The sequence below is a fragment of the Cohnella cellulosilytica genome (assembly GCF_042431195.1).
GTDB classification, from domain to species: domain Bacteria; phylum Bacillota; class Bacilli; order Paenibacillales; family Paenibacillaceae; genus Cohnella; species Cohnella cellulosilytica.
The window spans coordinates 230,687-288,357 of sequence record NZ_JBHMDN010000010.1; the positions used below are offsets into that span (position 1 = coordinate 230,687).

At 58.5% G+C, this 57,671-nt stretch carries 51 protein-coding genes (1 of these 51 cut by a window edge); 11 read left to right on the forward strand and 40 right to left on the reverse strand.

What is annotated here, in order from left to right:
- The 6 genes from ACFFT4_RS07120 to ACFFT4_RS07145 all read right to left on the reverse strand — a co-directional run.
- Positions 1-130: the start of a hypothetical protein gene (locus ACFFT4_RS07120; RefSeq protein WP_378046259.1), read on the reverse strand. 368 nt of this gene lie to the left of the window's left edge; only the first 130 of its 498 coding nucleotides appear in the window; the start codon lies at positions 128-130; the stop codon falls past the left edge of the window.
- Between the two features lie 27 nt (positions 131-157).
- Positions 158-793, reverse strand: a complete 636-nt coding sequence (locus ACFFT4_RS07125; RefSeq protein WP_378046260.1) for a TVP38/TMEM64 family protein — start codon at positions 791-793, stop codon at positions 158-160.
- 84 nt (positions 794-877) lie between these two features.
- Positions 878-1,753, reverse strand: a complete 876-nt coding sequence (locus ACFFT4_RS07130; RefSeq protein ID WP_378046262.1) for a carbohydrate ABC transporter permease — start codon at positions 1,751-1,753, stop codon at positions 878-880.
- A gap of 18 nt (positions 1,754-1,771) precedes the next feature.
- Positions 1,772-2,740, reverse strand: coding sequence for an ABC transporter permease (locus ACFFT4_RS07135; protein ID WP_378046264.1), 969 nt, complete (start codon positions 2,738-2,740; stop codon positions 1,772-1,774).
- A gap of 97 nt (positions 2,741-2,837) precedes the next feature.
- A complete protein-coding gene (locus ACFFT4_RS07140; RefSeq protein ID WP_378046266.1) occupies positions 2,838-4,394 on the reverse strand; it encodes an extracellular solute-binding protein in 1,557 nt (518 codons plus the stop codon).
- A 176-nt stretch (positions 4,395-4,570) separates the two neighbouring features.
- On the reverse strand, positions 4,571-6,094 hold the full coding sequence (locus ACFFT4_RS07145; protein WP_378046267.1) for an extracellular solute-binding protein: 1,524 nt from the start codon (positions 6,092-6,094) through the stop codon (positions 4,571-4,573).
- 122 nt (positions 6,095-6,216) lie between these two features.
- Here ACFFT4_RS07145 and ACFFT4_RS07150 point away from each other — a divergent pair, with 122 nt between their 5' ends.
- Positions 6,217-8,517: a helix-turn-helix domain-containing protein gene (locus ACFFT4_RS07150; protein WP_378046443.1), complete on the forward strand. Its 2,301-nt coding sequence runs from the start codon at positions 6,217-6,219 to the stop codon at positions 8,515-8,517.
- 137 nt (positions 8,518-8,654) lie between these two features.
- On the opposite strand, the gene ACFFT4_RS07155 is transcribed toward ACFFT4_RS07150, so the two are convergent.
- The 14 genes from ACFFT4_RS07155 to ACFFT4_RS07220 all read right to left on the reverse strand — a co-directional run bounded on the left by ACFFT4_RS07155 (position 8,655) and on the right by ACFFT4_RS07220 (position 21,757).
- Positions 8,655-10,517 (reverse strand): LTA synthase family protein, encoded by a 1,863-nt coding sequence (locus ACFFT4_RS07155; RefSeq protein WP_378046269.1) that lies wholly within the window; start codon positions 10,515-10,517, stop codon positions 8,655-8,657.
- 316 nt (positions 10,518-10,833) lie between these two features.
- Positions 10,834-11,112, reverse strand: coding sequence for an alpha/beta-type small acid-soluble spore protein (locus ACFFT4_RS07160; protein WP_378046270.1), 279 nt, complete (start codon positions 11,110-11,112; stop codon positions 10,834-10,836).
- 64 nt (positions 11,113-11,176) lie between these two features.
- Positions 11,177-12,883, reverse strand: coding sequence for a ribosomal protection-like ABC-F family protein (abc-f, locus tag ACFFT4_RS07165; protein WP_378046271.1), 1,707 nt, complete (start codon positions 12,881-12,883; stop codon positions 11,177-11,179).
- Between the two features lie 102 nt (positions 12,884-12,985).
- Complete coding sequence (locus ACFFT4_RS07170) at positions 12,986-13,129, reverse strand: hypothetical protein (RefSeq protein WP_378046272.1); 144 nt, start codon at positions 13,127-13,129, stop codon at positions 12,986-12,988.
- A 220-nt stretch (positions 13,130-13,349) separates the two neighbouring features.
- A complete protein-coding gene (locus ACFFT4_RS07175) occupies positions 13,350-13,706 on the reverse strand; it encodes an ArsR/SmtB family transcription factor (protein WP_378046273.1) in 357 nt (118 codons plus the stop codon).
- Positions 13,693-14,118 carry an SRPBCC family protein gene (locus tag ACFFT4_RS07180; RefSeq protein ID WP_378046274.1) on the reverse strand — a complete coding sequence of 142 codons (426 nt, stop codon included), beginning with the start codon at positions 14,116-14,118 and terminating at the stop codon, positions 13,693-13,695. Before ACFFT4_RS07180 ends, ACFFT4_RS07175 begins: the two co-directional genes overlap by 14 nt.
- A 51-nt stretch (positions 14,119-14,169) precedes the next feature.
- Complete coding sequence (locus tag ACFFT4_RS07185) at positions 14,170-15,426, reverse strand: MFS transporter (RefSeq protein ID WP_378046275.1); 1,257 nt, start codon at positions 15,424-15,426, stop codon at positions 14,170-14,172.
- A gap of 860 nt (positions 15,427-16,286) precedes the next feature.
- Complete coding sequence (locus tag ACFFT4_RS07190) at positions 16,287-16,910, reverse strand: alpha/beta hydrolase (RefSeq protein ID WP_378046276.1); 624 nt, start codon at positions 16,908-16,910, stop codon at positions 16,287-16,289.
- Complete coding sequence (locus ACFFT4_RS07195) at positions 16,907-17,857, reverse strand: ring-cleaving dioxygenase (RefSeq protein WP_378046278.1); 951 nt, start codon at positions 17,855-17,857, stop codon at positions 16,907-16,909. Before ACFFT4_RS07195 ends, ACFFT4_RS07190 begins: the two co-directional genes overlap by 4 nt.
- Before the next feature lie 36 nt (positions 17,858-17,893).
- Entirely contained in the window at positions 17,894-18,520 is a 627-nt protein-coding gene (locus tag ACFFT4_RS07200; RefSeq protein WP_378046280.1) for a nitroreductase family protein, read from the reverse strand.
- 147 nt (positions 18,521-18,667) lie between these two features.
- A complete protein-coding gene (locus ACFFT4_RS07205) occupies positions 18,668-19,114 on the reverse strand; it encodes a MarR family winged helix-turn-helix transcriptional regulator (protein ID WP_378046282.1) in 447 nt (148 codons plus the stop codon).
- A gap of 149 nt (positions 19,115-19,263) precedes the next feature.
- Positions 19,264-19,698: an RrF2 family transcriptional regulator gene (locus tag ACFFT4_RS07210; protein WP_378046283.1), complete on the reverse strand. Its 435-nt coding sequence runs from the start codon at positions 19,696-19,698 to the stop codon at positions 19,264-19,266.
- Positions 19,699-19,782: 84 nt separating this feature from the next.
- Complete coding sequence (locus ACFFT4_RS07215; RefSeq protein ID WP_378046285.1) at positions 19,783-20,232, reverse strand: Dps family protein; 450 nt, start codon at positions 20,230-20,232, stop codon at positions 19,783-19,785.
- 142 nt (positions 20,233-20,374) lie between these two features.
- Positions 20,375-21,757 (reverse strand): MATE family efflux transporter, encoded by a 1,383-nt coding sequence (locus ACFFT4_RS07220; RefSeq protein ID WP_378046286.1) that lies wholly within the window; start codon positions 21,755-21,757, stop codon positions 20,375-20,377.
- A gap of 155 nt (positions 21,758-21,912) precedes the next feature.
- Between ACFFT4_RS07220 and ACFFT4_RS07225 the strand changes: the two genes are divergently transcribed.
- The gene (locus ACFFT4_RS07225; protein ID WP_378046288.1) at positions 21,913-22,788 is read left to right on the forward strand and encodes an AraC family transcriptional regulator; all 876 of its coding nucleotides are present in this window, start codon (positions 21,913-21,915) and stop codon (positions 22,786-22,788) included.
- Positions 22,789-22,907: 119 nt separating this feature from the next.
- A complete protein-coding gene (locus ACFFT4_RS07230) occupies positions 22,908-24,095 on the forward strand; it encodes an oxalate decarboxylase family bicupin (RefSeq protein WP_378046290.1) in 1,188 nt (395 codons plus the stop codon).
- Between the two features lie 87 nt (positions 24,096-24,182).
- Here ACFFT4_RS07230 and ACFFT4_RS07235 read toward each other — a convergent pair whose 3' ends face one another.
- The 5 genes from ACFFT4_RS07235 to ACFFT4_RS07255 all read right to left on the reverse strand — a co-directional run bounded on the left by ACFFT4_RS07235 (position 24,183) and on the right by ACFFT4_RS07255 (position 28,733).
- Positions 24,183-24,683, reverse strand: a complete 501-nt coding sequence (locus tag ACFFT4_RS07235) for a hypothetical protein (RefSeq protein WP_378046292.1) — start codon at positions 24,681-24,683, stop codon at positions 24,183-24,185.
- A 104-nt stretch (positions 24,684-24,787) separates the two neighbouring features.
- Entirely contained in the window at positions 24,788-24,943 is a 156-nt protein-coding gene (locus ACFFT4_RS07240; protein ID WP_378046294.1) for a hypothetical protein, read from the reverse strand.
- A 7-nt stretch (positions 24,944-24,950) separates the two neighbouring features.
- A complete protein-coding gene (locus tag ACFFT4_RS07245; protein WP_378046296.1) occupies positions 24,951-26,105 on the reverse strand; it encodes a Ger(x)C family spore germination protein in 1,155 nt (384 codons plus the stop codon).
- Positions 26,089-27,204: a GerAB/ArcD/ProY family transporter gene (locus ACFFT4_RS07250; RefSeq protein WP_378046298.1), complete on the reverse strand. Its 1,116-nt coding sequence runs from the start codon at positions 27,202-27,204 to the stop codon at positions 26,089-26,091. The genes ACFFT4_RS07245 and ACFFT4_RS07250 overlap by 17 nt, the downstream gene beginning before the upstream one ends.
- A complete protein-coding gene (locus ACFFT4_RS07255; protein ID WP_378046300.1) occupies positions 27,201-28,733 on the reverse strand; it encodes a spore germination protein in 1,533 nt (510 codons plus the stop codon). The genes ACFFT4_RS07250 and ACFFT4_RS07255 overlap by 4 nt, the downstream gene beginning before the upstream one ends.
- Positions 28,734-28,947: 214 nt before the next feature.
- Between ACFFT4_RS07255 and ACFFT4_RS07260 the strand changes: the two genes are divergently transcribed.
- The 3 genes from ACFFT4_RS07260 (at position 28,948) to pepT (ending at position 32,794) form a co-directional block, all read left to right on the forward strand.
- Positions 28,948-30,003: an asparaginase gene (locus tag ACFFT4_RS07260; protein WP_378046302.1), complete on the forward strand. Its 1,056-nt coding sequence runs from the start codon at positions 28,948-28,950 to the stop codon at positions 30,001-30,003.
- On the forward strand, positions 30,000-31,490 hold the full coding sequence (gene pepV / locus ACFFT4_RS07265) for a dipeptidase PepV (protein ID WP_378046304.1): 1,491 nt from the start codon (positions 30,000-30,002) through the stop codon (positions 31,488-31,490). The genes ACFFT4_RS07260 and pepV overlap by 4 nt, the downstream gene beginning before the upstream one ends.
- A 65-nt stretch (positions 31,491-31,555) precedes the next feature.
- Positions 31,556-32,794: a peptidase T gene (gene pepT, locus ACFFT4_RS07270; RefSeq protein WP_378046305.1), complete on the forward strand. Its 1,239-nt coding sequence runs from the start codon at positions 31,556-31,558 to the stop codon at positions 32,792-32,794.
- A 249-nt stretch (positions 32,795-33,043) separates the two neighbouring features.
- Here pepT and ACFFT4_RS07275 read toward each other — a convergent pair whose 3' ends face one another.
- Both ACFFT4_RS07275 and ACFFT4_RS07280 read right to left on the reverse strand, forming a co-directional pair.
- Positions 33,044-33,394: an MGMT family protein gene (locus tag ACFFT4_RS07275; RefSeq protein ID WP_378046445.1), complete on the reverse strand. Its 351-nt coding sequence runs from the start codon at positions 33,392-33,394 to the stop codon at positions 33,044-33,046.
- Between the two features lie 20 nt (positions 33,395-33,414).
- The gene (locus ACFFT4_RS07280) at positions 33,415-34,530 is read right to left on the reverse strand and encodes an MBL fold metallo-hydrolase (RefSeq protein WP_378046307.1); all 1,116 of its coding nucleotides are present in this window, start codon (positions 34,528-34,530) and stop codon (positions 33,415-33,417) included.
- Between the two features lie 197 nt (positions 34,531-34,727).
- Here ACFFT4_RS07280 and ACFFT4_RS07285 point away from each other — a divergent pair, with 197 nt between their 5' ends.
- Complete coding sequence (locus ACFFT4_RS07285; RefSeq protein ID WP_378046308.1) at positions 34,728-35,264, forward strand: DUF1835 domain-containing protein; 537 nt, start codon at positions 34,728-34,730, stop codon at positions 35,262-35,264.
- Here the strand turns inward: ACFFT4_RS07285 and ACFFT4_RS07290 are convergent.
- From ACFFT4_RS07290 to ACFFT4_RS07320, 7 genes are all read right to left on the reverse strand, one after another.
- Entirely contained in the window at positions 35,225-36,463 is a 1,239-nt protein-coding gene (locus tag ACFFT4_RS07290; protein ID WP_378046310.1) for a translocation protein TolB, read from the reverse strand. The genes ACFFT4_RS07285 and ACFFT4_RS07290 overlap by 40 nt on opposite strands.
- 108 nt (positions 36,464-36,571) lie before the next feature.
- A complete protein-coding gene (locus tag ACFFT4_RS07295; RefSeq protein WP_378046311.1) occupies positions 36,572-37,489 on the reverse strand; it encodes a polysaccharide deacetylase family protein in 918 nt (305 codons plus the stop codon).
- The gene (locus ACFFT4_RS07300) at positions 37,479-38,765 is read right to left on the reverse strand and encodes an MFS transporter (RefSeq protein WP_378046312.1); all 1,287 of its coding nucleotides are present in this window, start codon (positions 38,763-38,765) and stop codon (positions 37,479-37,481) included. The genes ACFFT4_RS07295 and ACFFT4_RS07300 overlap by 11 nt, the downstream gene beginning before the upstream one ends.
- A gap of 235 nt (positions 38,766-39,000) precedes the next feature.
- The gene (locus tag ACFFT4_RS07305) at positions 39,001-40,116 is read right to left on the reverse strand and encodes a Ger(x)C family spore germination protein (protein ID WP_378046313.1); all 1,116 of its coding nucleotides are present in this window, start codon (positions 40,114-40,116) and stop codon (positions 39,001-39,003) included.
- A complete protein-coding gene (locus ACFFT4_RS07310; RefSeq protein WP_378046315.1) occupies positions 40,113-41,213 on the reverse strand; it encodes a GerAB/ArcD/ProY family transporter in 1,101 nt (366 codons plus the stop codon). Before ACFFT4_RS07310 ends, ACFFT4_RS07305 begins: the two co-directional genes overlap by 4 nt.
- Positions 41,200-42,744, reverse strand: a complete 1,545-nt coding sequence (locus ACFFT4_RS07315) for a spore germination protein (RefSeq protein WP_378046317.1) — start codon at positions 42,742-42,744, stop codon at positions 41,200-41,202. The genes ACFFT4_RS07310 and ACFFT4_RS07315 overlap by 14 nt, the downstream gene beginning before the upstream one ends.
- A 317-nt stretch (positions 42,745-43,061) precedes the next feature.
- Positions 43,062-44,225, reverse strand: coding sequence for an iron-containing alcohol dehydrogenase (locus ACFFT4_RS07320; protein WP_378046319.1), 1,164 nt, complete (start codon positions 44,223-44,225; stop codon positions 43,062-43,064).
- Between the two features lie 186 nt (positions 44,226-44,411).
- On the opposite strand from ACFFT4_RS07320, the gene ACFFT4_RS07325 reads away from it, so the two are divergent.
- Positions 44,412-45,881, forward strand: a complete 1,470-nt coding sequence (locus tag ACFFT4_RS07325; protein ID WP_378046320.1) for a methyl-accepting chemotaxis protein — start codon at positions 44,412-44,414, stop codon at positions 45,879-45,881.
- Between the two features lie 67 nt (positions 45,882-45,948).
- On the opposite strand, the gene ACFFT4_RS07330 is transcribed toward ACFFT4_RS07325, so the two are convergent.
- Entirely contained in the window at positions 45,949-47,166 is a 1,218-nt protein-coding gene (locus ACFFT4_RS07330) for an MFS transporter (RefSeq protein ID WP_378046322.1), read from the reverse strand.
- A gap of 140 nt (positions 47,167-47,306) precedes the next feature.
- Here ACFFT4_RS07330 and ACFFT4_RS07335 point away from each other — a divergent pair, with 140 nt between their 5' ends.
- Positions 47,307-48,203: a LysR family transcriptional regulator gene (locus ACFFT4_RS07335; RefSeq protein WP_378046324.1), complete on the forward strand. Its 897-nt coding sequence runs from the start codon at positions 47,307-47,309 to the stop codon at positions 48,201-48,203.
- Between the two features lie 416 nt (positions 48,204-48,619).
- Here the strand turns inward: ACFFT4_RS07335 and ACFFT4_RS07340 are convergent, their stop codons facing one another.
- The 5 genes from ACFFT4_RS07340 to ACFFT4_RS07360 all read right to left on the reverse strand — a co-directional run bounded on the left by ACFFT4_RS07340 (position 48,620) and on the right by ACFFT4_RS07360 (position 54,823).
- Positions 48,620-50,377 (reverse strand): ABC transporter ATP-binding protein, encoded by a 1,758-nt coding sequence (locus ACFFT4_RS07340; protein WP_378046326.1) that lies wholly within the window; start codon positions 50,375-50,377, stop codon positions 48,620-48,622.
- A 26-nt stretch (positions 50,378-50,403) separates the two neighbouring features.
- Positions 50,404-52,146, reverse strand: coding sequence for an ABC transporter ATP-binding protein (locus ACFFT4_RS07345; protein ID WP_378046447.1), 1,743 nt, complete (start codon positions 52,144-52,146; stop codon positions 50,404-50,406).
- Between the two features lie 337 nt (positions 52,147-52,483).
- Positions 52,484-52,813, reverse strand: coding sequence for a DUF6509 family protein (locus ACFFT4_RS07350; protein WP_378046327.1), 330 nt, complete (start codon positions 52,811-52,813; stop codon positions 52,484-52,486).
- Between the two features lie 26 nt (positions 52,814-52,839).
- Positions 52,840-53,310 carry an NUDIX hydrolase gene (locus ACFFT4_RS07355; RefSeq protein ID WP_378046329.1) on the reverse strand — a complete coding sequence of 157 codons (471 nt, stop codon included), beginning with the start codon at positions 53,308-53,310 and terminating at the stop codon, positions 52,840-52,842.
- Between the two features lie 34 nt (positions 53,311-53,344).
- Positions 53,345-54,823, reverse strand: a complete 1,479-nt coding sequence (locus ACFFT4_RS07360) for a DUF4153 domain-containing protein (protein WP_378046330.1) — start codon at positions 54,821-54,823, stop codon at positions 53,345-53,347.
- Between the two features lie 144 nt (positions 54,824-54,967).
- Between ACFFT4_RS07360 and ACFFT4_RS07365 the strand changes: the two genes are divergently transcribed.
- Positions 54,968-56,740 carry an ABC transporter substrate-binding protein gene (locus ACFFT4_RS07365; protein ID WP_378046332.1) on the forward strand — a complete coding sequence of 591 codons (1,773 nt, stop codon included), beginning with the start codon at positions 54,968-54,970 and terminating at the stop codon, positions 56,738-56,740.
- A 510-nt stretch (positions 56,741-57,250) separates the two neighbouring features.
- On the forward strand, positions 57,251-57,634 hold the full coding sequence (locus ACFFT4_RS07370; RefSeq protein WP_378046334.1) for a hypothetical protein: 384 nt from the start codon (positions 57,251-57,253) through the stop codon (positions 57,632-57,634).
- The last annotated feature ends 37 nt before the right edge of the window (positions 57,635-57,671 follow it).

Below are 57,671 nucleotides of genomic sequence, written 5' to 3' on the forward strand. Positions count from 1 at the left end.
GATAACCTACGTTTTTCTTGTCGGTCGTGCTGCCGTCATAATGAAAGTTCACTCTTCCAAGCGATACGTCTCTGCGCTCCAGCTCGGGGAACGACTGCATAATCGCCAGCTTCTCTTCGAAACTCAACATAAATTGTTACTCCCTTTCTTCATCGTATCAGGCCTGCCGTTCGGGGGACACCGCCGGCTTCGCCTCGTCCTCCCGAGTAAAACGCCGCTCGATCTTCTTGCTGATCCACAGGGATAACCCCACGAACAGCACGACGTAGATCAACTCAAACGGCCGTTCGATAAACCGCGTAAAATCGTGGCCGATAATCGACACCGACATCACCATGATCGCCTTGCCGAACAGAATCGCGATCAGGAACGACCGCAGCCTCATCTGCGCGATCGCGGCGGCGATATTGATCACGACGAACGGCCCGACCGGGAACAGGCTGAGCAGGAACACGTAGCTGAACGCGTTGCGGCGAATCCAGCCCAGACTCTGCTGCACCTTCGGCTTGCGGGCGAAGCGCACGAAGTAAGGATGCCCCGCGGCCCGGCGAACGATCAGGAACGTCGCGAGACATCCGCATACGATCCCGATCCAGGAATAGAGGAAGCCCGCCCACAAACCGTAAACGGCCGCGTTCACCCCGACGATCAGAATCGTGGGCAAAGGCGGCACGAACGACTTAAGGAACGTCAAAGCGATCCCCGGCAGCGGGCCGAAGGCGCGATAACGTTCCAGCAAATCCATTAGATTTTCTTCATTGATCTGGGACAATAGCTCCGAGACGACGCTCATGGTAGTAGCCTCTGTTGCCGCTGTGCGGGAATTGGACCTATTATACCATTTACGCCGGAAGGATGCTTCCCCGGAATAGGAGGCCTATCCCTTGATCGAGCCGAGCAGCGCGCCTTTGGCAAAATGCCTCTGCAGGAACGGATACACCAGCAGAATCGGCAGCGTAGCCACGACGATGACGGCCATCTTCACCGTCTGGTCCGGCGGCGGCACGGCCCCGTCCAGACTGGAGCTGTACTCGATGCCGCTGGCCAGCACGACGATCTGCCGCAGCAGCACCTGGATGGGCCACTTGTCGCTGCTGTCCAGATACAGAATGGCGTTCAGATAAGTGTTCCAGTACGTCACGGCATAGAACAGGGATATCGTCGCCAGCACCGGCATCGACAAGGGCAGCACGATTCGGAAGAAGATGCCGAAGTCGCTGCAGCCGTCAATCTTGGCCGATTCCTCCAACCCGTCGGGAATGTTCTGGAAGAAGTTTCTCAGAATGATCAGGTTAAAGGCGTTGACCGCAATCGGAAGCACAAGCGCCGAGTAAGTATCGATCAAGCCCAGCTCCTTGACGACCAGGAAGGTCGGAATCAGCCCCCCGTTGAACAGCATCGTGAACACGACGGCGAACATGATCGGCTTCCTTCCGTCCAGGTCCCGGCGGGACAGCCCGTAAGCCATCATCGAGGAGACGAGCATGCTGAACAGCGTGCCCAGCAGCGTGACGCCCGCCGAGACGGCCAGCGCCCGAAAAATCGTGTTCGTGGAAAAAATAAATCGATAAGCCTCCGCGCTCCACACCTTCGGAATCAAGACAAACTTGCTGGCAGCCAGCTCCGCGTTCGTCGTGAACGAGCCCGCGATAACATGCACGAAAGGCAGAAACGACACCAGCGCGATCGCTGCCAGCAGCGTGTAATTCAACGCCGAGAACAGCCGTCCGCTGCTCGTCCGGTCGTCAATCATGGTCATTCCCCCGATGCATTAATAGACGCCGTCCTCTCCCATTTTTCGCGCCAGCCGATTGGCCAGCACGACGAGAAGAAGTCCGATGAACGATTTGAACAATCCGATGGCCGCGCTGTAGCTGAACTGCTGCTGGCGCAAGCCGGCCGTATAGACGTAAGTATCGATGATCTCCGCCACTCGGCGATTCATCGAATTGAGCAGCAGGTAGACGTGCTCGAAGCCCAGCTCCAGAACGTCCCCGATTTTCAGAATCAGCAGCACGATAATGACGCCGCGAATCGCGGGCAGCGTGATGTGCCAGATCTGCCTGAACCGCGCCGCTCCGTCCATTCTCGCCGCTTCATACTGCTCGGTGTCGATCGACGCGATCGCCGCCATATAGATGATGGTGCCCCAGCCCGCCTCCCGCCAGATGACCTGGAGAATGTACATCGGCCGGAACCATTCCGGACTAAGCAGAAAGTTCACTTTCTGAAAGCCGAAATAAGCGATCAATTCGTTTACGATGCCGCCATCCATCGTCAGCATCACGTAGCTGATCGAAGCGATAATGACCCATGACATAAAATGCGGAATATAGATCAGCGTCTGCACCGTTCGCTTGAACGACGACACGCGAACCTCGTTGAGCAGCAGAGCGAGAACAATCGGAATCGGGAAAAAGAACAACAGGTTCATGCCGAACAAAATCAGCGTATTCCCCAAAATTTGCAGAAAATCCGGCTCCGTGAACAAGCGTTCGAAATGCTTGAGCCCGACCCATGGACTTCCCGCGATCCCCTTGTACGGCTTGAAGTCCTGAAAAGAAATGACCAGTCCGTACATCGGAGCGTACTTGAATATCAAAAAGTAAAGCAGGCCCGGCAAAATCATGACATACAACCACTTATTCCGCCTTAGCCTCCGCCAAAGCTCTCCGTCCCTGCGCGTTTTCAAAGATAATCCCGGCGCCGCCGCTTCCCCGGCCGTCTCCGCATGCCGCATTAGCCTTCTTCCTTTCCCCGGAGTTCGAGAGCGGCCGTCCCCGGAATCCCGGCATCCCGATAGCGCCGGGAAGATTCGGGAGACAGCCGCCCGCGGCTTATTGGGCTCTGGCCGCGTTGAACTCCTCGATGATTTTGCCGCCTCCGCGCTTGACCCAATCGTCGACCAGCGCCTGGAAGCCCGCTTCGTCGATGCTTCCGTACATATACTTGTACGTCGCGTCCTTGATCAGCTCCTGGAGCTGAAGACCTTCGGACGCATACGTGGCGGAGTCGAGCGCCGCGGTCGGATCGTGAATGGCGATTTTCTCGTTCTCGACAATGAACTCCTCCGCGTGAATCCGAGCATCGAGCGTGTGATAAGCCTCGAGCTGACCGTTCGTTTCCGGTTCTCCGATCAGGCTGTCCTTGAAGCCTTTGACCTCGCGCTCGATTCGCTCCTTGTCGTCCAGCTCCTTCGCTTTGCCGTCCACTTTCTCATAGTGGACTCCTTCTATTCCCCAGAACATCGTTGTCGCTGCCTCGGGCGTCATCAGCTTGTCGAAGAACGCCAGCACCTTCTTTAACTCCGCCTCGTCCTTGATGGCCGATTTCGGGAACAGCACGACGTTGTTGTAGCCGGGAATCGACCACGTCGTCGCCTGGCCGCTCGGGCCTTGGATCAACGCATGCGTATCCACGACCGCCTCGGGAACGTTTTTGACCAAATCCTTCTGCAGGGAATTGACGTCCTGCATGCTGCCGATATAAATGCCGGCTTTGCCGCTCGTGAACAGATTCGTCTGGTCGGTCTTGCTTGTCGCCGCGAAATCCTGGTTCATGTACCCTCCGTCACGCAGCTTCTTCATGAAGTCCATCGCATCTACGTATTCCTGGAACATGAATTCGGGCAGAAGCTGTCCGTCCTTCTCCCCCCAGTTGTTCGGCGCGGCGAACCAGGATGCCACCGTTTTGAACGCTCCATAGATCAGGTCGTTCCGGTCCGCCAGTCCTATCGTGTCGGGATTGCCGTTCCCGTCCGGGTCGTCCTCCGTGAACCTTCTCGCCATCTCGAACAGCTCGTCTGTCGTCTCGGGCGCCTTCAGGCCCAGCTTATCCGCCCAGTCCTTGCGGTAGATCATGCCTTGGCGGGCTAGCGGCCGTCCCACATACAGAGAATACAGCTTGCCGTCCACCTTCGTATTGTCGAGAATCGCCGGCTTCAGCTTGTTCAAATTCGCGAATTCGTTCAAGTAAGGTCCGATTTCCCAGAATTGGCCTTCCCGGATCGCATCCTTCATAACGAGAAAAGTGGACTGGTTTTTCAGGTACGTCACCTGAGGCAGCGAGCCTGTCGCGAACGAAGCGTTCAGCTTCTCTTCATACGTGTCCGCGGGGAAAAACTGATAGGTCAACTCCGTGCCGGTCAGCCGTTCGATCTCTTTCTCGACCGTATCCGGCGGCGTCTCCGCGATATTCAAGGGGAGCATAATCGTAATCTTCGCAGGCTCCTCCTGCTCCGGCGCCGCCGAAGCCGTCTCCGCCGGGGCGGTTCCCGCCGAAGCGCCGTTATCCGGCGCCGCCGTCTCCTTTGCCCCGTCTCCCGAACAAGCCGCCAGCGCGGGGACGCACGCCAGCGCCAGACCGAGCAGGATTGCCGTTCTGCTTTTGCTCATCGCTTCATGACCTCCGATTGGAAAATGTCGTTGCAGCCCTAATGTAAGCTTCGGGGTCGATTACGTATATAATCATCTTCTCGGATCGGACGGTTTTCCGTCGCATGCGATGCCAGGATTATTCCGCCTTCCGCGGACACCGGAAATCGCTCCGATACAGAAAAGACGCGGGCGATTTACCCCGCGTCTCCGCCGCCGAAATAATCCAGCGTGTACTCCTTTATGATGTCCCGCCCTCCGGCATTTTTCCAGCGCTCCGTTTCCCGTTTGAAGCCTTCCTCGTCCAGATGCCCCAAAATATAGTTGTACGTCGCGTCCGAGACGATCTTGTACAGCTCGCCGCCCTTCTCGTCGTAGGTGTCGGATTTCAGCCCGACGGTCGGGTCCCGCACGATGAATTTCTCATTGTCCTCGCTGAGCCTCTCCGCCAGCGCGGTCAGCTCGTCCTGCTCGCCTATCTTCATGATGTTGGGGTTGCTCAGATCCGCGATCATCAGCGTGTAGATGACGCTGACCTCGTTGTTCCTCATCTCCTGGCTTTCCTTGGGCAGACGGACCTTGTTCTCTTCCACCTCGTAATGGCGGCCTTCGAGGCCGTACTTCATCAGGTTCGCGACGTCCCCCTCCATCGAGCGGTCGAAAAACCGCAGCGCTTTAAGAAGCTCCTCCTCCGACTTGATCGCCTTCTTGGAGAACAGATACAGCCCATTGAAATTCGGGATCGACCAGATTTGAAAGCCGCGGGGCCCTTCGATCCGGTTGACGATCGAGAACCGCGCCCCGGGATTGACTCGCACGGCCGCATCCGCCAGACGCTGCGCATCCAGCATGCTTCCGATATACATGCCGGCCTGGCCGCGAATGAACAGGTTCCGCTGGACCTCCTTGCTTGTAACGGCGAAGTCCTGGTTAATCAGCTTCTCCTCGTACAGACTGCGCATAAAATTCATCGTCGCCATATACTCCGAAGTTTCGAATTCCGGCACCAGTCCCTTTCCCCGTACCGCCCAGTTGTTAGGCGTCCCGAAGTAGGAGCCGATCGTCTTGAACACGCCGAAGATCAGATCGTTGCGATCGGCGACCCCGATCGTGTCGTCAAGGCCGTTGCCGTCGGGATCGTCGTACGCGAACGCCCGCATCGTCTCGTACAGCTCGTCGATCGTCGCCGGCGCCTTCCGGCCTAATGCATCCAGCCAATCCTGACGCAAAATAACGCCCTGCCGCGAGGACAGCCTCTCCGTATACAAGCCGTAGATTTTGCCGTCGAGCGACGACTGCTCCAGAATATCCGGATTCAGCCGCCGAAGATTCGGAAACCGGTTCAAATACGGGCCGATCTCCCAGAAGGCTCCCGACCGCACGGCGTTTTTGACGAAGGTATAGTCCGTATATTTGACGAACGTCGCTTTCTTCAGCGAATTCGTCATCAGCGACGTATTCACCTTGTCCGAATAGATTCCGTCGGGAACCCACTCTATGTCAAGCCTCGTCCCCGTGAGCCGCTCGATCTCCCCGATAATGGCCGAGTCGGGCGCATGCGGGAAATGAAGAGGCGCCATGATGCTGATCGCGGAATCGTCTCCGGATGCCTTCCATGCGTCGGACGGCCGTCCGCATGATCCGAGCAGCATGGCCGCCGCCAAAAGCGGAACGATCCGTCCCATCCCTTTCCGGCAACGGTTATCCTGAATCCTTCCCATAACGATCCCCTCCGCGACAGACGCATCTGGCCTGATGATTATGAAAGCTTCAGATGATTATTGTCCTGAAAATGCCCGATTAGGTACAATGAAGCTATCTTCGAACGAGGTGTTGATTGACTATGACGCGTTCCTTCAGCTTCCTGACCAAATTGACCGTATTCGGTCTTCTGCTCAGCACCGTGCCGGTTCTTATGATCGGACTTTTCTCTTACGCAACCTCATCCAACGAAGTCCAAAAATATGTAAACGAAGGTAAAATACAGCTATTAAAACAAATCAATGCCAATGTAGAACAAATTTTGACGACTGTCAACCATACGCTGAACCAGACGATCAACTCGACCGTGCTGAAAAAGGCGATGACCGACCCGCTAACTGTAAACGATTTCATGACTTATGACAACATCCGCAACGAATTGCGCCATATGCAGTCCTTCGATACGCTCGTCGAAGACGTCGTTCTGGTCAACGTTCGCGAGAACTGGATGGTCAAAAATTCCGGGCTTTATCCGTTTGATCGCTATGAGCAGCATGAAGCGCTGCTGGGCTTGATGAGCGGAGGCGTAAGGGCGGATTGGACGCTTTATCCGAGCCGCTGGTTTTACAGCGAAGAAAGCGCCGCGAGCATCGGCTGCCCGTACGTGCTCAGCCTGGTCAAGAAGCTTCCCGTGAACGGGCTCGAAACCGACGGCTTCGCCATGGCGAACATTCCCGCCTGCAGTCTGCAAGCGCTCCTGAACGACGAAGCGGAGCAAGCGGACGCCACTCTTGTGCTGGACGAAAACAATCGCATTCTCTCGCATCCCGATCCGGCGATGATCGGAAGACCCGTCTCGGCTGCCGGTTTCGTCCGCTCCGGCGAAATGAAAGGGACCTCGGGCCAAATCCGCACGGAAATCAACGGCGCGGAATACTCCGTCGCCTATTATCGTTCTCCCTACAACGACTGGACCTACGTAGCTTTGATCTCGCTGTCCAGCCTTACGAAAGAATCGGATAAAATCGGCTTCTACACGCTAAGCATCTGTCTGTTCCTGCTCGTCGCGGCGATTGCGTTCGTCTGGCTCGGTTCCAGACGAATCTATTCGCCGGTTCAAACGCTGCTTAAGCAGCTGGGCGAAGGGTTAACCGGGGCGGACAAGCGCAGGAAGGACGAATTCGGGCTGATCGGAGAACACGTCAGCCATCTGTTCCAGTCCAAGTCGCGCCTGGAGAAGGAAGCCCGCCAGCATCTCGGGCAGGTGCGGGCCTATTATCTGATCAAAGCGATTCAGGGGAATCTCAAGCCCGGCGAGCTGACGGAGCTATTCCATCGCTTCGGCTTCGGGGAGCAGTTGTCCGGCTGGAGAAGGCTCGTCGTACTGACGATGCAGATCGACGCGTTGGAGGAAACCCGCTACGGCAAGGAGGACCTGGAGCTGCTGCTGTTCGCGATCCAGAATATCGTCGAGGAAATGATTCCGTTCTCCCGGAGATTGACGCCGGTTACGGTCGACGGGACGGTCATCGTCGTGCTGGGCAGCTCCGACCCCGAGGCGGACGGCTTCAATGCTGCTCTTCTGGAAACCGCCGAGCAGCTGCAGCAGAACGTCGGCCGCTATCTTGAGCTGCAGACCAGCATCGGCCTAAGTCTTCCGCTGGATTCCTTCGCCCGGCTGGAGGCCGGCTATCGCGAAGGGCTGGACGCGCTGAAGCACCGGCTGAAGCTGGGGAAGGGCATCATTATCCAATACGGCAATTTGAATGCCGGCCATCCGTTCCTCAATCTCAACTATCCCGCACTGATCGAAAACGAGCTCATCGACGCGATCAAGCTGGCGGAGGAGGACAAAGCGCGCGATCTGCTCGGTCAGTTTCTCCGGCCCGTATTCCAGGCCGAGCTGTCCCCGCAGGAATGCCAGCTTCCGCTGATCCGGCTGCTTAACAATCTGCTCATCGTCGCCCAGGAGTCGGGAATTCAGCTTCCCCGGGCCGGGGGCTCCTTGTTCGAGCAGCTGCTGGCGTTGAACACGGTTCCCGAAATCGAGGAGTGGTTCCGGTCTTCCGTCGTCGCCCCGATGATCGCCGCCTTCGGGGACCGCCAGGAGGCCCAGTACCAGAACATCTCCGAGCAGATCATCGATCTTGTACAGCATTATTACGACACCGACTTGACGCTGGAGGAGTGCGCGACGAGACTGCACTACAACGCCAATTACTTAAGCAGCGTGTTCCGCAAGGAAACTCAGGTGTCCTTCAGCGATTACCTCTCCGCCTATCGCTTCGGCATGGCCAAGAAATGGTTGACGGAGACCGACCTGCCGATCAAAGACATCGCGGCCAGGCTCAGATACAACAATCCGCAAAACTTCATCCGTTCCTTCCGCAAACAGGAGGGCATGACACCGGGGCAATACCGGGAACGGAGGCTACGGGCCTGATCGTCCCCCGCATTGATTTACGCGGGCACGTCCATACGCTGCGCGCTTCCGCGATGCAAAAGGCCGCCTCCGTCCGCCTTTTGCATCGCGGATAGAGACGGCCTGTTGTCGTTATTGCGGATAGAGAAGGCCTATCGTTATTGCGGATTTCGGTCCGGCAACTGCTTCACGTAGCTGTCGGACAAGTTAAGCAGCTCGAGCGCGCGCTCGTATTCGCCGCGGGAAGCGCCGCTGCCCTCGGGGAGCTCCGCTCCGCCGAACGGGTAGTCCGTGCCGTCCTCGTAATCGTTGCCCGGAATGAACACCCCGGTATCCATCACGATCGAGCCGGTCGGCAGGAAATGCCTCATCGGCAGCACATTGGAGCCCGAGTTAAGCAAATCCTGCCCGAAATGGAGCTGGTCGTCGAGAGGAACGCCGACCAGATTGGCTACGGTCGGCAGAATATCTACCTGTCCTCCCGTTTGTTCGATCACCGAAGGATAGGTGACGCCGGGAACGTGCATCAGGAACGGAATGTTGAACATATCGGCATATCCGTATTCATGGCCGAGCAATTCGAGCATCAGTGCGCGCTCGTCGGCGCTCATCGAATATACCGGCAGCCCTTGGTGATCGCCGTACAGAAGAACGATGCTGTCGTCCCACAGCCCGCTGCTCTTGAGATCGTCGATGAAGGCGCCCAGCGCGTAATCGGCGTAATTTTGCGCTGCGATATAACGCCCGATCATCGATCCCTGCATCTCTTCGGGAAGGGTCATGCGCAGCTTCTCTTCCGGAAGATTGTACGGATGATGCGCGCTCATGCTGATCACCTGCGCGTAGAACGGCGCATCGCTCTCGTCCATTTTCTTCAGCTCGTCGATCGTCTTGGCGTACAGCACCTCGTCGGATGAACCGAATGCGATATGATCCGTATCTCCGAAGAAGCTCTTGTCGTAGTAGCGGTCGAAGCCGAGCGCCGGGTACAATTCGGTCCGGTTCCAGAACTTGACGTCGTTCGTGTGGAACGTAGCCGTATCATAGCCTTGGGCTTGAAGCAGCTTGGGCAGGCTCGGCAGATCCTTCTTCACGTTGTTCTTGGTCGCCGGCTCGTGCTTGGGCACGTACAGTGAAGTATTTACCGTGTATTCGGCATCGGAAGTCGTCCCTTGTCCGACCATCGTATAGAACTTGTCGTAGCGGAAATCCTCCCCGGCCAGCCGGGTCAGGTTCGGCATAACCTCCTGGCCGTCGACCCGAAGACCGATCAGAAAGTTTTGCAGCGACTCCATCTGAATAATAATGAGATTTTTCCCTTTGGCCGCTCCGTAGTAATTCTTTTCCCCGGAGGGGACGACGCCCTTCAGCCGGTCGATTTTCTCCTGGGTGATCTCGCTCATATCCACTATCGCGGCGTCGGTCTTGTCGTCGGCGAATATCGTGTAGAACTCGTAATTCAGAATGCCCATTTCCTCGGCCTGCTTATTCTCGTTCATGCTGGCGCGGTTGGGCCAAATGCTGAAAAAGCACAATACGACGGACACGGCGAACAGCACGGACAGCGCCGTGCGGCTGATCGGGCGCAGGTGCAGTTGAATGCCCTTGGCACGATTTTTCAGCCACAACGGAATGAATACCAGAACGAGAATGTCGACGAAAATAAGCAAATAATACGGATCCATCAACGAATAGGTGCTGTCTCCCACCTGGGCGACTTTGTCGGCCTGGTTGAGCGCGTGATAGGTTACGATAACGCCGTAATATTTGTAATACATCAGCACCGTAAAATAAAGCAGCGTAAACAGCAGGTTGGCGATCGTGTAATAAAGCAGCTTGCGCTTGGGCGCGAACCATTCGATCAGGCAGAAAACGACCCAGAAAAACGGAATCTCCGTCAGCATCGTCGCCATCGAAGGACCGTTCTCGAATACGACAAACCAGGCCAGACAGCATTTAAGCATCAAAATCAGCGTAAAAACAATAAATCTTCTGTTGCTCAGCTTAATCAACAGATTCATGTCCGCATCATCCCCCTTACCGAATTGCGGTGAACCTTTTTCTATTATTCTATCGCATTACTACGCCGCCGGTTTCTTAAAGTTTCTTAAGATTCATATACCCGCAATCGCGCGGCTTGAAAAACCCGATCAAAAAAACCCGCCAATGTGCATGCAGGTTCGTCCTGGAGTCGAATCGGTCGGCAACGTATTTGTTCATTATACGGCACGCTCAACCTCCTGTTAAGCTTGGCCGTTCCAGCTGTAAGACCGTATATTGTGAAAATGGCATGAAAAAAGCGAAGAGCCCCCGCAGAGATCTTCGCTCCTCTGTTTTTCACCGTCTGCGCGTCAATTGCTCCTGCGCCAGCCGAATCATCTCGCGCACCATCGCTCCGCCGATTCTGCCTCCGACCGATCCGGCTTCCTCGGTCGTCAGCTTGCCGTTGTCGCCGGGCTTCAGCGGAACGCCGATATCCTTGGCGACCTCGTATTTGACCTCGTCCGGACGCTGCGGATCGACCGGGTAGCCTTCCTTGCGCATGACGTCCGCCTTGAGCGCGCTGACGCCTTCTTCCGCTCCCGGCACGGCCAGTCTCCGTCTCCTTCTTGCCATCGGTTCAATCGCCTCCGTCCTGGAACGCCTTTTGTCGATGCTATCGTTCCCGGACGGCCGCGAATTATTCCTCGGAGCTTGACGTCCGGCGGCCGCGCGCCGGAGGCGTTACCGGCGTCGGCACGCTTCCCGCCGACCGTCTGCGCCTCTTCTCCGCCCTGTAGTCGTCGAAGCCGCCCAGATAGATCGTCAACCGTCCGGCGTCCAGCTCCCAAATTTTCCGCGCCAGCCGGTTGATCAGATAGCGGTCGTGGGTGACGGCGAGAATCGTGCCGGGATACTCCTCAAGCGCTTCCTCCAGCGCCTCTCTCGACGCGATGTCCATATGGTTCGTCGGTTCGTCCAGCACGAGCAGGTTCGGCCTGCGCAGGACGAGAAGCGCCAATCTTAACCTCGTCCACTCCCCTCCGGAGAGCAGGCCGACCGGCTTGAACACCTCCGCTCCGTAGAACAGGTAAGCCGCCAAACAGGACCGGGCCTCTCCCTCCTCCAAGCCGGCCTCCCGCCGAAAATAGTCCAGCATCGGCTGCTTCGAATCGTCCGGCGCCTGCTGTTGCGCCAAGTAGCCGATCTCGACCCGCGAGCCGAGTCTCAGCTCGCCTCCGTCCGCTTCCTCCTCGCCGAGAATCAGCCTGAGCAGCGTCGACTTGCCCGCGCCGTTGTCGCCGATCAGCATAACCTTGTCGCCGTATTCCAGATGCGCCGAAGCGCCTCCGAGAATATCGGCCTCCCCGTATCGCTTGACCACGTCTTCCAGCACGACAACCTGCTTGCCCGATCGATTCGTCGGCCTAAGCTCGAACTCCGCTTCCTTGCGGTCGATCGCCGGACGCTTCACCTTCTCCATCCGGTCCAGCGCCTTCTGCATGGAAGCGGCTCTGCGGAAAAACTTGCCGTTATCGCCGATTCTGCCCCACTCCATCAGCTGCTTGATCGTCTCGCGCATTTTCTTGATTTTCTTCCGCTGCTCCTGATAGTCGGCGAACTGCCGGAGAAGCAGCGCTTCCTTTTCCTTCATATAACCTGTGTAATTCCTGTGGAAAACCAGCGACTCCCCGTCTTCCAGCTCGACGATCTTCGTGACGACCCGGTCCAGAAAATAACGGTCGTGGGAGACGATCAAACAGGCCCCGTCGTATTTGAGCAGAAACTCCTCCAGCCACTCGACGCTCCCCATGTCCAGATGGTTCGTCGGTTCGTCGAGCAGCAGCAGATCGGGCTTGCGGATCAGCTGGGAAGCGAGCGCCGCCTTCGTCTTCTCTCCGCCGGACAGCGAAGCGTAATCGCGTTCGTACCAGTCCCTGCCGATCCGCAGACCGCCCGCAACCTGGTCGATATGCGCGTCCAGCTCGTAGCCGCCCTCCCGTTCAAAGCGCTCCTGCAGCGTTGAATATTGCCGCAGCAGCGTCTCGAGACGAGCCGGGTCGTCCCCGGCCGACGGCTCCGCCATCCGCCTCTCCAATTCGGTCATTTCCGCCCGGCAATTCAGCAGTTCCTCGTAGCCGAGTGCCAGCACGTCGTAAACGGTGCGATGCGCCGAATCGGCGGGAATCTGCTCCAAATAGCCGACTTTCGCGTCTTTGCGCACGGCGAGCTGTCCTTCGTCCGGTGCATCCTGCTTCGCGATCAGGCGCAGCAGCGTCGTTTTGCCGCTTCCGTTGCGGCCGATGAGACCGGCCTTCTCTCCATGACGGAGCTCGAAGGTCACGCCGTCCAGCACGAGTCGGGCAGCGTTGTACTTGCGTACGTTTTGACAATTTATCGTTAACATATCCGGTTCCTCCCGAGTATCGGAGGAGGTTCCCGCATGGCAATAAAAAACGGACACAAGGAAAATTCCCCGTGTCCGTTCGGATATGCCGATCCGTTTCGGTCAAGGCAGGAACCTTCTCGCGAGTTGTGACATCGTATGGCCGCAAATGGACAGACTTCTCCCGTCTTCGCGTACGCCATGAACGATGCCGGCCATCGCAAGCGGCAGCCGGCTTACTTGATTGTTCACGAACTCTCGATTCATCCTGCCTTCACCTCCCGTCGTCAATAGATAACCGAAGAATACCATGCCAGGGGGCGGCGATGCAAGAGCGCCGACGCCCTCGCCGTGCGCACACTGACGCCCCCCTTTATCCGGTATGCCCATTCGGTTTTATCGAATCCTAATTTCCTTGTTATATAATTAAATCTAAATGTAATTATACAATTATATCCCGTTAAGCAAAAAAGGGGACCCACCGCGCCTAATCGGCCGAGGAAGGAGCGCCGTCCTCCTCGACGAAACGTTTGAGAGCGTCGAGTTTGTTTTCCCAGAAGCGTTCATAGTACGCCAGCCAGCTCTTGAGCTCCCTTAGAGGATCGGGGTCGAGCCGGTAGCGCGTTTCCCGGCCGACCTTGCGCTCCTTCACCAGCCCGGCCTCGGACAGAATGCGCAGATGCTTGGAGACGGCCGTGCGCGACATCGGAAAATGGCTGCTGATCACGTTCACCGGAAGCTCGCGGTCGCCCAGCAGCCGAAGTACGCCCCTCCGCGTCGGATCGGCGATCGCCTGGAAGACATCGTGCTTCTGCGTCGCGGAAACGGCGTTAAGCTCGGACATACTCGCCCAGCTTCGCCACGATTCCGACCCAGCCTCCGTTCATGCGCTCGCGCACGACTTCGTGAGGCTCGCCGAACTCCGTCGCGCCTTCCGCGGCCCAACCGCCGTGAATCAGCGTAAATTCGGTCTGGCCGTCCTTGTCCGCAAGCTCGAACGTCACGTACCAGTCCTTGCCCCAGTTAAAGGACAGGCGGTTAGGCGGATCGACCTCGGTGACCTTGCACGAAGATTTGCCGTAAGGTCCGGCATCAAGATGGAAATCGTAGCCGACGATCGGCTGGAAGTCGCTCGGCATAAACCAGACGGCAATTCCTTCGGCCGTCGAGACGGCCGCCCACACTTTCTCGATCGGGGCGTTGAACAGCTGCGTCTGGCGGATGTCGGGCAATCGGTCGTTAGCGGAATGAGTCATGAAAATATCCTCCCTTACATTAGGAAACCTTTTGGTTTCATTTCCTCTCTACTATACGACACCTTTAGGTTTCACGTCAACTCTTCTTCCGCGCACGCCGGCGGCCAGAACTTTACGCATGAACAGCCAGCTCATCAGCGGAGAGCTGCCAACCGCCAGCAGCAGCCACTTCATCGCCAGCGGCGTCTTGCTGACGTAGATAACGCCCATGAATACCGCCATGCCGACGATGCGTCCGACATTCAGCGCCAGCTCGCGGGCCACGACGTATTCCACCCTTCTCTGGACGCTCTCCTCGTCCTTCCCGATCAAGTCGAACACGACCGCGGTCATCGGCAAAATATAGAGAGGGAAAAACAGCGCCGCCCCAAGGCCGAAAGCAAGCAGAGTGGCGTAGCTGAATCCCGCGAACATCGGCAGGATGACCGCAATGAGAGCAATCGCGCCCACCAGCATCCCCCGGGTTCTCCACCGGGGCTTGAGCCATTTTCCCGTACACAGGAAGCTCGCGAACCCGACCGCCGACGTCAGCAGCATAAAATTGCCCAGCTTCATCTCGCTGCCGGTCTGGACGTAGATCAGCACGCCGATGATCACTCCGAACACGCTCTCCCGGATGCCTTGGGAAGCCAATGCGCCCATGACCGACGGCCACACGGAATCCCGTCCGCGGAGCAGCCTGTACGGCCATCGCCAGTGATAGTTGCCCGACGTTCTGCGGTTCCGAACGAAGAAGCTCGTGAGGATCGCCGCTACGAATACGCACGCCGAGGCGATGAAGATGGCCCGGTAGCCGCGTTCCCCGCCGATGCGGGAAATCAGCCAGCCGGAGGTCCAGGGAACGACGATTCCGATCAGCGAGCCGATCGTGCCCGACCAGCCGTTGAACTTGTCCCGGTTGTCGGGCTCGGTCGCCTCGAAATAAACGACGTTGTAAGCCAGCCAGAACAGTCCCGTCGCGACTCCCTGCACGACGCCGAGCAGGCCTATGTAATGAACGGCGCTCCCCTTCAGCAGCAGCACCAAAGCGTAAAAAACGGCGGAAATCGCGATCCCCAGCCTCAGAAGGATCATCTTATTGCCTTCCTTGGCCGAATTGCCGGCAATCCAGAACGTCAATCCCATGCACAGATGGGTAATGAGCGTAAACCATCCCAGCTTGAAATAATCGTTGCTGGCCTTCCAAATGTAAATGCCGAAATAGGTGCCGGACAGAGCGGTCGCCATGACGAAAAGTCCGTTAACCGCGAGCAGGAGCTGCGTCTGGCCGTCCAATCGCCCGTCTCGATGCTGTCGTCGCATGTCCATGAATCTCTCCTTCGGGTTGCGGCGGAATGCGATGCACCGTAATAACCTGCCCCAAAAAAGCGTTCGGAAACCGTCCTTTTCCTCCGACACGAGAGGCTGTCTCGTGAGCCATTAGGGGGGCAACAACAAAAAATGATCGATTTATTAACATGGGGATATATCTCCTTCCGCTGCAATGTACCCCAGAAAGTGACGAGAAGCTTCGAAGCTTATTCCGATTACTTTCCGGGGACCCCGAAGCGCGGTCATGAAATCAGGAATGGATTAACCCGTGACAGGGTAATTTCATGACCGTATGAGGCAGGCGCTCCGCTCTACAGGAGATATATCCCCATCTTTTTGCGATCATTTTAGTTGCCCTGGCTTACCAATTCGCATACATGAACTCCAAGGAATCGCGCCCCCCTACTCAACCCACCCTTTTTGCGTCCCGGCAGGCCAAAGCGGGCAGCTGCCCGCTTTTAGCGGTCCGGGAGACCGTTACGCTCGCCCATTCGGGCAATTCCCGCTTTTAGCGGTCCGGGAGGCCGTTACGCTGGCCCATTCGGGCAAACGCCCGCTTTTAGCGGTCTGAGAGGCCGTTACGGAGGCTCATTTGGGCAACTGCCCGCTTTTAGCGGCCTGAGAGGCCGTTACGCTCGCCCATTCGGGCTAATGCCCGCTTTTAGCGGTCTGACAGACCGTTACGCTCGCCCATTCGGGCAAACGCCCGCTTTTAGCGGTCTGACAGACCGTTACGCAAGCCCATTCGGGCAAAAGGTTCTGGCGAGTGTCAGGTACGTCAATTGGTCAGCCGCAAAAAACAGACAGCGGTCGCCCGCTGCCTGCTCCCTCCGAATCGCGTCCGGATCGCGTCCCTATCACGCCAGCCCGCCTTCTCCGAAGCGCCGGGCGAACCATTCCGCCGCTGCCGCGGCCTCGGTGCCCGTCAGACGATGTCCGAATCGCTCCCAATGTACTTCCACCTTCGCTCCGGCTCCCTCCAGCAGTTCCTGCAGCTCTCTCGTCTCACCAGGCGTGCAGATCGGATCGTTCTCTCCCGCCCCGATGAAGACCGGTACGCCCGAGAGATCCGGAAGCCGCAAATCCCGCCGCGGAACCATCGGGTGGTGCAGAATCGCCCCTTTCAGCGCATCCGCGTAGTAGAACAGCAGGCTGCCCGCGATATTCGCGCCGTTGGAATAGCCGACCGCTACCACGCTGCCGCGATCGAAGCCGTACTCGGCGGCCGCCGAATCGAGAAAGTCGTACAGTTCCTTCGTGCGAAATTCGAGATCCTCCAGATCGAATACCCCTTCGGCCAGCCTGCGGAAAAACCTCGGCATGCCGTTTTCGAGCACACTGCCTCTCACGCTCAGCACCGAGGAGCCCGGCGAGACGGTCTCGGCCAGCGGCAGCAGGTCGTTCTCGGTCCCTCCCGTTCCGTGCAGGAGCAGAAGCGTCGGCGCTCCCGGAGCGGAGCCTTGGCGATAAATATGTTTCATTGGCGATCCTCCTCCAATACCCGGACTTCGATCGGCGTCAGCCCCTGTTCGATCTGTTCCCGATGAGGCTCGTACCAATCCGGCAGCATCAGCTTTTCGCCCATCGTCTCCGCCGGCTCATCCCGCGCAAAACCCGGCGGATCGGTCGCGATCTCGAACAGGATTCCGCCTTCCTCGCGGAAGTAGATTGCATTGAAATATTGCCGGTCGATAAACGGAGTCGGATGGAAGCCGCTCTCTTCGACGAGGCTTCTCCAGCGCGCATGGTCTTCGTCGTCCGCAGCTCTCCAGGCGATGTGGTGCACCGTCCCCGCTCCGCCGATACCCGGGGCCGCGGGGGCGACGTTCACGTCGATGAGGTTGCCCAAGTCTCCGGCCGCCTGGAAGCGAACGTAGTCGCCTTCCCGCGCGAGCCTGCGCAGCCCCATCACGTTCTCCAGCACTGCCGCCGTCCGGTCCGGCGCCGTGCTGAGCAGCAGCGCGCCTCCGAAGCCTTTGATCGCTTTGTCCGCCGGGACGCCTCCGAACGCCCAGCGGCTCGCCGGTCCGGCTTCCCGCGCGACCAGCTCGATCCTTAAGCCGTCCGGATCGTCGAACTGCAGCAGGCTCTCCCCGAAGCGGCTCGTCTCCGTCGTCGGAATACGGAATTTCGCAAGGCGCTCCTTCCAGAAGCCCAGCGTTCCGACCGGCACGACGTAAGAGGTAATGCCAACCTGCCCGCCCCCGATGCGGCCCTTGCGGGAAGTCGGCCAAGGGAAGAACGTGATGACCGTTCCCGGGCTGCCCCCGTCGTTGCCGAAATACAGATGGTAGACCTCCGGCGCGTCGAAGTTAATCGTCTTTTTAACCAATCTCAGCCCCAGCACTCCCGAGTAAAAATCAACCGTCTCCTGCGCATGTCTGACGAAAGCCGTAACGTGGTGAATGCCTGTTGTGCGCTGTGTCATTTTCTACCCTCTCCTTAATCCATAGTCGCGAATCTTTCAGAAACCGTCGTAGCTTACGAATTCGCCTACGGGCTTGCGATAGCCGCGCGGCCGCTGGCTTGACGTATCTTCGTGACCGATCGCAATCATCATCGCCGGCAAATGCGTATCGGGGATATTCAGGATGCGGCTGACCGCTGCGGGATCGAAGCCGATCATCGGACACGTATCCCATCCCTTGTCTTTGGCCGCGAGCATGAACAGCATCGCCGACAAGCTTGCGCTGCGGATCGCTTCCTCGCGCTGGAACGACTCTCCCCGTTCCTCGTAGAACGACAGCACCGACTGGACCGTCATATCGTACTCCTGCTTGCTCATGACGCCCAGATTCAGCAGTCCTTCGTGAATCGGCCCGACATTCCGGTAGGCTTCCGTGTCCCCCAGCACGAGAATAACGGCTGAAGCGCTCAGCACCTTGTACTGCTTGTTCGCCGCCTCGTACAGCTCGTTCTTGTGCTTCGGGTCCTTCACGACGATGTAGCGCGCATGCTGCAAATTAAACGCCGATGGCGCGAATTTCGTCAGGCTGAACATTTCATTCAACTCGCGTTCGGCAATCTCCACGTTCGGGACGAACTTCATCGCCGATCTGCGTTCCTTCACCAAGTTCTCGAAATGGCTCATCTCTCTCCGCCCTTTGCAACTAATTTAAGAATCTTTAATTTAAGATTTATAGGAAAAATAATCGCTCTCGTCCCCGGCGCGAGGCCGTGTCGTCGAAAGCGGAAAACCGATCATCCAAGCGGCGACAGACGGAGGACGGAGGCTCCTCTACTTGAATCCCTCTTCCGCCGCTTTACCCAGCTTCTTGAGCAGCGCGCCCGCCGTCTTCATCTCCTCTTCGTTCAGGCCGCTCACCGCCCGGTGAATGACTTCCGCATGCTTCGGAAATACGTCCTCGATCAACTGCCGGCCCGAATCCGTAATGTCCGCGTACACGAGACGCCGATCCTCCGTGCAGGCTCTGCGGCGAACGAGCCCTTTTTGCTCCAGCTTATCCACGACGTAAGTAATGTTGCCACTGCTCATCAGCACCTTGCCGCCAATCTGCTGAAGCGGCTGGGAGCCCTTATGATACAGCAGCTCGAGCACTCCGAATTCGGTCCGGTTCAGGCCGAACCCTCTGATATCCTTGTCGATATGGGCGTTCACCCATTGACTGGCCCTGTTGAGGGCGATAAAAAGGGCGAGCGACTCATCCCGCTTCCCATCCGTCATCGCACGCACCCTCCTTCCGTAAAAGCGTTCATTTTATCTTTAATTCATTTATCTTAAATTTAAGATATATCAAATGCGAAAGAATGTCAAGATGCTTTTTCGACCGCCCGCGCCCACGGAAAACACTTCCGCGATCCGAACCCCCTCGTTCAAACCAGGCTCGAAATCGTATGTCGGCTTAAATAGTCGAGCATTTGACGATCCATACCGCTCATAATTTCGATTAACGCCAAGTCGACCCGCTCGTTCCAGTCGACCTCGCCGTAAGACGGCTCCGCCTTATCGTCTCCTGAACCATCCGTCTCCTCCGCTCCGTCCCAGCGAATCGCCGCGAACACGTCTGCGAGCGTAATCTGCTCGGCCGGCAGCTTCAGCCGGTATCCTCCGTCCCGGCCTTCGCGCGCCTCCACGATCCCGGCATGAACCAGGCGGGCCAAAATTCTGCGCATGAAGGTCGCATGGGAATGAACCTGATCCGCGATCGTCGTACTGGACAGATTGCAGCCGCTGCGCGCCAGCCCGACCAGAATATGAACGGCAACCGCAAAACGCGGAGGACCGATCGGACGAATAGAAGCGCCCATGGCCTCACCTCCTATCCGTCTATTGTACTCGATTCTCCGCGTTTCGCAACCGGCCTCCCGGATCGGGGCAGGATCGGCGTCGGATCAGCGGGCGACGAACGCGTTAAGCATCCAGGCGTGCTTCTCCAGGTTTGTTTTCATGCCGAGCAGCAGGTCCGCCGTATCCTCGTCGTCGTGCGATTCGGAAATCTTGATGCCCTGCCGCAGCTCTCCGGCCAATTGGACGAAATCCTCCGCGATAGCGGCGGCCATCCGTTCCGCCGATTCGCCCCCTTCCGCTTCGCGCACGCTCGCCAGCCGCAGACTGCCGGCCAACGTGGCGACGGGGCTTCCGCCGATCGCCAGCAGCCTCTCCGCCAGGGCGTCGACATGCTCCGCCGCCTCGGTATACAGCTCTTCAAACTTCGCGTGCAGCGTGAAAAATTGCGGGCCTTTCACGTACCAGTGGTAATTGTGAAGTTTCGTGTGGAGAACGGTCCAGTTGGCGACTTGTTGATTCAGAACAGCGTTTACGGTCATCGTGTTCGCGGTCATGTGAATTCCTCCCGTTTTATAATTTATACTTGATCTAAATATAAGTTAATTGTAGCACGGAAGCCTTCGCCCGACATGAACATGAGATGAAGGTTTCATGAAGATTAAATGAAGACCCGCCGCTCGCCGATCCTCCGCCGGATCACAGCGACAAACCCGTCTCCGAAGCCAGAGACTCGGGCCGACGGGAGGCCGCTTCCGCCCTGCGCAAGTATTTCTGCCCCCTCCATCGCCGGAGCACGAAAATGCCGCGGACCCATTCGTCGGCAATCATGCAGCAGTAAATTCCGGTTAATCCCCAGCCCGCTTGAATGCCCAGCACATACGACCCGGCCGTCGCCACAACGGCCAGGGAGAAGAGCGCGATCCCCATCGTATACCGGGTGTCGCCCACCGCGTTAAGCGCGTTGTTCAGCGCCATGTTCAGCACCTTGCCCGGTTGGAGCAGCAGGTTAAGCGCCAGCAGCGAAGCGCCCAACGTCAGGATTTCTTCGTTGCCCGAGAATAATCCGAGCAAATAACGGCCAGCCGCCAGAAGCAGCAGCGCGTTCGCCGTCGCCAGACCCAGGCCGATCGCGAGCGCGCGGTATGCCCCGACGTAGGCCTCCCGCGTCTTCCCCGCTCCGAACAGGTGGGCGACCTGAATCTGAACGGCCAGGGAGATGGCGTACCCGAGCATAAAGCAGAAGGACTCCAGCGTGTTCATATACGTCTTCGTCGCCAACTCGGCCGCGCCGAGCATCGCGATAAACGTATAGATCGCCAGCTGCGAGAATACCCATCCCGACATGTTCACGCCAAGCGGCCAGCCGATATGGACGATTTCCTTGAACAGCTTCGGCTTGAACAGGAACAAATCCTTAAAGCCGACTTTGCGGTCGAACGCGTAAATGAAAACGTAGAACAGCAGCAGGACGGCGATTAGCCGGCTGACGTTGCCCGACACCGTCACGCCGAACAGTCCCCATTCCGGGAGACCGAACTTTCCGAATATAAGCGCGTAGTTCATCGCGATATGGATGACGTTCATCGCGATGCCGATATACATCGGCGTTTTCGTGTTGCCCGTATTGCGGATCGCCGTACTCAGCGCAGCGATCAGGGCGGTCAGCACCATCCCGCCTCCGAAATAGGAGACGTACACCTTCCACAGCGGCAGCAGCTCCGCGGAGACGTTCAGCAAGCCGGCCAGGTTGGCCGCCTGCGTATAGAGCACCAGACTGATCGCCAGGCCGATCCCTCCACTGACGGTCAGCCCCATGATCGCGATCGCTCTGGCGTCCTCGCTCCGCCTGGACCCGAGCTTCTGCGCGATCAGAATGCCGGCGCCGCCGGAGATCGTCATGAACAGCGTCGTGAGGGCGCTGAACAACTGGGCGGACAGACCGACGACCGCCACTGCGTCGTCCGATATGCGGCTGACCATCACCGTATCGGCGGTTCCGAGCAGCGTCTGCAGCAGCACTTCGATAAAAATGGGCCATGCCAGCGTCCACAGCCCATAGGGATTTCGCTTCGATTTCACGTTTACAACTCCTGCCAAGCCAATCAGCTTCATTTATTCCGCGCAGATTAGACTTTGCGCGCAAAACAAATTATAGTGGCAATAATGAAACTCGTGGTTCAGTTTTCAAACTCTTTCTTTCATTTTTCAAACCTCGTCGAATAAGGAGCCTGCGCATGAAATTGCTGGAATTCACCCTTCCGCCGCTGCCGCATTATATCGCGAGCGGGCGCACGAAGTTTACCGTCGGCGAGAGACATATGAGCAGACGCCATATCGGCCTGTTCGACATGCTTGCGGTAAGGAAGGGATGCCTCTATATCGGGGAGGACGATTGCCATTACGAGGTCGCGGAAGGCACCGCGCTGATCCTTCGCCCCGACGCCTTCCACTACGCGACGGAGGGCTGCCGGACGAACACCGATTATTACTGGCTGCACTTTCGGACGATGGGCGACTGGCGGATGACGGAAACCGTTCCGCCGAGCCGGTCGCCGGAGCCTTACGACGACCGCGACGAGGCCTACAAATTCGACGCCAACGCCTTTCAGCTCGTGCTGCCCCAATTCGTCAAGCTGGCGCAGCCCGGCAAGTTCGAGGAGCTGATGGACCAGATCCTCTCCCTTGGACCGGAAGCGCACTTGAACGTATCGCGGTTTCATCAGCAGCTCCTGTTCCAGGAGGCGCTCCGCCAGCTCTCCGCAAGCATCGAATCCCAGCTCGCGTCTCCCTCTGTCGCATGCGCGGAGCAGGCCGCCGCCTATCTTCGCAGCCATTACCGGGAAGAGATTACCGCCCGGTCGCTGGGGGAAGCCCTGAGCTTCCATCCGGTCTATGTCGCGCGCTGCATGCGGAGAGAATACGGCTTGTCGCCGATGGCTTACCTGCTGCGCTACCGGATCGAGCAGAGCAAGCTGCTGCTCATGCAGACCGACTATTCGATTGCCCGCATCGCCGAGGAGGTGGGCTTTAACCAGACGCCCTATTTCAGCTCGTGCTTTCTGCGAACGGAAGGGTTGTCCCCGCGGGAATATCGGCAGAGATTCTCCTAGGGCGTGTATGCATACACGCCCTAGAAAACGGCCGAAGCCGATATCGGCGCATATTTTGGCACGAATGCCGCTATATATGTCGTGCAGGGGAAATCCGGCTACCAGAGAGGAGTTTTACTATGGACAAAGCCTCGCGTATCCCGGGTCGAGGCGGAGCGATCCCGCAGCCGATACGCAAGGACGGGGCGGGGGCGACCGACACCGGCCCGCGCGACGTGATGCGCGATCTGGAGAATCCCGATATGCTCGTCCCTCCCGAGACGGATTCGGGAACGCTGCCCAATATGAGGTTTTCTTTCTCGGATACGCACATGCAGCTTAATCACGGAGGCTGGTCGAGAGAGGTGACCGTACGCGAGCTTCCTATCGCAACGACGCTGGCCGGGGTCAACATGAGGCTGACTCCCGGAGGCGTGCGGGAAATGCACTGGCATCAGCAGGCGGAATGGTCGTTCATGATTTCCGGGCGCGCCCGGATTACCGCCGTCGATCAGGACGGCAGAAACTTCGTCGGCGATATCGGACCGGGCGATCTGTGGTACTTTCCCCCGGGCATCCCGCATTCCATTCAAGGTCTGGAGGAGGGGTGCGAATTTCTGCTCGTGTTCGACGACGGCAGCTTCTCCGACATCAACACCCTGTCGCTCTCCGACTGGTTCGCGCATACGCCCCGGGACGTTCTGGCCGCCAACTTCGGCGTCTCCGAGAGCGCGTTCGCCTCGATTCCCGACCGCCAGAGGTACATCTATCAGGACCGGGTGCCCGGACCAATCGAGACCCAGACCGTCAGCGATCCCCAGGGGAAAATTCCTCAGAACCTGACGCATCGGCTGCTCGCGCAAGAGCCGATCGTCACTCCTGGCGGCACCGTCCGCATCGCGGATTCCCGCAACTTCCCCGTCTCCAAGGCGATTGCCGCCGCCCTGGTCGAGATCAAGCCGGGCGCCATGCGCGAGCTTCACTGGCACCCGAACAACGACGAATGGCAGTATTATTTGTCCGGAACCGCACGCATGACCGTTTTCTCCGGCCAGGGCGTGGCTCGCACGTTCGACTATCGGGCGGGCGACGTGGGCTACGTCCCGTTCGCCTTCGGCCACTACATCCAGAATACCGGCAATACGAGCGTCTGGTTTCTCGAGATGTTCAAGAGTGACCGCTTCGCCGACGTCTCGCTGAACCAATGGATGGCGCTCACCCCGGCCCCGCTCGTCGCCAACAATCTTCACGTCGGCCCCGAGCTCATGGACGCGCTCCGCAAAGTCAAATGGCCGGTCGTCAAATATCCGCCGCCGACGTCCCGATGACGGACAAAGGGGACCGCCCTTCCGGAGCCGATCCGGCGGCTGGTCCCCTTTATGCTGCGCTTACGAACCTTGCGAACGCTCGCGCAGCTACCCAAACAAGCGGTAAGCAAGCTCGCAGCGCGTACCGAGCGGAATCATCTCGCTCAAATAGCGGCGCGCCAGCTCCTTCTCTTCCGCCGCTGCGGCCTTGTCGGCGAACACATCGAAATGAAGCGTTCCCGAACAGTAATCGTACCGGCGATACGTCACCGTGCCCGAAACCATCGTCGCGTTCATCGCGGCAACGACCTCGTCCGGTCCCAGTTCCGGATCGACGGCCGCCCGGGCGATCCGCTCCGGAAGCCGGCCCTCCCCGGGAACGCGGTCCTCCCGAAGCTGCGAATACGCCTTTACCCGGAAGCAGATGAACGACGTCAATCCGTTATGCGCGAACTTCTTCAGCTCGGCCGCCTCGGCCTCCGAAAGCTCCAGATTTTCATTCCAAGCGTACAGCGTCGCCGCATTCCGTCCGGTCGTATGCGCCCGGACGTATTTAAGCTGCGGATACTGCCCTCTAATCAACTGCTCGGTCAACAAACGAGTACCCATTTCGATCGCCTCCACAGGAATCGTTCCGGGTGCCGATACATGATTGCGCTTACATTGATTGTACTTCCGGCATCCCTTTCCGTCCAGCGGCAGATCGGATTTCGTTAATTTTTTTCGCGTTTCCACGGAGGGTCTCCGTAACGATGCAGCGCTTGATTGATTTTGTAGACGATCCACGGGACAAGCCCGGACAGCGCCGCGTTGACAAGGACCGACGTCCCCGGCATGCGATCGGCCAACGCTTTGAACAGCTCTGACAAGACGACCTCACCTCGGTTGGATGCGCTCGATCGCGCCTATGATTCGCAGCCGGGTATCGACGTTTACGACGACGCGGCAGCTCGAGAACAGGTGCTCGCCGCGGTCCCAATTGCTTGCGATTTTTTTCCACGCCCGGTAATGATTCTCGTTCAAATGATCGCTTAAGCCGATGGCGTCGGCTTTATACTGCTTCTGCAGCTTCTCCAATACGGCGTACATAATTTCCTTGATCCTGTTCCCGACGCGGTCCTCGATTTCCCGAATGACCTTCGGATCGAGCAGATCGGCGTCGGTATATGTTTCGCCGACGTTGCCTTCCACATTGACGTTAATCGTAAACACGGGGGATTCCGGGTTGGACACGTCCGCCCGGATCTTCCTGCTCGCGCTCTTGACTTCGAACAGCAGCGGTTTGCCGTCCAATTCGATCTCCACCGCTCCCGCTTTGATCGTGCCGCTGAAGTAATTTTTCCCCGAGGTCTCCTCCCCGTTCAGGTATCCCTTCATTCTCTTGTCGCTGCCGAACACGGCGGCTCCGCTTAGCGAAACCTTGCTGTCGGTCTGGACGATTCGCGGAATCGTGAAGCTGTGATCCTCCAGCAAAAACCGGTGAACGTGACCCATCGTGGTCGGCGGCACAATCGATTCGCTCTTATCCGGATTTTCCGAGGTCGAATTAATGTACTGAGCGGGCAAGGTCTCGATAGGGGGCTTAATGTCCAACAGCTTCTTCGCCTCGCCGACCGCGATCAGCACCTTCGCCGCTCTCCTCATTTCCGAATCGCGAATGAACAAGTCGAGCGTCTCCTGGAATTTTCCCGAGCGGGCCAACCGATCCGATACGAGGATCACTTTATTTTGCTCCAGATAAGGAGGACGGCTCGTTTCGTTGGACATTTTGCGCGCGGCCTTGAACAGCGTCGTAGCCGAGGCGGACACGTTTTGGAAGGACGCATCCGTCGGATGTCCGCTGCCTGCCGACTTGCCCTGCATAGCGCTCGGAACGATATATTGGAACGTCAATTCGTACATGCCGTTCTCTCCTTCGTCGATCGCGGATCCGACCACGAAGCCCCGATCCTCGATTTCCACGCGGTCCCAACAGCCCGCAATCGCGATTAAAGCGGCCGCGGCTACGGCCGCCCTAAGTATTGCGCCCATTCGCCCTCACCCCCCGCAGCTTGGCCGCGCCCAGCAGAATCGCCGGAAGGCCCCACCCGATCACAATTCCCGCGTAGCTGATCCATTCTCCGAAAATGTCGATTTCAGTCACGCTCTGGGGCTGCATCGCGACCAAATAAATCAACGGACACAGCCAGATCACCCATGTCATGCGCTGCGTCCCGGGAAACAGGCCTTTCAGCGCGAGCACCGTCACGTCGAACGCCATTGCCGCCGTATTGAACAGCGTGACCACCCAGATCGTGAAGAAAATAGATTCGAACCGCTCGAAGAACCCGCCCGGAATTTCTACCTGCTTGGCCAATTCGGCCGTCGGATAGAGCGTATTCTTCGTCACCTCGGAGCCGAAAATCCCGATCACGAACACGAATACGACCAGGTAGATGACGAACGGAATCGCCAAGCCTCCGAGAATCGCCTTTCTCATCGTTTCCGGCCGGTTGTTCAATGCGTTGTAGAACAGGAAAACCTCGAATCCGAGGAAAGAAAATACCGTGCCCCTGACGCCCTTCAGCACGTCGATCCCATTCGTGACGAACATCGGCTTCAAATTGTGAACGTTGAAAAAGGGAATGTTCATGGCCAGCACGCCGACGACGATCAACAGCACGAGAGGCAGGAAAACCACGTTGAGACGAAGCAGCGTCGCGCTCGGCCCCGCCACCCCGTAGGCCAGTACGAACAGGAAGAACAGGCAGATCGCTTCCTCCGGCGTCCGATCGAATAAATAGAGCTTGGAGATGTTGGCCAAGCCTCTCGTCTCGTAACCGACGAACAGGAACGTATAGCAAGCGAACAGCGAGGTTACGACATTGGCCGTCGCCCCGTTCGCGACCGCCTTCGTGATCTCCTGCAGCCCCATTTTCGGAAACCGTCCGCACAGGACGGCGATCAGCCAGCCGATCGCCAGCGCCACCCCTCCGCCAAGCACAAGCGACATCCAGCCGTCCGACGATTCCGTCACGGCCGCAAGCGTGCGCGGGAGCGTGAGCACGCCGAAGCCGATGACCATATTGCTGACTCCGAAGACCACGTCGGTCGACCCGATCTCCCGGTCTCCGTATTCGAACGATTTCATGGACGTTTGCCTCTCGCGCTTGCCCGGTTCGTATTTTTCGTCTGCATAAATTCGGGCCTCTTCGTCAGGAAAGTTACCGGAAAACGGATCACCAAATCTCTCCAATCGTGAAAAAACACCGGCGAAAACGGCGCGGAATACGGCATGCCGAAGCTTCTAAGCCTGACGAGATGCGAGCTGATCATAATAAACGCCAAAATAATGCCGAACAGGCCGAGAATGCTGGCCGCCAGCATCGTCGCGAACCGCAGCATGCGAAAGGCGATCCCCGCGCTGTAGGACGGAATGGCAAACGAGGAAATCGCCGTCACCGCGACGACGATGACCATGATCGGGCTGACGACGCCGGCCTGCACCGCGGCTTCGCCGATGACCAGCCCGCCCACGATGCCGATCGTCTGGCCAATCGGCTTCGGAAGGCGAATGCCGGCCTCGCGCAGAAGCTCCAGCGTCCCTTCCATCAGCAGCGCTTCGACGACGGCGGGGAAGGGAACGCCCTCCCGGGCCGCGGCGATCGAGAACGCGAGCTTAAACGGAATCATTCCTTGATGAAAAGAGACGAGAGCGATATAAATCGCGGGAGCGAAGAGCGCGATGAACACGGCGATGTACCGGAGCACCCGAATCAGCGAGCCGATCATCCAGCGCTCGTAATAATCCTCCGGAGACTGGATGAGCGCCACGAACGTCGTCGGCAGGATGAGCGCGAACGGAGTTCCCTCCAGCAGAATAGCCGCCTTCCCCTGCAGCAGGGCCGCCCTGACCTTGTCCGGTCTCTCCGTGTGCAGCATCTGCGGGAACGGGGACAGAAAGCTGTCCTCGATCCACTGCTCGACGAACCCCGATTCGGGGGCGTCGTCGATATCGATCGTATCCAATCTCCTGCGCGTTTCCTCTACGATATCCGGGTGGATGATGCCCTGAATATAAGTCAAAATAAGCGTTTTGCGGGAACGTCTGCCGATCGTGTAGGAGACAAAGCGCAGGTTCATGTCGCGAATGCCCCGGCGGATCAGGCCGACGTTCGTCTCTATCTTCTCGGTGAAGCCCTCCCTCGGACCCCGGACCAGCGCTTCCGTGGGCGGCTCGTCGACGCTCCGTTCCTTCCAGTTCGAGGTGCCGATCAACAGCGCATCGTCGGCGCCTTCGAGGAACATGGCCGTGTCTCCGCGAAGAACCCCGTTGATCACGTCGCTCCAGAGATTGACCTCGATCACCTGGGATACGGCCATCGTCTCGCTGCGAAGCCCGCCCAGCATCCTTTTCGCGTCCGCTTCCGTCCCTTCGTCCCCGAAGCGATCCGTTCTCAGCAGCTGCCGGACGATCTGATCGTCGATGACCGCCTTGTCGGACAGACCCGAGAGAAAGGCCAGCGCGCAGCTTCTCCCGCCTTCTCCGATCTTGATGATGCGAGCGACAAGATCGGACGGGTCCCCGAGCATTCGCCGAATATGGCCGATATTCTCTTGCATGTCCGGCAGCACGAAAGCTTCTTCGCGGCGCGTCTCTTCGTTCGGCGTTTCATCCATCCCCGTCTCCCCTCCCGTCTCGTCTCGACATTGGTTTGCAGCCCTTTTACTATGTCCAATCGTCCCCGATTTAACCGTAATCTTCCTCCCCGCCGCCGCTCAACGGGGATCGCGCCTGACGGCTCGCGCTTCCGATCTGGCAAAGCCCGAATGAGGCCGTTATACTCAGAGAGAGGAGGGGGACTTAAGCTCCTTCCATAGGAGGAACGATAAGATGAGCGAGTTGACAGGCGGGCTCGGGGAAAGCTTGGCGGACGGCGCCGAGCCTCTCGTGCTGGAATATCGCGGAGGTTTTCCGGAGAACGTCCATTACGGACATGTATGCGCGGTGAACGACAAGGGCGGCGTCGCCTGGCGGTACGGAGACCCGGACGCGATCACGTTCATGCGCTCGGCGGCGAAGCCGATTCAAGCCCTGCCCTTTTTCCTGGAAGGCTTCGACAAGAAGTTCGGATTCGCCCCCGAGGAGCAGGCGATCATGATGGCGTCGCACCGGGCGCTTCCCTACCACGTCGCCGCGCTGGACAGCATGCTGGGCAAGCTGGGTCTGGACGAAGGGGCGCTCGTCTGCAAGCCGACCTATCCGCTGGACGCGGACGCCCGGGACGCGCTCGTGGCCGAGCGCCTGCCGCAGCGGCGAATCTACCATAACTGCTCGGGCAAGCATCTCGGCGTGCTCGCCACCTGCGTCGGCATGGGCTATTCGCTGGACGATTACGACTCTCCCGACCATCCGGTTCAGCGGCGGATCGCCGCTCTTGCCGCCGAGCTGGCGGAGATTCCGCAGGAGGACATCCGAATCGGCACCGACGGCTGCGGCTTCCCGGTATTCGGCATGCCGCTGCGGAACATGGCGACCGCCTTCCTCAAGCTGGCCTGCCCGGATCTGATCGCCGATGCGTCGCTCCGCGACGCGGTTCGCCAAGCGACGGGACTGATGAACGCTTATCCGCGCATGATTTCGGCCGAATATTTGATCTGCCCGAACCTGCTCATGGACGACAACATCGTCGCCAAAGGCGGGGCCAAGGGCATCTATTGCTTCGGGTTGAAGAAGGAACGGCTCGGCTTCGCGCTGAAGGTCGTCGACGGCTCGGAGGACGAATGGCCGATCGCGATCGCTTCGATCCTCGAGCAGATCGGCTACGACAACCGCGAGACGATCGATCGGATGTACCGGATCGGCTCGCCGAATATTCTCAACGACAACGGACGGGTCATCGGCGAGAACCGCAGCGTCCTCAAGCTGCGGCAGGGCGCGGCAATATGAGCCGCATCGATTGGCTGGAGGAAGCACGAAGACGGCAAGACGCGCTGCTCCGCGACCTGTCGTCTCTCCTGGCGATTCCGAGCGTGAAGGACGAGGCCTCCGCCGGGCCGGGCGCTCTGCTCGGCGTGCAGTCCGCCAGAGCCTTGGCCTGGGCGCTGGAGCTGGCCGGGAAGCACGGGCTGGCGACCTCGGCGCTCGAAGGGATCGTCGGCTATGCCGATTACGACGGCCCGGAGAGCCGTGCGGAAGACGGCCGCGGCAAGGAAAATCGGGACGACTACATAGCCGTGCTCAGCCATGTCGACGTCGTGCCCGCCAGCGGGGAATGGACCTCCCCGCCCTTCGAAGCCTCTATCCGAGGCGGCAGACTGTACGCGCGCGGCGCCCTGGACGACAAGGGACCGGCGCTGGCCGCCTTCTACGGTCTGCTCATCGTGAAAGAGCTCGGCCTGCCGCTGCGGCACCGGGTCCGGATGATCTTCGGAACCGACGAGGAGACCGGCATGGGCTGCATGGACGCCTACAATCGCCGCGAGCGTCCTCCATTGGCCGGATTTACTCCCGACGCCGATTTCCCGATCGTCCACGCGGAGAAGGGACAGATCAATACGAGCATGGAGCTCCGCTTATCCGGGGACGGCGGCGGAGCGGAGCTTAGACTGTGCGGCTTCCGCTCCGGCACGGCCGCGAATATGGTTCCGGACGCCGCGGAAGCGATCGTTCACGGCTCCCCGGACAGACTGGCGGCCGTCGTATCGGAGTTCTGGTCGTACTGCTCCGGGCGCGGACTGAAAGGCTCGACCTCGACCGATCTGCAGCTGACGGAATGCGCGACGATTCTGCGAATGGAGGGCAAGTCCGCGCACGGAATGGCGCCGGAGACCGGCGTTAACGCGGGGCTGCGGCTGCTCGAGTTTCTCGGAAGCCAGCCGCTGGGCGGAGACGACGAGCGGTTCGTACGCGGAGCCGTCGAGCTGCTCGCCCCGGACGCTGCCGGAGAAGCGCTCGGCATCGCCTGCCGCGACGAGGCAACCGGAGCGCTCACCGTCAACGTCGGCTTGCTCCGGTATGCCCCCGGCGAGGGGGAAGCGTCCTTCCGGCTCAACGTCCGGTTTCCGTCCTGCGCGGACGGGGAGAGCCTTGCGGCGGCATTGGAAGAAAGAGTTCGGCCCTACGGCTTCTCCCTCACGCCTCCGATCTTCAAGCGGCCGCATGAAGTGCCCGCGGAGCATCCGATGATCCGGGCGCTGCAGCGCATCTATACGGAGCAGACCGGACGGACGGCCACGCTGCTCTCGACCGGCGGCGGCACTTACGCCTGCAAGCTGCCGGGCTGCGTCGCCTTCGGCCCGCTGTTCCCCGGCGAGGAGGATACGGCGCATCAGCCGGACGAATCGATCGCCATTGACAGTCTGCTGCGGGCGACCGCCCTGTACGCCGAGGCGATCTACGAGCTTGCGAACATCGACTACGGGAAGAAAGAATAGCGCAGAAAAGCGGATAGCGGCGCAAAACGACTGGCAAAATAGGCTGCAAGGAGCTGAGATACACCGTGAAAAACGAGATTATCACCCGTTTCAAAACGTATGCGCAGGTCAACACGCAATCCGACGAAAGCCGGCAAACGTGCCCGACGACCGAAGGACAACTAACGCTGGGCCGGATGCTGGCGGAAGAGCTGAAGGAAATCGGCATGCAGGACGTAACGATGGACGACAACGGGTACGTCATGGCCACCCTCCCGGCCAATACCGACAAGGAGGTGCCGACGATCGGCTTTCTGGCGCACCTCGATACGGCGACCGATTTTACGGGCAAGGACGTCAAGCCGCAAATCGTCGAAAACTACGACGGAGAGGACATCGTGCTGAACGCCGGACAGCGGATCGTGCTGTCTCCCCGCGATTTCCCGGAGCTGGCGGGGTATAAGGGACATACGCTGATTACGACCGACGGCACGACGCTGCTCGGAGCCGACGACAAGGCGGGGATGACGGAAATTATGACCGCGATGGCCTATCTGATCCGGCACCCGGAGATCAAGCACGGCCGCATTCGGGTCGCGTTCACGCCCGACGAGGAGATCGGCCGGGGTCCGCATCGTTTCGACGTGGCGGCGTTCGACGCGCAATTCGCCTACACGATGGACGGCGGCCCGCTCGGCGAGCTGCAGTACGAGAGCTTTAACGCCGCTGCCGCCCGCATTACGTGCACGGGCAAAATCGTTCATCCCGGAACGGCCAAGGGCAAAATGGTCAACTCCGCCAAAATCGCGATGGAGCTCCAAGGCCGGCTGCCCGTCCTGGAGGCTCCCGAGCATACGGACGGCTACGACGGATTTTTCCACCTCATCTCCGTCCACGGAGACGTCGAGGAGACGAAGCTTCATTACCTGATTCGGGACTTCGACCGTGAAAGGTTCGAGGGGCGGAAGGCTCTGCTGACGGCCATAGCGGAGGAATTGCAGGAGAAGTACGGCAAAGAGCGGATCACGCTGGAGATCAAGGACCAATATTACAACATGCGGGAGAAAATCGAGCCGGTCCGCGAGATCGTCGACATCGCCCATCAGGCGATGGTCAATCTCGGCATCGAGCCGATTATTCGTCCGATTCGGGGCGGAACGGACGGCTCGCAGCTCAGCTATATGGGATTGCCGACTCCGAACATTTTTACCGGGGGCGAAAACTATCACGGACGCTTCGAATACGTCTCCGTCGATACGATGATCCAGGCGACGAACGTCATTATCGAGATCGCCAAGCTTTTCGAGCAGCGGTCCGAGCGTTAGATCAGCCAAGGGAAAGACTCCGTCTCCTAAAGTCAAACAATTTGAAGGATCGAAATAGAAATAGGGGTATGTATCTCCTTACGCTGCTGATACGGTCATGAAAATTTGAATCGATTAACCCGTGACAAGGTAATTTCATGACCGTATGAGGCAGGCGCTTCGCTCTACAGGAGATACATACCCCTTCTTGTTCATCGATCGTCCTAATTGTTACTCCCAGGCCTTAGGAGACAAGCTTCTCCACCCCGATTATCCCGAATCTCCCGCCCTCTCCTCGCCCTCGACACTGTCGGATCCCGGAACGTACCGGTATTCGTCCAGATCGATCAAGCCGTTCAAGCCGAATTCGATCCCCTCGTTTTCCAGATAGAGCCGCTGCATGTAGCGCCCTTCCCCTTCCTGGATCGCGATCTCCCCTTTGGCGTTGACGACCCTGTGCCACGGCAGGCCGTGCTTCTCGCTTAACGAATGCAGGATTCGCACCACTTGCCTTGCCCCTCTCGGGCTCCCTGCGCTTGCGGCGACTTGTCCGTAGGTCATGACGCAGCCCTCGGGAATGCTTCGGATTACCTCGATCACACGTGCCGTAAAAGGCTGCACCATCGACATCACGTCTCCCTTCAGATCAGTTCCAGCTCCGGCTTCCACCAAGCCCTTGACGCAGGCCGCGGATCTCCGATCTTGACGACTTCGCCGATTTTGGGCGTCACTACGGTCGCTCCGCGTTCCCGCGCCGCCTTCGCCGCGCGCTCGACCGGATCCGTCCAGGCATGCAGAGCCAGCGTGAACGCGCCCCAGTGGATCGGCAGCATCGCCCTGCCCCGAACGTCAAGATGGGCTTGGACGGTTTCCTCCGGCACCATGTGAATGGCGGACCATCTCCGATCGTATTGGCCGCACTCCATCAACGTCAGGTCGAACGGACCGTGCCTGTCTCCGACCTCTTTGAAATGAGGGCCGTAACCGCTGTCCCCGCTAAAATACACCTTGGCTTGCTTCCCCTCGATAATCCACGAACACCATAGCGTAGAATTGCGATTGCTGCCGACGCTCCTTCCGGAAAAATGACGGGCGGGAGCGCATACCAGCTTCACCCCTTCGAATTCCAGCTCCTCCCACCAATCGTGCTCCGAGATCGCGGCCGGATCGACTCCCCACCGTTCCAGATGCGCGGCCACGCCGAGCGGTACGATGAATCGGCGGACCTTGCCGCGGAGCTTCTTGATCGTGCCGTAATCCAGGTGATCGTAATGATCGTGGGAGATGACGACCGCGTCGATCGACGGGAGCTGGTCGACCTCGATCGGCAGCCGTTTGCTGTAGCGCCGGCCTCCGAACGGCGGGAACGGCGACGGAACCCGGCCCAGCATCGGGTCCAGGAACAGGGTTTTGCCATCCAGCTTGAGCAGCACCGCCGAATGGCCGAACCACGTCACCGCGGCCTCGTCGTTCGAGCGCAGCCTTTCCGGCGTTAATCGCTCCGTCTCGAGCGGTTGTTTGGGCCGGCTTTGGGGATGCCCTTTGATCATATCGACGAATACCTTTATTCCCGTGCGGAGATCCATGTTCATGTTCGTCGGGATTTGGTTTTCGAATTTGCGGTCGCGGCTCTGGGGCGAGGCTTCGATCCGCCGCCTGCTCTCGCGCGACGCTTTGCCTCCGAGAGGCGGATAATACCGAATGACCAGGAACGTCGCGATCGCGAGGACCGCCGCAATGAAGACAACCGTTGCCATGATGATCAACCTCGACTTTCTTCGGCCCTTCTGCGAATCTTTGTCCGCAGAAAGTCATATAGGAATATGGTATACCTATTGCCTGCGAAAATCCAATCGTCCCCCGCGTCCGAAAGCGAGGTCTTGCTTTCCCCCAGTCCGGAACGGATAATAAACAAAAACGGAAGCTGTCGAAGGTTCGGCAGAGGGAGGCCGCGATGCTGCATATCGTGAACGGAGACCATGTCGGAAACAGCTTGCGGAGCGGAGGGATCGCGGGAGACGTTCTCGTATGGAGAGAGCTGTATACGGAGGGGCCCGTCTTCGCCGATCCCCGCCGCGAGATCCGGACCGATTATATGGTCGATGCGCTGGGCGTGCCGCGGGACGAATGGAAGGCCGCCCTCGACGAACAGACGAACGCGTTCGAGCATGCCGCCGAACGCGAAGAGATCGTGCTCTGGTTCGAGCACGATCTCTTCGATCAGACGATGCTTGTCCGCTTGCTTCACGAATTTGAACGGCAGCCGCTCGGACGAACCCGGTTAAGCCTCGTATGCGTCGGGGAATATCCGGGCTTCGAGCCTTTTCATAGAACGGAATCGATCTCTGGCTCGGAGGCGTCCACCTTCGCGGCACTCGCGAAGTATGGCGCTGGAACGAAGCGGCGGCGGTCCTGGAACGCAGATGATCGCCTTGCCCTGCCTCCCTTCGCTCATCCGTGTACAGCCAGAACCTCGGCCCAATCTCCATAGCCGTAATAGTCGGTTGCCCGGTCTATCTGTTTAATCCAGACGGAAGGGCCTTTGCCTCCCCTTCCCGCCATCAGCGCGTCGGCCCGCTCGCGGTCGGACCTGACCCAGACGAGCCGCTGCTCCCGGGGGAAAAATTGCGGCGCGAAGTCCCCGTAGTCTCGGGGAGGCTCCGTTACCGAGCGGGACCGGCCGCCCTGCAAACGAATCTCGACAAGCTTGGGCAGCGGCCAGCTCTTGCTCCCGCCTTCCCCGGCATATTCCTTCGCCCTGGACGCCACGATCCGATCCGCGCCTTCCCACGTCAACCCTTGATCCACGAATCCCTTCGGCGTATGGGATATCGGTTTGCCTGACGCGGGGATTCGCAGGGTTTTGAGCACCTTATCCCGGGCCGCTTCCCGTCCGACGCCGGCAATATACGCCAGCGTATCTTCCCGACCCGACCATTGAATCCAATCCGGTCGATTCAGCATTTGATCGACCGCATGAAAGCTCGTTCCGTCCGAGGACAGCAGGCACAGATAGTTTGCGTCCGCCGACAAGGAAGCGGTCGGCGTCGCCAGGAACGCGATCCACTTGCCGGACGGGGAATACTTAAAAGCGCTCGCGCCGACCACGAAAAAATCATCGGAAGCCGGGGGCAGCGTAAACAACGTCTTCGTCGCTCCCTCCGGCGAAATCTCCAGAATGCGCACGCGTTCCCAGCCTTCGGACAGCAGGCGCGCGGCCGAGGAGGCGATGAATCGTTTGCCGTCCGGCATCCAGGAGAAGCTGCCGATGCCGTCCGCGATTTCCTTCGGCGCTTCGGACGATTCCGCCCGAACCGCATAAAGTTTGCCGTTTGCCGTATAAGCCAGCTCATTGCGCTCGGGAGACCATTGATACAGCTCGACTCCTCCCGCATTCACGGTTCGGCTCCGTCCCGTCGGCACATTCCATAATTTTAACTCCGGCTGATTTTCTCCTTCGAGATAAGCGATCCATTCCCCGTCGAACGACCATTTCGGCCGCAGCGCCTTTCCTTCGCGGGTCAACTGCCGTTCCTCGCCGTATCCGCTCTTGATCCACAGATTCCCGTCTCGCACGAAGGCCGCGTTCAAGGTATCCTTGGACACGGGCGCCGCGAGGGCCGAGGAACCGAATAGCAGCAGCGAGAGGACAAGCGTCAGTCCTTGCAGCTTCCAGACTCGTAAAAGCATTCCGTTTCATCTCCTTAGAGGTTTCCGCACGAACGATCGATCGTCACGACCGTCGACCGTCCTACGTTGTCCCTCCGTTGGGAGATTTATGCGGCTTCTCCCTTGCCCTTACTTCCGCAACAGCTCCCGGGCCAAAGCGAAAGCCGAGCCGATTCTGGAAGCTCTGCCGTGCGTGCGAATATAACTGTAGTCGGTGAGCGTCACCCCGGCGTCGTTCATCGCATAGGCAAAATCGTCGTCGAGCATGAGCCGGTACTCCCACACTCTTTTTTTCCAATGCGGGACATGCTCCTGCATGCAGGCATCCTCAACGGCGGGGTGAATGTACGTCTCGCTGATTCCTTCGGGCAGGTCGTAAAGCTTGCCGATCAGCTCCTCCTTGAACCGTTCGTAGGTTTCCCCTTCCCGCGCCTGGAACGGATGCGACAGCAAATAATCCGGTATCGCCACGCCCAGCACGCCGGCCAGCGCCGAAGCTTTGGCCGCCGCCCGCTCGACTCCCGGAATGCCGGAGAGCAGCGAATCGCCCGGATGGACTTTGCGGAACAGGCGGAAGGGCAGCTTCCACTTCGCGCACAGCTTAAGCGCGTGAGGAATGTGGCTTCGGCCCGTCGCGGTTCCGTACAGGCTGCCCATATGGTTGTCCGCATGGCTTAATCGTAGGCCCGCGCGAACGGCCTTCTCGTATTGGGCGCCCAGTTCTTTCAGCACGGCACCCGTATCGGCGAGACGCTCGAACGCTTCGACCGTCTTGTGCATGTGCCCGCCCTCGTCGTGGAGCGAAGCGTCGCCGGTCAGACTGGCCCAGCGGACGGCGTCGAATTCGCTGTTCAGCGTCAGATGCAATCCGATATTGACCGCCCCTCTGCGCCTGCACCATTCCGCCGCCTCCTCGAAGCCGGGAGCCGGAGCCATGATCGTCGCGGAGGATACCCTCCGTTCCTCGAGCAGATGCATGATGGCTTGGTTCATCGGCTTGCTTTGACCGAAATCGTCGCAATTGACGACGAGAAACTTAGGACTCATTTGCCGGCTTCCTCTCTATGTTCACGAAATAGGAAATGACGAGCGAGAACGCGAGCAGAACGAGCGGAACGACGCTGATCAAGTACCGGAAGGTCATCTCCGGATTAGGTCCGGGATTGTCCCCGCTCTCGTAGCCGAACACGAGGCTGACGATCAGGAACGCCACCGCGGAGATCAAGCCGCTCGAACGAACGATAAAGCCGCTGACCGCCGTATAGATGCCCTCCCGCCGGCTGCCCGTCTTGTCCGCGTCCATGTCGATAATCTTGCTGTTGACCATCGGAGGCGAGACGAGGAACCCGGCCAGGCCGAAGCCGACGATCACGCCCGCGATAATTCCGCTGAGCAGACCGGTCCCGAACCACAGCGGAATGACCGAGAGCGCATAAGCGAGGAACGACAGCCGCCAGCCCTTCACCGGGTCCATCCGGCGCAGCAGCCAGTACCAGACGCCGACGAGCGGAATGACCGACACGAAAACCGATGCCAGCAGAATCGTATTCTGAGCCTCGGGGATTTTGAGCACATACTTGGCGTAAAAAGGAATCGTGGCGCTGAGCAAACCGTTGACGGTCTGGGCGAACGAGTTGGCGAGGTTGATCAGCCAGAAGGGCTTGTTGCCGAGCGTCTCCTTGAACGCATCCTTCATGTTTGGCTGAGGCGCTCTGCTCGCCTCCGGATCTTCCTTCACGAATCTCAAACAGAGCAGCATCAGCACGGCGAACACGACCGCATAGACGATCGCCATATTGCCGAAGCCCATCCCGTCGAACAAAATCGGCGTTAGCGCCGTCCCGATCAGCAGCGCGACGATCTGGAAGCCTTGCTGCACGGCGGACGCCTTCGCGCGCACGCGGTCGCCGCGGAACAGCTCGGCGAACAAGGCGCCGTAGTTGACCCAGATGACGGTCGCCACCGCTTCGTAGAAAATAAGCGCGATCAGGAACCAGGTGAACAGCCCCATCTCGGCCAGATTGGCCGGGGGAGAGAAGACCATGACGAACGCCAGCATGAACAGCGGAATCGCTCCGAAGATCCACGGCCGCCTGCGTCCGTATTTCGATTTCGTCCGGTCGGACCAGTAGCCGAACAACGGCTGATTGACCGCGTCCCAGATCAGGAAGATCGTGCGCGCGAGCGTCGCCAAGCCGACGCCCAGTCCCAGTTTATCCACGTAATAATAGCTGTAGAACGTGCTGAACGCCTGACTGGGAATCATCATCGCCAGCATTCCGAACGCATACATCATCGGGGTATTCGTGAGTTTTTGTCGCATAGCTCGGCAACAACCTCCGCCACTTTTCGAATGTAAACGCATACACGAATCAGAAAGGAAGAAGCTCCGGGATTTTCGGCCGACCGTTTGTCTTGGAAATCCCCTTTCCTTCCTATATATTCGAGATATAGCCTATTATCACGGATTTTTGTCTCCGGTCACAAGTCCCAAATTCGCGGACAAGCCGGCAACGCCTCTTCGTTTCCTCCGCCCCTTTCGGAGACCTCCCGTCCGCTCAACGGATGATCCCGGTATTGATGATCCTCAGGGTAACTTGCGACTCGATCGGAATGCGTGGATACTCTTCCTTCCAGTCCAATTGCTTCCACGTTGCCGGATGAAACGACATCAGCCTCCTCGCGATGCCCAAGCCGTCGTGCCGGGAGCGCTGCATTTTCCCGATGACCGCCGCGGCTTCCTCGTTCATGTGATTCGTCAACGTCCGTTCCAGGTTCTGCATGACCTCTCTCTTGTACAGATGGTTGCTCGGGTCCTCGATCACGGTTATTCTGAGCTTTAACCACAGATTCACCCGGATCCGTCCGTCGTTCGCCACCGCGATCTTCAGCGACCTTCTCGCCTTTTTGACCTCGATCGTCACGTAGTCGTAACCGTTGTCGCGCTTGTCGCCTTGCGTTTTCATCGTCAGCCTCATGTTCTTCTTATGCGAGTCGGTGAGCAGCATGTACACCTTGGAGCGGTCCGCATCAAGCTTGCCCCTCATGCGCACGCCGTCGAACAAGGCGATTCCGTCCATCGTCGGCATGCCTTCGCGAATCGTCAGATAGGGCAGCGCGAAGTCGTAGCCCCGATCCAGCGGATGCAGCGTCTGAATCGTGACCTTGGGAATCAGCGCCGCCTCTTCCATCGTTCTTAACAGATCGTCGATTTGCAGGCCGATCGTCTTCGTGCCGGTTTTCTTTAATCGAATGACGTCCTCCGCTTTCCCTTGCGCGACGGCCACTCTGGCGTTCAAGGGACTTCTCGGGTCGCGGTAATAGACGTCCAGATAAGGCATGACGTCGCGGTTGCGGACCATCTCCTCTCCCAGCAGCAGCACGCGCATTTTCGCGTTGGAGTATTTGCCGGACACTTGCTCGTCCAGAAGCTCCTGCGCGTGCTTGCTGCTTCTGGCCACCACGGTATGAGTCTCGCTCGTGTCCTTGCTCCCGGACTCGGTCACGGTAATATCCCGGATCGATACGGTGGTTTTCAGCGTCTTCTCCGGCCCATTGTCCATTCCAGCGATGCTGACATTGCGTTCGTCCTTCAACAATTGCTGGTCCCAGCAGCCGCACAGTCCCGTTAAGAGGAGTACCGCAAGAGCGATCCGATATACCGCGTTTTTCATGCTTGCCGGCGTTCCTTTCGCTCGATTTTTCGGAGATAAGAGAGACCGAGCAGCAGCAGCGGCATCACGATCAAAGTCGCGGTCGTCAGCACGGCAACGATCTTCTGAATAAAATCGATCATGTCCTGGTCGTGCGGATACACGGCGATCAACAGGATGCATACGGCGACGAACGGAGCGACCCCGGAATGCCGGGCCTTGCCGAACAAGGTCGATACCGATTTGGACGCCATGTACAGATAAGCCATTACCGTCGAGATGACCACGACGATCCAGATCATCAGGAAATACATGTCCGCGCGCTCGAATACCGTAAAGGACAAAGCTTTGACCATATACAGGATTGGTTGGGGAATGATTCTAAGCTCCTCCGGGGTAAAAATGAGCACGCACGTAAACACCAGAAATACATAAAAGGCGGTCGAAAACAAATTCGAGAACAAACCGGCTTTCAGAATCGCCCGACTCCCACCCTGAACGAACGGAAAGCTGAACAGAATAATCTCGAACCCGTAGAAGGAGTTCATCGACAGCGCCGCTCCCTTCGCAATGTTCGCAAGTCCCGCCTGCCCTATGGGCAAGGCATAGAGCCATTCCGCATCCCGATAAGCATACAGGGCGATCAAGACGAGGACGAAGATCAGGCCGAACGTCAATACGAAAAATCGGGCCAGCAGCCGCAGATTTTCCACGGCCAGGTAGAGGGAAACCGCCAGCATCATTCCCAGAATGATCCAGGCCGGCGTGCTCGCGAAAATCCAATCCCTTACGACGTCGGCGAAAAGGGCAAGAATCGACCCGCATTCGGAAATAAACATGACCGCGTAAGTCGCGTGGACGATTTTCGCGAGCGGCTTGCCGACGAGCAGCGGCAAGTATTCGAACAGGATCATGCCGGGAAACCGTCTTCCCAATGCCCAGATCACGATCAGCAGCATTCCGGAAAAAGCGCCCCCGATCAGGATCGAGATCCAGGAGTCGTTGCGGGCCGCGGCCTCCACGGTCGAAGGGAGGAAAAGCGCGCCCACCCCGATCTGGGACTGGATAATGAGCGCCATGAGCTGGCCCGGCGTAATCCGCTCCTTATCCGGGATCATGCTCCCCCTCCTCCCTGGAGCGGGTCTCCTGGATCAGCTTCTGGGCGTGGGCGTCGAGGGGGCGTTCGTTCAGCTTCCAGAACGGCAGCCGAACGAGGGCATCCTTCCAATCCTTCACGCGCATCGGAGAGATCGGCGCGAAGTACGGGGAGCCAAACGTCTCCAGCTTGCACAGATGAACGAAAATAGCCGTCAGGCTGAACACGATGCCGACGAATCCGAACAAAGCGGCCGCGAACATCACCAGGAAGCGCAGCAGCCGTACGGAATAGCTCATTTCGTGGGACGGCACGACGAACGAAGCGATCGCCGTCAACGCCACGACGATAATCATCGGATAAGACACCAGGCCTACGCGGACGACCGCGTCGCCGATGACGAGTCCCCCCACGATGCCGATAGACTGACCGACCGGCGCGGGCAGTCTCATGCCCGCCTCCCTCAGCAGCTCGATCGTCAGCTCCATGAACAGCGCCTCCAGAATCGGAGGGTACGGAATTTTCTCTACGCTTCCTTTGATCTGATAGAACAGCTCCATCGGTACGACTTCGTAATGGAAGGAAATCACGGCAATATAGTATGCGGGCAGGGTAATGGCGATAAAAAAGCTGAACAGCCGCAGCAGCCGAATAAACGAACCGGCCAACGACCGGCTGTTGTAGTCGTCCGGAGATTGATAGAAAACGAAGAAGTTGGCGGGCATGACGAGCGCGGCGGGGGTGCCTTCCATCAGAAGGGCGACGCGGCCCTCAAGCAGGTTGGCGGCGACGCGGTCCGGGCGTTCCGTCAGCAGAATTTGCGGGAACGGCGAGTAGGAGCGGTTCTCGATATACTCCAGTACGAGATACGCATTCATGACGTTGTCCGCGTTGATCGCTTTGATTCTGGCGTCGATCTCCGCGACCAGCTGCGGATCGGCGAGATCGTTAATATACACAAGCGAGGCTTCGGAATGGGTCATTTTCCCCAGCGTATACTGGCGAATAACCAGATTGCGGCTGTTGATCTGCCTGCGGACCAGCTGCAGATTCACGCGCAAGCTCTCGATAAAACCGTTATGCGCCCCTTGGACGGTTTTCTCGTTCGCCGGCTCGCTTACGGACCGGTTGTTGATCAGAGCCGCTTGAATCGCGTAGCATTCCGGCTTCCCTTCGAGGAACAGCACCGCGAAGCCGGAGGTCATCAGATCGATCGCGGCGCCAAGATCGGTCAGCCGGCTCAAGCCCGCGGCAGTCACGATTCGTTCCGGATCGGTACCCGAAGAATTCATCATCGGCTTCAGGATAAGCTCGTGGATCAGGTTGTGATCGCATACCGAATTCAAATAAAGCAGCGTTCCGCGAGCTTCGGGCAGCTTAAGCGGGCGCTCCGCGAGATCGTCCGTGCCGAACAGCGCTTCGCGGACGTATTCGACGTTATCCGATAGCTCTTCCTTAACCGCGACCGCCGAAGGGGGCGTCCTTAAGGCGACATTCGCCGGCCTCTCGCTTATTCTGTGATTGTTGGTCAGCAGCCTTCTGAAAAACCCCATGACACACCTCGGATTCGCAGCTTTTCAGGATAGAATTTCCAGAATGCAGTCCGATTATTCTCCGCGGAATCGCCAGAGGGGTCCGTTCCCTAAGCAGAGTTGCTTGGGACGATCGATAGACAAAGAAGGGGTATGTGCCTCCTGGAGACCTGCCTCATACGCTCCTGAAATTACCTTGCCACGGGTTAACCATTCCCATTTCAGGAGCGTATAGCAGCGGAAGGAGGCACATACCCCTTACACCTTGTTCATCGATTATCTTTGAAAGCAACTTGATTCGCTTAGGGGACAGCCCCCTCTGCTTTATCCGCCTTGGATTACAGACTTGCGCTCAGAATGCTCAGAACGTCGTCCCGCGACAGCAGCTTAAACGAACCGATTGGGCCGAATTGCGTCGCTTCGTCCGCCATTCGCTCCAGATGCTCGTCGCCGATGCCGACCTCGCCAAGCGTCGCCGGAGCGCCGATCCGGGTAAAGTAAGCTCTCGTCGCCTCGATGCCCTCCAGCGCGATCTCGTCGTCGCTCTTGCCCGCCGGATCGACCTGCCAGACTCGCACCGCATACTGCACGAACTTGCTCACCCGTTCCTTGTACACGTATTTCATCCAGTTCGGGAACAGAATGGCCAAGCCCGCCCCGTGCGCAATATCGTAGATCGCGCTCACTTCATGCTCGATGCCGTGCGTCGCCCAATCCGTCGTCACCCCGTTGGGCAGCGTGCCGTTCAGCGCGTATGTACCCGACAGCAGCAGATTGGCCCGGGCATCGTAGTCCGTCCCGTCCTCCAGCGCTTTCTCCCCATTCTCGATTACGGTCAGGAGAACGCCTTCGGCCAGACGCTCCTGAAGCGGAATGTCGGTCGTGAGCGTAAAATACTGCTCGAACACGTGCGACATCATGTCGACGATCCCGTTCACCGTCTGGTCGCGGGGAACCGTGTACGTCAGCTTCGGATCCAATATGGAAAAGCGCGGGTAGACCAGCTTGCTGCCGAGTCCCCGTTTCTGCTTCGTCTCCCAGTTCGTGATCACCGCGTTGCCGTTCATTTCGGAACCCGTAGCCGCAAGCGTCAGCACGGTTCCAAGCGGCAGCGCGTCCTGAATGATCGCCTTGCGGATCGTGAAATCCCACACGTCGCCGTCGTATACGGCGCCCGCGGCGATGGCCTTCGACGCGTCCAGCACGCTTCCGCCTCCGACCGCAAGAATAAACTCGATGCCCTCCGCGCGGCAGATTTCGATGCCCCGTTTTACCGTGGAGAGTCGCGGATTCGGCTCGATTCCGGAAAGCTCGTGAACCGTCGCCCCGATGTTCTCAAGCTGGAACATCACATCGTCGTAAAGCCCGGTTCTCTTGATGCTTCCTCCGCCGTATACGAGCAAGATCCGCTTTCCGTAGGGTTCGACCAACTCGCCCAATTGTCCGACCTTGTCCGCTCCGAAGACCAGCTTGGTCGGATTATACCATTCAAATGCGTTCATGCTTCGTATTCCCTCCTAGGTATGGTAATCTGCTGCATTGCACCCAGTGTACCACTGAATGGGGAAATACGCACATTTTTCCGCGAAGAACGCGGGACGGCCCGCAAATATTGTAGAGAGATGGGGAAATGTGGTATTGTTTCGATGTTCGATATTATCCTTGTAGAATCGGAAGGCGGATGAACCGTGGGCGATTTCGAAACGCTGCATCGAAGAAACAAACTTCTTGTAAACATAATCTGGGGCATGCTCGCTCTGGGAATTATCGTGGATTTCTTGACCGGAGCTCCGTCCAGCTCCATCGTCGTGCTGGCGATCGTCGGCTCGATCGCGGGCGGAACGGCCACCTTGCTGACTTATATGCGCTGGTGGCCTTCGTACATCATGTATCTGATCTCCATTATCGTCTCCGTCCTTACTGTGCTGCTCATTGCGACGGGCCCCGTTATTACGACTTATTTCCTTGTTTACGTGAACCTGGCGATCATGGGCCTGTACAGCAATTCCCGGGCGATCGCGTTCTCCGGCCTCTCGGGAATCGCCCTTACGATCTATTATTGTTTCCTCAGCCCGTATAAGGACGAGATGTTCGGGGGCAACGATCCCTATACGATCATCCTCTTCTTCCTGCTTATCGCCGTTCCCTTGTACATATCCGCGAGGTTCAGCCAACGCTTGCAGACCGAAGCCTCGTCGCAGCGCGAACAAGCGGTGGCCGAACGGAATCGCGCGCAGCAGATCGTGGACCAGGTGGCCCGATCGCTGGCTGCTCTGAACGACTTCAGCTCGAATCTTAAGAGCAATATCACGTCGACCAACACGATCTCCAAAGAGGTGACCTCGGCGTTCTCCGAAGTCGCGTCCAGCATGGAGAGCCAGACGTCCGGCATCGCCGACATCAGCGAATCGATTCGCCTGATCGGTCAAGAGATCGCGTCTCTCGCCGCCCACGCGACGGAAATGAAAGCCCGGTCCGAAAATTCCGCGCGTTACACAAGCGTCGGCAGCGCCGAAGCGGAGACGCTCGAGACGCAGATGAAGCAGGTTCACGCCACGATCGACGAATCGGCCGCCCTGATGCAGCAGCTCAACGAACAGAACCAACAGATCGGGGACATCCTCGCGACGATCAAGAACATCTCCAATCAGACGAACCTACTTGCGCTTAACGCCGCGATCGAGGCCGCCCGGGCAGGTGAGCACGGCCAGGGCTTCGCCGTCGTCTCTCATGAAATCCGCAAGCTCGCCGAATCCTCCACCCAATCGACGGAGCTGATAGAGACCATTCTCGAGACGATCCGGACGAAGACGTCTCTCGCCTCAGATCAGGTGCTCCAAGGGCAGCTCGGCATTGTCCGCAGCGGCGAATCGGCGAATAAAGTGGCGGAAGCGATGCGCTCTCTCGCGGAGGACTCGCATCGGAACGAACAGCACTCTTCCGAGCTGAATCGTTCCGCCGAGGACTTGAACCGTCAGTACGATACGATGAGCCAGCGAATCGTCAGCATCGCGGAAGCGACCGAACGGAACATGGCCGCAGTTGAAGAAATGTCGGCCAGCATGACGACGCAGGACACGAGGATCGGCGATATCGTCGAAAGCTTCCTGCAATTGGACAAGCTTGCCTCCGACCTGAACAGGATGACCGGAAAGTGAAAAGAGGCTGTCGCTCGCAAGTTTCGACCGCGAGCGACAGCCTTTTATTGACCGGGGAGAAGCCGGCTTAGTGAGCGGCTCCCGCCTCGTCGATATGCTTCAGATGTCTTCTGTTCGCGAGAATGAACAGAACCGATACGAGGACGAACCCGCCCCCGACATAGAACGGGACATGCGAGTTAAACCATTCGGCGAGCTTGCCGGCGAAGAACGGCGCCGCCGCGCCGCCGAGAAAACGCAGGAAGCTGTACGCGGCCGACGCCGTCGAGCGTTCGACCGGGGCGGCATGCATCACCACTGTCGTAATGAGCGTATTATTGTTGCCGAGAAAAGCGCCGGCCAAAATAACCGCGACGATAATAACCTCCCTCGTCGAAGTCCAGATGCCCATCGCAATCAAGGTCAGCGCGAACAAAGTCAGCATCAGGCACATCGCCTTGATCGTGCCCAGCTTCCTCTCCAGCTTGGGCGCCATGAACACGGAAGTGACCGCCAGCAGCAGCCCCCAGCCCAGGAAAACATACCCGAGACCGCGTTCGTTCAGATGCATGACGAACGGAGCGTAAGCCAGCAGCGTGAAAAAACCGAAGTTATACAGCAGCGCCGCGATGCCCAGAACGAGCAGCGCCGGATATTTCATCGCGCGGAACGGGTCCAGAAGGGAGGTTCGCTTGACCGGCGCGGCCGCGTTCGGCGACGCAGCGGCCGGATGACGGGCGGGCATCATAAACAGCAGCAGCAGAAACGCCAGCCCCATCAAGCAGGCCACTCCGAAGAACGGGCCTCTCCAGGAGATCGAACCGAGACTGCCGCCAAGCAGCGGCCCCACGGAAATTCCGAGGCCGATTGCGGCCTCGTACAGAATGATCGCCTTCGCGACGCCCGATCTGGAGAACGATACGATCGCCGATAACGCCGTAGCGACGAATAGCGCGTTGCCTAGTCCCCAGCCGCCTCTCAGCCACACAAGCTCCCAGATCCCGCCGGAGCTGCCGCCGAGCGCCGAGAACAGCGCGATGATGACGACGCCGCACATCAGCGTCCACTTGATGCCCAGTCTGGACGAGATCGTACCGGTAATGAGCATCGCGATCGCCATGACCAGATTGTAGCTCGTGAACAATAAAGTCACCTGGCTCGGCGAAGCGTCGAGCTTCTCCGCGATTGCCGGAAGAATAGGATCTACAAGGCCCAGCCCCATAAACGCGATAATCGAAGCAAAGCCGATCGCCCATACCGCTTTCGGCTGATTCCAGATACTGTTGTTGCCTGGCTGTTGATTCATGAAGGACCTCTTCTTTCGTAGAACGGATTTATTTCATAAAGTCTATTATAGGAAGTCGCTTAAGTGATGTATAATACATAATTAACTATGAATCGATAGACCTCAGGCTATAATCTGAAGGAAAGAAGGTCAAGCAAGCGATGGAATGGCTTCAACTGAAATATTTCCAGACCGTTGCGCGGCTCGAGCATATGACGCAGGCGGCGGAGCAGCTGCAGATCGCCCAGCCTTCGCTGAGCAAGACGATCGGCAGGCTCGAGGAAGCGGTCGGCGTGCCGCTGTTCGACCGTCAAGGCCGGCAAATCCGGTTAAACCAGTTCGGGAAAATTTATTTGGAGAGGGTGGACCGGGCTTTCCGGGAGCTGGAGGAGGGGGAACGGCAAATCCGCGAGCTGGCGGGATTAAACCGGGGCAGCATCCGGCTGGGCGTATCGATTACGAGCGTGCTTCCGGAGCTGATCGGCACGTTTATTCAGCGTCATCCGTCCGTTCACTTTCGCCAGACGCTCGGACCGACGATCGAGATGATCAAGCGGCTGGAGGACGGAGACATCGATCTGTGCATCAGCTCCATTCAGGCCGAAGGCTCGGACCTGGAGTGGCGGGAGCTGATGACGGAACGGGTATGGATCGCGGCCTCCGTCGACCATCGGCTCGCCAGCCGCGACAGCATCGCGCTGGAGGAGCTGGCGGAGGAGCCGTTCATCAGCATGAATGTCGGCTTTTCCTTCCGGGATCTGATGGACGAGCTGTGTCGTCAAGCGGATTTCCAGCCTAACGTCACATTCGAGGTGGACGAACCGGAAGGCATTTCCCGCCTGGTCGGGCACGGACTGGGAGTCGCCTTTCTCCCCGAGCTGGCCTTCAGATCCCCGTCGCGCTCCCATCTTAAGAAAATCCGGATCGAACGCCGCGATTTCCGGCGAACGACCTGGTTCGCCTGGTCGAAGAAACATTACTTGTCGCTTGCGGCCCAGGAATTCCGCGAATACATCATCGAGAGCTACGGACTCATGCAGCGGGAACTGACCCGATAGATTGGAGCCGCTTCGGGCAAGCTACCTCAATTGGCGATGGGCCCGCGCGGATTCTGCCCATTTAATGGTCCAGCAGACCGTTAACCGAGGCACCGGCGCGGACTCTGCCCATTTAGCGGCCCAGCAGACCGTTAACCGAGGCACCGTGCGGATTACACCCATTTAACGGCCCGCCTGACCGTTAACCGAAGCGCCCAGGCGGTTTCCGACCATTTAACGGTCCAGCAGACCGTTAACCGAGGCACCGTGCGGATTACTCCCATTTAACAGTCCAGCAGACCGTTAACCGAAGCGCCCGAACGGACCATGCCCATTTAACGGCCCGCCTGACCGTTAACCTCACTCGGAGGGCTCACCAGTTTGCGTCCGGCTGCCGGACGCGATGGAGGAGCCGACGCGGCCAGCATCCCGGGAGTTCAGGCCGGTAGCGAGGCCTTCTCTCCCGTCTGGAGCTGGTACATCTTGAAGTAGCGGCCGCGAAGCGCCATGAGCTCGTCGTGGGTGCCGCGCTCGACGAGCTCGCCGCGGTGCAGCACGAGAATTTGGTCGGCGTCGCGGATCGTGGACAGCCGATGCGCGATGACGAGCGTCGTCCGGCCTTCGCTGACGACCCGGAGCGCCCGCTGGATAAGCCCCTCCGTCTCGCTGTCGATGCTGGCGGTCGCCTCGTCGAGGATGAGAATCGACGGATCGAACGCCAGCGCCCGGGCGAAGGAGATAAGCTGCCGCTGTCCGGACGACAGCGTGCTGCCCCGCTCGACGACCGGCTCGTCGTATCCGTTCGGGAGCTGCTCGACGAACGAAGCCGCGCCGACGGCAGCGAGCGCTTCTTTAACCCGCTCCAGCGAAATGTCCTTGTTGTACAGGCTGACGTTAAATTTGATATCCCCGGCAAACAGATACGGGTCCTGCAGCACGATGCCCATATGCTGGCGAAGCTGCTGCTTCGACAGCGTCGCGATGTCGACGCCGTCAATCGCGATCCGTCCCGAACCGGGCTCGTAGAAGCCCAGCAGCAGGTTGATGATCGAGCTTTTGCCCGATCCCGTATGGCCGACGAGCGCTACCGTCTCTCCCTGGCGGGCGGTGAAGGAGATGTTCTTCAGCACGTGATCGTCGCCGTTGTAAGCGAACGTCACGTGCTCGAATCTCACTTCCCCTTCCGGCTTGGCCGCGGCGGCAACCTCCTCGACGTCCCTGCCTTCCATGTCGAGAATGGCGAATACTTTGTCCGCGGAGACAAACGCGCGCTGCGCGTTCATGAGCTGGTCGAAAATCCCGATAATCGGGTTGAAGATCCGGCCCAGGTAGTCGGTGAACGCGTACAGCACGCCGAACGACAGAGCCGCGCCGGCAATCGAGAGGCTGCCGAAATGCCAAATGACGTACGCCGTAACGAGGCTGCCGATCGTGCCGACGATATTCCGCGACGACAGAGAAAAGACGCGGAACTGCTTCACCTGGGCGTCGTAGCGGTCCTCGTTCAGCCGATCGAACTCCTCCAGCGTCGCCTTCTCCCGGCGGAAAGCCTGAATGATCGGCATAACGGCGATCGACTCGTTGATCATCGCGTTCATGTCGCTCAGCCGCGCGCGCATAATCGAGACGTATTTTCTGGAGAACTTCAAGTGGAAATACATAATGACGGCAAACACCGGCGGAAGAGCCAGCGTATAGACGGCAAGCCGCGCGTCCAGAATGAACAAGGCCGCATAGATGCCGATCAGATGCGCGAAGCTGACGACAAACGTGGCCATGAAGCTCATGAACAGCTCCCGAATCGCCTCCGTGTCGTTGGCGACGCGGGAGACGATCTGGCCCGCCGGCGTATTGTCGAAATAGCGCAGAGGTATGCGCTGGATGTGGCGCATGACGTCCATTCTCATGTTTTTGATAATTCGGAGCGACGCCGCTTGCAGCAGGTAGGATTGCGAGAAATTCAGCACGCCCGACAGCAAAACCAGCCCCATATAAAACGCGAGCAAAACGAGCACGGGAACGATCTCGTTCGTCGGAGGAGACAAATGCCGGTCTATGATCGTCTTGACAATGAACGGACCGCCGAGCTCCGCGCCCACCGCGCAGAGCAGAATCGCCAGAGCGGCGAAAATCCGGTACTTGTAAGCGAGCGCGTAAGAGAGCAGCCTGCCCCCCGTTGATCGTTGGGATTTCATACGAGCCTCCGATCCTGATTGTCCGATTATTCTTCCAAGCCGGCTTCCATCTGCTGGCGGTCCCACTGCTGTCTGTACCATCCGCCCAGCAGCATCAATTGCTCATGGGTGCCTTCTTCCTTGATCCGCCCTTCGTCCAGCACGACGATCCAATCGGCGTGGCGAACGGCGGACAGGCGGTGCGTCGAGATCAGCGTCGTCTTGCCGGCGCGCTCGCGCCGGATGTTGGCCACGATGCGGCTTTCCGTCCGCGCGTCCACCGCCGACAAGGAGTCGTCCAGCAGCAAAATCTCCGCGTCGACGAGCAGCGCCCGGGCGATCGAAAGCCGCTGCTTCTGGCCGCCGGACAGCATGACGCCGTTCTCGCCGATAAGCGTCTCCAGCCCTTGCGGCAGCTGGGCGATATCTCCGGCGAAGGACGCCATCTCGACCGCGCGATCCACTTCCTCCGGCGTTGCGTCCGGCTTGCCGAGCGCGATGTTGTCGCGAATCGTCTTGGAGAGCAGCAGGTGCTCCTGCGGGACATAGGCGGCCCATTGCTTCAGGCGATCAAAGGAAATGCTCTCCGCCGGGACGTCCGACAGGAACAGCATGCCGGGAGGCAGCGGGTACTGCCGCAGCAGCTGCTTCAGCAGGGTGCTCTTGCCGCTGCCGGTTTTGCCGACGACACCCAGCGTCCGGCCCCGCTCCAGCCGTACGGAGACGTCGACCAGACTGGGAGACGAAGCGGTCGGATAGGTGAAAGACAGCGCCTTCATTTCAATCGATTCGGGAACGGCGGGCTCGATCGGGTCCTCGGCGTCCCGCACGTCGGCTTGCTCGGCCAGCACGTCGTCGAGCCGCCCCGCCGAAGCGCTGCCTCTCTGCAGCACGTTAATGAACTCGCCGAAGGAAATGACCGGCCAGACCAGCATGCCCAAGTAAATATTGAAGGTCACGAGCTGACCCAGCGAAATTTCGTTCTGAAACACCAGATAAGCGCCGTAACCGATGCCGATCACGAAGCTCGCTCCCACAACGAAGGAAATCAGAGGGTGGAACAGCGAGTTCAAAATCGCCACTCGCCGGTTCTTGTCCATCACGTCCGACGTCAGCCGGTCGAACGCCTGCAAATCGTCTTTCTCCTGCACGTAAGAACGAATGACCCGGATGCCGGAAATCGCCTCCAGCACATGATCGTTCATCCGGCCGAACGACTCCTGCGCAGCCACGAACCGGGTCCGTACAAGGCCGCCGAGCTTGCTGATGACCACAACGAGCAGCGGCAACGGAATCATCGCGGCGATCATCAGCTTCGCGCTTATGAAGCTGAGCATCATCACGACGACGACCGAGATGCCGACCAGCGTATTGACGAGCGTCATGACGCCGTATCCGGTCGTCTGACCGATCGCCGGCACGTCGTTGGTCGCCAGCGCCATCAGTTGTCCCGTGCTGCGGCGTTGGAAAAACGAAGGACGCATCCGGGTCAGATGACGGAGCAGACGGAAGCGCAGCAGCTTCTCGATCAGCACCGAATTGCCGAACAAGCTTGTAATCCATATGTAAACGAAGACGTAGGTGATCAGCGCAAGGCCGACAAGCAGGAGAACGGTCTGGTTCAACTCGGCGGAGGTCAGAGTCCCCTTCTCCATCACGTCGATTTTGTTCCCGATAAGCCGGGGCGGAATCATCGACAGCAGGCTGACCAGCGTCATCAGTCCGACAGCCAGGAAATAGCTGACCCATCTTTCCTTGAAAAACCATTTCAGGCGAATCACGAACGACAGTGTCGTCACCCTCCTCATTTTCCATATTCTGAGCGCATGCTTCGATCTTAACCGTTCCGCCCGTTCGCGTCTACGCGAACACTACCTTAAATTTCCCAAGCAAAAACGCCTGCGGCGTCCATAGGACGGCGAACGCGTTTTTGTCGGAGACGATACAGACAAGGATAAGGGTGAAGCTTATAAATTCTGTATCGTGCAAAAAAACGATCGCCGCCGTCCCGGAAAAGAGGAACGATAAGAGGCCGAAGACGGGGAGGCCGGGCGTTGACGACACGCAAAAGAAAAGCGGCGAGACCGGTTCGGGTGTCGAAGGTTCGCCGCTCTGGGATGTATGGAGTTAATCTTCGCCTTCCTCGTAATGAGCCTTGCAAAATTCGGCCAGCGCGGCCTCCTCCTCGTCCTCCAGCTCGGCGTCGATGTAGCGGCCCGTCGATTTCTCGTACAGTCCGTAGCTCACGACGCTCCCTTGCTCTCCGTCCACCTTGTAGACGGCCTTGATCTCGATCCCGTTCGCGGAATACAATTCGTCTTCCTCGTCGAGCTCCAGCTCGATCACGAACTCGTAACGCCGTCCCGCCAAAATCCGGAAAGGGTCTTTCACCAGTTCCACGCTGTATTCGGTTACCGCCAGCATTTTCTCATCCTTCCTTGCACTCGATGTCCTCATTATACACATTTCCACATACATGGCGATTATGCCTCCTTCCGTTGAGCGTGGACCCGATACCCCAGCTTCGCGAGCACGAGTCCCGTAAACGGGTTCAGCTCCGCGATCGGCGCTTCCGGATCGAAATAGGCCAGCTCCAAACCTTCCCGATCGTTTACCCGAGGAATTCCTTCCGTTTCGATCGCCTCGTACACGGCCATCACGTTATATACCTCATCCCCGTGCGGGTAACGATAATACATCTCCCTGCCGGAAAATAAATCGATCAGCCGGAACCGCCTCGCGGTCAGTCCCGCCTCTTCCCACAGTTCCCGCGCCGCCGCTTCCTCCAACGATTCGCCGGGCTCCAGCGCCCCGCCGATCGTTCCCCAATCTCCGCTGTCCGAGCGCCTTTGCAGCAGCAAGCGCCCGCCGTCGTCGAACACGAGCACGCAAGCGCCGGCCATAATCAACGGGCGCGTCCCGACAACCTCCCGCAATTCCGCTATATAGCCCAAGTTCCTCGTCTCCTTTTTTCCCCGAAGGGGGTGATTATGGATTTATGTCTTGCAGGGCCTTCTCGGCCGAATGAACCGACAGGTTGAAGGATTGCCAATCCCGGCTTGCGCGGCCCAGCTCATCGCAGCGGGAAACCAGCAGCCTCTTCATTGCCGCGTCTTCGTACCGGTTCCCGAACCGGACGAGGGTCGGAATGGCGTCCGCCGACAAATCGCTCAAATACTCGCGGTCGACCTTGCCCGTCTCCTCGAAACGCGCGATGTTGTTCTCGGCGATCAGCCGGTCCATGCCGACATAGTTCAGCAGCGTATAGGCGGCCAGGCTGAGAACGATAAAACATTTCGCCATCGGCACAAGTGAAGTGCGAATGCGCAGCCCCGCAATCAGCAGCAGGAACGCCAGATAGATCATGAACGCGTGAACGAGAAAACGGATGTACGTGTAACCGTACGCCTCTTCGTACATCGCCAGCCGGATGTAGGCCGAGTACAGCATGACGCCCGAGCAGACGACCAGAATGTACAGCAGGACGTTGACGAAGCTTTTCCTTGCTCCCGCGTACGCCAGGGAAACGGTCAGCAGACCGAAGTTGATCGCCGATACCGCCACCAGCTCGCCGAAGCCTCTGCGGGCGTATTCCGCGTAAGTCGTTCCGTCCGGCAGCAGGCCGTCCCAAGCCCCGAACAGGTAGGTGAACTGAATGACCACGAACAGCACGTAGACCGCGTTGACCGCCAGCAGCAGCGTCGTCAGCACAACGGCATCGATGCTTGGCTTGGAAGGCCGCGCTTCGTCCGCTTTCTCCGCGGATTTCTTGCGTCTCGGAGGCTTTGCGAAGCTCCAGAAATAGATCGCGAACAGAATGCCGAACACGATAATCCACAGCAGTCTTCCGAACAGCTCGCCCAGGGAGAAGCGGCTGATCCATCCCGGAATGCCGTTCAGCAGCCGATTAAACGCGCCGTCCGCCGAAGCCAGCAGGGGAATGACGATCAGCAGCAGCGGAGCCGCGATCAGCAGGCCGACGGCAACCTTGGTCGCGGTTTTCTGACGCTTGGTGTCCAGCCTTCTGAAGAGCGCGACCCGCAGCACCCGGAACACCCTCGGAATCTGGAGCAGGCTGCGTGGAATCAGATGGGCGAGCGCTTCTCCGACGATCCGGATGTCCCACCACGGGATTCGGTTCGAGCCGCGCAGCACGGCGAGATGGAGGAAAACCAGTCCGGGAATCGCCAGCAGATTAAGCACCCGAAAGATCGGATTGTCAAACAAGCCGTAAGTCAGAGACAGCAGCAGGATCACGGCGAGCAGAAACCAGCCGAAGCCCGTCGTCCCGGTCGGCCGGCTTTTCCAATCGTGGAACAGGTAAACGTATAGCAGCGCGATGAATATCGGGAACGAAAATCCCGGATTATGATCGAAAAACAAATATTGATGAACGGCGGCAAGCGCGAAGGCGCCGATCAGCGCAAGCAGGGAGCTCCCGAGCAGGGGTTTGCGAGATGCAGGCAAGACGATCCCTCCGTTTCCTTGTTTCTAATGCCTATTGTAGATGTTAAAATAGGAAGATAAATAGAAACTAATCGTTGGAAAATTTCCTATTTTATTGGCCGGATTAAAGGATTAGAATACGGGGAACGGAAAGGGGGACGGAGGATGAAGCTGCAACAACAATTTCTGCTGCTGCATTCCCGGTTCGGGAGCGCGGATCCGGTCTCGACGACGCTGGACGAGATCGCCAAGCTGCTCGACTGCACGCCGCGCAACGCGGCCAATATCGTGCGCTCGATGAGCCGAAACGGGTGGATCGCGTGGGAGTCGTCCCGCGGCAGAGGTCGTCGCTCGACGCTGAGCTTTCTGGCGCAGGCCGAAGACATCGCGGCGCAGGCGATGCTACAGGCGATCAACCGCAAGGACGTCGCGCGCGCGATCGGGCAGATCAAGATTCACCGGCACTCCGCCGCGCTGCAGGAGCATCTGCAGGGCCGGCTGCTCTCCTACTTCGGGCACCACGCCGAGACGAGCAAGGACCGGCAGATCGATACGCTGCGCATTCCGATCCGCCAGCCTCTCCATACGATCGATCCTCTGTATATGAATCTGCTGGCCGAATCCTTCGTCGCCAGCCATGTGTTCGACGGGCTGGTGCGCCGTTCGGACTCGGGGGACGACATCAAGCCGGGCATCGCCCACGCCTGGGACACGGACGAGAGCCGCACGATGTGGACGTTCTACTTGCGCAAGGAGGTGCTGTTCCACCACGGGAAAGTGCTGAACTCCGACGACGTCGTGTACACCTTCGAGCGGCTGATCCGCTCTCCGCGCAGGACGCTGTACAGCTTTATCTATAAGCAGATCAAGTCGGTACGGGCGCTTAATCCGACCGTCGTCCGCTTCGAGCTGGAGGAGCCGAACGAGCTGTTCCTGCCTTTTCTGTGCACGAGCCGGGCGGCGATCGTTCCGAAGGACCTGAACCAACTGGGGAGCTACCGCTTCGGCACGGAGCCGGTCGGCACGGGGCCGTTCAAGGTCGCGCAGATGAACGAGGCGGTGTGCGTGATGGAGGCGTTTGGGCCGTGTTTTCAGGGGCGGGCGCATCTTGACCGGGTGGAGATCGTGCACGTGCCATGGGCCGCCGAGGCGATGACGGGCGAAGCCGGCGGCGCGGGAGAAGGAGACGTCGCAGCGGATCGGGTATCCCCGTTCCACGTCATCCCGAACGCGGCCTCCGGGAGCTCCGGCTGGAGCCGGATCCATTCCGAGACGACCGTGCGCAAGTTCGTCACCTGCAACACGCAAAAAGCCGGACCGTTGACCGAGCCGGCGCTGCGGGAGCATTTGTTCGAAAGCTTGGTTGGAACCGGCGGGGGCGCCGGAGACCCGGGAGAGGCGGAGAAAGCGGAAAAAGCGTTGGCAAGCGCCCAGTTACCGCCGGCCGTATCCGGGCAAGTCCCGGTCCGCCTGCGGATCGCCACGATCCTGCCTTACCGGGACGACGCGGAAACGTTAGCCGGAGAGCTCGGCCGGTTCGGCTACGACTGCGAAGTGTCGGCCGTCTCTCCGGAGGAGTTCAAAGGCGCGATCCGGCTGGAATCGGATCTGATTCTGTTTTCGCTGCTGCGCGACCAGGACGAGGAGCTGCGGCTCTACGATCTGTACCGGACGATGGCCGAGCATGTCGACGCCCACACGCGCATCGACATCGAACAGCTGTTATCCCGCACGCTCAGGGAGCCCCGGCCGGAGATCCGGCTGCGAAGCCTGAACAAGATCGAATCGCTGCTCATCCGCGAGCGCCATCTGCACATCCTGTCCGAGAAGCCGCTGCCGACCGCCTACCTGCCCACCGTCCGCGGCGTCACCTTCAACTCCCAGGGCTGGGTCAACCTGCGCACGCTTTGGTTTCCTCCGGTCATGGCGGGGGAGTAGACAGTTTCTTCTTCGTTTGACCCCTTTTCTTTCTTTGACCCCTTCATTCTTCCCCAGAGAGGATAAAGGTGGTTGCAGGGTATAGATGTCTGAACGTATAATAAAACTATAGAAGGAGCCGTGCTGGACATACGACTCCTCCTGGCACAGTAGCCGCTTCAAAGGCGGTCGGCTTCAGGAAAAACGGGTATGAAAATAGACCGCATTCCTTTGCAGAGGGGGCGGTCTATTTCCGTGTTACAGACAGTATCGCAACGATCAGCAAACCAAAAGTAAGCATGATCATAAGTGGAGTTGGTCTCTATTATTCTCTGTAATGCCTTCTCTTTGTCTTTTAATTTCTTGTTGTATTGTTTCAATTTGTACGAGAACAAGTATAACAATACCGCTTTTTTTCCGAACTTCCCCTTTTCGTCGGAAGGCTTTTTAAGCTACGCCGAATTTCAGAATAAATACAGATTTTGTTGGAACAGTTTTGCAATAGAGTTATCGAAAAACGATTCCGATGCGATGCAGACCGATCTGAATTATATTAACAATATTGAAATCCTGTTTAGTCAGAACGAATCGGGCAGGAACAGATTTATAGAAGCAAAGGATTCTTTTATGAGTTGGTGGTACGGCAAAAAGTCGTTAGGTGCCCAGAGGACTTTGGGAATTCTGACTGACAATGCTATACCGGAGATTTGGGACACCTTCAAAAGGAATTATTCTATAATTGATTTACCTTCTTCGATTCGATATGATATTATTTTTGTTTTTACCGATCCGCCTGCTGGGGATTTCAAGCTTGACTCGCATCGATTTCATATTCAAAAGGTGGATGAACGTTCGTTCGATTATGATCGTATAGCCGAACGAATGTATAATAATCTGTTAGACCGCGGTATGTGAAGTGGTGAAATTACCTTACCTCATGGACGGGGATGGG

Coding starts and splice junctions, on each gene's coding strand:
- ACFFT4_RS07125 (WP_378046260.1), bottom strand. CDS start 793: ATGAGCGTCGTCTCGGAGCTATTGTCCCAGATCAATGAAGAAAATCTA.
- ACFFT4_RS07130 (WP_378046262.1), bottom strand. CDS start 1,753: ATGATTGACGACCGGACGAGCAGCGGACGGCTGTTCTCGGCGTTGAAT.
- ACFFT4_RS07135 (WP_378046264.1), bottom strand. CDS start 2,740: ATGCGGCATGCGGAGACGGCCGGGGAAGCGGCGGCGCCGGGATTATCT.
- ACFFT4_RS07140 (WP_378046266.1), bottom strand. CDS start 4,394: ATGAGCAAAAGCAGAACGGCAATCCTGCTCGGTCTGGCGCTGGCGTGC.
- ACFFT4_RS07145 (WP_378046267.1), bottom strand. CDS start 6,094: ATGGGAAGGATTCAGGATAACCGTTGCCGGAAAGGGATGGGACGGATC.
- ACFFT4_RS07150 (WP_378046443.1), top strand. CDS start 6,217: ATGACGCGTTCCTTCAGCTTCCTGACCAAATTGACCGTATTCGGTCTT.
- ACFFT4_RS07155 (WP_378046269.1), bottom strand. CDS start 10,517: ATGAATCTGTTGATTAAGCTGAGCAACAGAAGATTTATTGTTTTTACG.
- ACFFT4_RS07160 (WP_378046270.1), bottom strand. CDS start 11,112: ATGGCAAGAAGGAGACGGAGACTGGCCGTGCCGGGAGCGGAAGAAGGC.
- abc-f (WP_378046271.1), bottom strand. CDS start 12,883: ATGTTAACGATAAATTGTCAAAACGTACGCAAGTACAACGCTGCCCGA.
- ACFFT4_RS07170 (WP_378046272.1), bottom strand. CDS start 13,129: ATGAATCGAGAGTTCGTGAACAATCAAGTAAGCCGGCTGCCGCTTGCG.
- ACFFT4_RS07175 (WP_378046273.1), bottom strand. CDS start 13,706: ATGTCCGAGCTTAACGCCGTTTCCGCGACGCAGAAGCACGATGTCTTC.
- ACFFT4_RS07180 (WP_378046274.1), bottom strand. CDS start 14,118: ATGACTCATTCCGCTAACGACCGATTGCCCGACATCCGCCAGACGCAG.
- ACFFT4_RS07185 (WP_378046275.1), bottom strand. CDS start 15,426: ATGGACATGCGACGACAGCATCGAGACGGGCGATTGGACGGCCAGACG.
- ACFFT4_RS07190 (WP_378046276.1), bottom strand. CDS start 16,910: ATGAAACATATTTATCGCCAAGGCTCCGCTCCGGGAGCGCCGACGCTT.
- ACFFT4_RS07195 (WP_378046278.1), bottom strand. CDS start 17,857: ATGACACAGCGCACAACAGGCATTCACCACGTTACGGCTTTCGTCAGA.
- ACFFT4_RS07200 (WP_378046280.1), bottom strand. CDS start 18,520: ATGAGCCATTTCGAGAACTTGGTGAAGGAACGCAGATCGGCGATGAAG.
- ACFFT4_RS07205 (WP_378046282.1), bottom strand. CDS start 19,114: ATGACGGATGGGAAGCGGGATGAGTCGCTCGCCCTTTTTATCGCCCTC.
- ACFFT4_RS07210 (WP_378046283.1), bottom strand. CDS start 19,698: ATGGGCGCTTCTATTCGTCCGATCGGTCCTCCGCGTTTTGCGGTTGCC.
- ACFFT4_RS07215 (WP_378046285.1), bottom strand. CDS start 20,232: ATGACCGCGAACACGATGACCGTAAACGCTGTTCTGAATCAACAAGTC.
- ACFFT4_RS07225 (WP_378046288.1), top strand. CDS start 21,913: ATGAAATTGCTGGAATTCACCCTTCCGCCGCTGCCGCATTATATCGCG.
- ACFFT4_RS07230 (WP_378046290.1), top strand. CDS start 22,908: ATGGACAAAGCCTCGCGTATCCCGGGTCGAGGCGGAGCGATCCCGCAG.
- ACFFT4_RS07235 (WP_378046292.1), bottom strand. CDS start 24,683: ATGGGTACTCGTTTGTTGACCGAGCAGTTGATTAGAGGGCAGTATCCG.
- ACFFT4_RS07245 (WP_378046296.1), bottom strand. CDS start 26,105: ATGGGCGCAATACTTAGGGCGGCCGTAGCCGCGGCCGCTTTAATCGCG.
- ACFFT4_RS07250 (WP_378046298.1), bottom strand. CDS start 27,204: ATGAAATCGTTCGAATACGGAGACCGGGAGATCGGGTCGACCGACGTG.
- ACFFT4_RS07255 (WP_378046300.1), bottom strand. CDS start 28,733: ATGGATGAAACGCCGAACGAAGAGACGCGCCGCGAAGAAGCTTTCGTG.
- ACFFT4_RS07260 (WP_378046302.1), top strand. CDS start 28,948: ATGAGCGAGTTGACAGGCGGGCTCGGGGAAAGCTTGGCGGACGGCGCC.
- pepV (WP_378046304.1), top strand. CDS start 30,000: ATGAGCCGCATCGATTGGCTGGAGGAAGCACGAAGACGGCAAGACGCG.
- ACFFT4_RS07280 (WP_378046307.1), bottom strand. CDS start 34,530: ATGGCAACGGTTGTCTTCATTGCGGCGGTCCTCGCGATCGCGACGTTC.
- ACFFT4_RS07285 (WP_378046308.1), top strand. CDS start 34,728: ATGCTGCATATCGTGAACGGAGACCATGTCGGAAACAGCTTGCGGAGC.
- ACFFT4_RS07290 (WP_378046310.1), bottom strand. CDS start 36,463: ATGCTTTTACGAGTCTGGAAGCTGCAAGGACTGACGCTTGTCCTCTCG.
- ACFFT4_RS07295 (WP_378046311.1), bottom strand. CDS start 37,489: ATGAGTCCTAAGTTTCTCGTCGTCAATTGCGACGATTTCGGTCAAAGC.
- ACFFT4_RS07300 (WP_378046312.1), bottom strand. CDS start 38,765: ATGCGACAAAAACTCACGAATACCCCGATGATGTATGCGTTCGGAATG.
- ACFFT4_RS07305 (WP_378046313.1), bottom strand. CDS start 40,116: ATGAAAAACGCGGTATATCGGATCGCTCTTGCGGTACTCCTCTTAACG.
- ACFFT4_RS07310 (WP_378046315.1), bottom strand. CDS start 41,213: ATGATCCCGGATAAGGAGCGGATTACGCCGGGCCAGCTCATGGCGCTC.
- ACFFT4_RS07315 (WP_378046317.1), bottom strand. CDS start 42,744: ATGGGGTTTTTCAGAAGGCTGCTGACCAACAATCACAGAATAAGCGAG.
- ACFFT4_RS07320 (WP_378046319.1), bottom strand. CDS start 44,225: ATGAACGCATTTGAATGGTATAATCCGACCAAGCTGGTCTTCGGAGCG.
- ACFFT4_RS07330 (WP_378046322.1), bottom strand. CDS start 47,166: ATGAATCAACAGCCAGGCAACAACAGTATCTGGAATCAGCCGAAAGCG.
- ACFFT4_RS07335 (WP_378046324.1), top strand. CDS start 47,307: ATGGAATGGCTTCAACTGAAATATTTCCAGACCGTTGCGCGGCTCGAG.
- ACFFT4_RS07340 (WP_378046326.1), bottom strand. CDS start 50,377: ATGAAATCCCAACGATCAACGGGGGGCAGGCTGCTCTCTTACGCGCTC.
- ACFFT4_RS07350 (WP_378046327.1), bottom strand. CDS start 52,813: ATGAGGACATCGAGTGCAAGGAAGGATGAGAAAATGCTGGCGGTAACC.
- ACFFT4_RS07365 (WP_378046332.1), top strand. CDS start 54,968: ATGAAGCTGCAACAACAATTTCTGCTGCTGCATTCCCGGTTCGGGAGC.
- ACFFT4_RS07370 (WP_378046334.1), top strand. CDS start 57,251: ATGCAGACCGATCTGAATTATATTAACAATATTGAAATCCTGTTTAGT.